The 54,145-nt window shown below is 62.5% G+C and carries 60 protein-coding genes and 1 tRNA gene (2 of these 61 cut by a window edge); 27 read left to right on the forward strand and 34 right to left on the reverse strand.

All coding sequences use genetic code 11. The features are described from left to right. Together ACZ89F_RS35880 and arcD are read right to left on the reverse strand one after the other, a co-directional pair. On the reverse strand, positions 1–181 hold the start of the coding sequence (locus ACZ89F_RS35880) for an arginine deiminase (RefSeq protein WP_476096972.1). It extends 1,034 nt beyond the left edge of the window; only the first 181 of its 1,215 coding nucleotides appear in the window; its start codon is at positions 179–181; the stop codon falls past the left edge of the window. 13 nt (positions 182–194) lie between these two features. Beyond that, complete coding sequence (gene arcD / locus ACZ89F_RS35885; protein ID WP_476096973.1) at positions 195–1,661, reverse strand: arginine-ornithine antiporter; 1,467 nt, start codon at positions 1,659–1,661, stop codon at positions 195–197. A 304-nt stretch (positions 1,662–1,965) separates the two neighbouring features. On the opposite strand from arcD, the gene ACZ89F_RS35890 reads away from it, so the two are divergent. Then, the gene (locus tag ACZ89F_RS35890) at positions 1,966–2,418 is read left to right on the forward strand and encodes a pyridoxamine 5'-phosphate oxidase family protein (protein ID WP_476096975.1); all 453 of its coding nucleotides are present in this window, start codon (positions 1,966–1,968) and stop codon (positions 2,416–2,418) included. Positions 2,419–2,565: 147 nt separating this feature from the next. On the opposite strand, the gene ACZ89F_RS35895 is transcribed toward ACZ89F_RS35890, so the two are convergent. From ACZ89F_RS35895 to ACZ89F_RS35920, 6 genes are all read right to left on the reverse strand, one after another. Continuing rightward, positions 2,566–3,156, reverse strand: coding sequence for an NAD(P)H-dependent oxidoreductase (locus ACZ89F_RS35895; RefSeq protein ID WP_476096976.1), 591 nt, complete (start codon positions 3,154–3,156; stop codon positions 2,566–2,568). A gap of 32 nt (positions 3,157–3,188) precedes the next feature. Next, a complete protein-coding gene (locus tag ACZ89F_RS35900; protein WP_476096978.1) occupies positions 3,189–3,575 on the reverse strand; it encodes a hypothetical protein in 387 nt (128 codons plus the stop codon). 84 nt (positions 3,576–3,659) lie between these two features. Beyond that, positions 3,660–4,913 (reverse strand): MgtC/SapB family protein, encoded by a 1,254-nt coding sequence (locus tag ACZ89F_RS35905; RefSeq protein WP_476096979.1) that lies wholly within the window; start codon positions 4,911–4,913, stop codon positions 3,660–3,662. Positions 4,914–4,926: 13 nt separating this feature from the next. After that, a complete protein-coding gene (trxC, locus tag ACZ89F_RS35910) occupies positions 4,927–5,376 on the reverse strand; it encodes a thioredoxin TrxC (RefSeq protein ID WP_476096981.1) in 450 nt (149 codons plus the stop codon). Positions 5,377–5,404: 28 nt separating this feature from the next. Continuing rightward, positions 5,405–7,258 carry a heavy metal translocating P-type ATPase gene (locus ACZ89F_RS35915; protein WP_476096983.1) on the reverse strand — a complete coding sequence of 618 codons (1,854 nt, stop codon included), beginning with the start codon at positions 7,256–7,258 and terminating at the stop codon, positions 5,405–5,407. A gap of 33 nt (positions 7,259–7,291) precedes the next feature. Beyond that, positions 7,292–7,678 (reverse strand): DUF302 domain-containing protein, encoded by a 387-nt coding sequence (locus tag ACZ89F_RS35920; RefSeq protein WP_476096985.1) that lies wholly within the window; start codon positions 7,676–7,678, stop codon positions 7,292–7,294. Positions 7,679–7,837: 159 nt separating this feature from the next. On the opposite strand from ACZ89F_RS35920, the gene ACZ89F_RS35925 reads away from it, so the two are divergent. Further along, positions 7,838–10,519, forward strand: a complete 2,682-nt coding sequence (locus ACZ89F_RS35925) for a bifunctional acetate--CoA ligase family protein/GNAT family N-acetyltransferase (RefSeq protein ID WP_476096986.1) — start codon at positions 7,838–7,840, stop codon at positions 10,517–10,519. A 23-nt stretch (positions 10,520–10,542) separates the two neighbouring features. On the opposite strand, the gene ACZ89F_RS35930 is transcribed toward ACZ89F_RS35925, so the two are convergent. Further along, positions 10,543–12,096, reverse strand: a complete 1,554-nt coding sequence (locus ACZ89F_RS35930; RefSeq protein ID WP_476096988.1) for a bifunctional aminoglycoside phosphotransferase/ATP-binding protein — start codon at positions 12,094–12,096, stop codon at positions 10,543–10,545. Between the two features lie 53 nt (positions 12,097–12,149). Further along, positions 12,150–12,548 carry a c-type cytochrome gene (locus ACZ89F_RS35935; protein ID WP_476096990.1) on the reverse strand — a complete coding sequence of 133 codons (399 nt, stop codon included), beginning with the start codon at positions 12,546–12,548 and terminating at the stop codon, positions 12,150–12,152. Positions 12,549–12,713: 165 nt separating this feature from the next. On the opposite strand from ACZ89F_RS35935, the gene ACZ89F_RS35940 reads away from it, so the two are divergent. Continuing rightward, on the forward strand, positions 12,714–13,550 hold the full coding sequence (locus tag ACZ89F_RS35940) for a universal stress protein (RefSeq protein WP_476096992.1): 837 nt from the start codon (positions 12,714–12,716) through the stop codon (positions 13,548–13,550). A gap of 79 nt (positions 13,551–13,629) precedes the next feature. Here ACZ89F_RS35940 and ACZ89F_RS35945 read toward each other — a convergent pair whose 3' ends face one another. From ACZ89F_RS35945 to ACZ89F_RS35960, 4 genes are all read right to left on the reverse strand, one after another. After that, complete coding sequence (locus ACZ89F_RS35945) at positions 13,630–14,076, reverse strand: pyridoxamine 5'-phosphate oxidase family protein (RefSeq protein WP_476096994.1); 447 nt, start codon at positions 14,074–14,076, stop codon at positions 13,630–13,632. Positions 14,077–14,087: 11 nt separating this feature from the next. Next, positions 14,088–14,822 carry a phosphoribosyltransferase gene (locus ACZ89F_RS35950; protein ID WP_476096995.1) on the reverse strand — a complete coding sequence of 245 codons (735 nt, stop codon included), beginning with the start codon at positions 14,820–14,822 and terminating at the stop codon, positions 14,088–14,090. Between the two features lie 3 nt (positions 14,823–14,825). Beyond that, the gene (locus ACZ89F_RS35955) at positions 14,826–15,260 is read right to left on the reverse strand and encodes a DUF2267 domain-containing protein (RefSeq protein WP_476096996.1); all 435 of its coding nucleotides are present in this window, start codon (positions 15,258–15,260) and stop codon (positions 14,826–14,828) included. A 96-nt stretch (positions 15,261–15,356) separates the two neighbouring features. After that, positions 15,357–16,181 (reverse strand): universal stress protein, encoded by an 825-nt coding sequence (locus ACZ89F_RS35960; protein ID WP_476096997.1) that lies wholly within the window; start codon positions 16,179–16,181, stop codon positions 15,357–15,359. A gap of 217 nt (positions 16,182–16,398) precedes the next feature. Between ACZ89F_RS35960 and ACZ89F_RS35965 the strand changes: the two genes are divergently transcribed. Both ACZ89F_RS35965 and ACZ89F_RS35970 read left to right on the forward strand, forming a co-directional pair. Further along, a complete protein-coding gene (locus ACZ89F_RS35965; RefSeq protein ID WP_476096998.1) occupies positions 16,399–16,785 on the forward strand; it encodes a phasin family protein in 387 nt (128 codons plus the stop codon). 25 nt (positions 16,786–16,810) lie between these two features. After that, a complete protein-coding gene (locus tag ACZ89F_RS35970) occupies positions 16,811–17,164 on the forward strand; it encodes a c-type cytochrome (protein ID WP_476097000.1) in 354 nt (117 codons plus the stop codon). Between the two features lie 78 nt (positions 17,165–17,242). On the opposite strand, the gene ACZ89F_RS35975 is transcribed toward ACZ89F_RS35970, so the two are convergent. After that, positions 17,243–17,686 (reverse strand): translational machinery protein, encoded by a 444-nt coding sequence (locus ACZ89F_RS35975; protein WP_476097002.1) that lies wholly within the window; start codon positions 17,684–17,686, stop codon positions 17,243–17,245. Positions 17,687–17,694: 8 nt separating this feature from the next. Continuing rightward, positions 17,695–18,090, reverse strand: coding sequence for a lipoyl domain-containing protein (locus ACZ89F_RS35980; protein ID WP_476097003.1), 396 nt, complete (start codon positions 18,088–18,090; stop codon positions 17,695–17,697). Positions 18,091–18,136: 46 nt separating this feature from the next. Here ACZ89F_RS35980 and ACZ89F_RS35985 point away from each other — a divergent pair, with 46 nt between their 5' ends. Together ACZ89F_RS35985 and mgtA are read left to right on the forward strand one after the other, a co-directional pair. Then, on the forward strand, positions 18,137–18,946 hold the full coding sequence (locus ACZ89F_RS35985) for a universal stress protein (RefSeq protein ID WP_476097464.1): 810 nt from the start codon (positions 18,137–18,139) through the stop codon (positions 18,944–18,946). Next, positions 18,946–21,600, forward strand: coding sequence for a magnesium-translocating P-type ATPase (mgtA, locus tag ACZ89F_RS35990; protein WP_476097004.1), 2,655 nt, complete (start codon positions 18,946–18,948; stop codon positions 21,598–21,600). Before ACZ89F_RS35985 ends, mgtA begins: the two co-directional genes overlap by 1 nt. A 100-nt stretch (positions 21,601–21,700) precedes the next feature. On the opposite strand, the gene ACZ89F_RS35995 is transcribed toward mgtA, so the two are convergent. Both ACZ89F_RS35995 and ACZ89F_RS36000 read right to left on the reverse strand, forming a co-directional pair. Next, positions 21,701–22,168 (reverse strand): DUF2231 domain-containing protein, encoded by a 468-nt coding sequence (locus tag ACZ89F_RS35995; RefSeq protein WP_476097006.1) that lies wholly within the window; start codon positions 22,166–22,168, stop codon positions 21,701–21,703. A gap of 123 nt (positions 22,169–22,291) precedes the next feature. After that, positions 22,292–22,699 (reverse strand): hypothetical protein, encoded by a 408-nt coding sequence (locus tag ACZ89F_RS36000; protein WP_476097008.1) that lies wholly within the window; start codon positions 22,697–22,699, stop codon positions 22,292–22,294. Between the two features lie 16 nt (positions 22,700–22,715). Between ACZ89F_RS36000 and ACZ89F_RS36005 the strand changes: the two genes are divergently transcribed. Genes ACZ89F_RS36005 through ACZ89F_RS36015 form a run of 3 tightly spaced genes read left to right on the forward strand, consistent with a single transcriptional unit; the run spans position 22,716 to position 25,023 of the window. Beyond that, on the forward strand, positions 22,716–23,015 hold the full coding sequence (locus tag ACZ89F_RS36005; RefSeq protein WP_476097009.1) for a PepSY domain-containing protein: 300 nt from the start codon (positions 22,716–22,718) through the stop codon (positions 23,013–23,015). Continuing rightward, the gene (locus tag ACZ89F_RS36010; protein ID WP_476097011.1) at positions 23,015–23,680 is read left to right on the forward strand and encodes a response regulator transcription factor; all 666 of its coding nucleotides are present in this window, start codon (positions 23,015–23,017) and stop codon (positions 23,678–23,680) included. The genes ACZ89F_RS36005 and ACZ89F_RS36010 overlap by 1 nt, the downstream gene beginning before the upstream one ends. After that, positions 23,680–25,023, forward strand: coding sequence for a sensor histidine kinase (locus ACZ89F_RS36015; RefSeq protein ID WP_476097013.1), 1,344 nt, complete (start codon positions 23,680–23,682; stop codon positions 25,021–25,023). Before ACZ89F_RS36010 ends, ACZ89F_RS36015 begins: the two co-directional genes overlap by 1 nt. A 7-nt stretch (positions 25,024–25,030) precedes the next feature. On the opposite strand, the gene ACZ89F_RS36020 is transcribed toward ACZ89F_RS36015, so the two are convergent. The 3 genes from ACZ89F_RS36020 to ACZ89F_RS36030 are packed head-to-tail and all read right to left on the reverse strand — an operon-like array spanning position 25,031 to position 28,045. Next, positions 25,031–26,542 (reverse strand): FAD-dependent oxidoreductase, encoded by a 1,512-nt coding sequence (locus tag ACZ89F_RS36020; protein WP_476097015.1) that lies wholly within the window; start codon positions 26,540–26,542, stop codon positions 25,031–25,033. Beyond that, on the reverse strand, positions 26,539–27,261 hold the full coding sequence (locus ACZ89F_RS36025; RefSeq protein ID WP_476097016.1) for an FAD:protein FMN transferase: 723 nt from the start codon (positions 27,259–27,261) through the stop codon (positions 26,539–26,541). Before ACZ89F_RS36025 ends, ACZ89F_RS36020 begins: the two co-directional genes overlap by 4 nt. Before the next feature lie 25 nt (positions 27,262–27,286). Next, the gene (locus tag ACZ89F_RS36030; protein WP_476097018.1) at positions 27,287–28,045 is read right to left on the reverse strand and encodes an FMN-binding protein; all 759 of its coding nucleotides are present in this window, start codon (positions 28,043–28,045) and stop codon (positions 27,287–27,289) included. Between the two features lie 217 nt (positions 28,046–28,262). Here ACZ89F_RS36030 and ACZ89F_RS36035 point away from each other — a divergent pair, with 217 nt between their 5' ends. Together ACZ89F_RS36035 and ACZ89F_RS36040 are read left to right on the forward strand one after the other, a co-directional pair. Continuing rightward, positions 28,263–28,781, forward strand: coding sequence for a cytochrome b (locus ACZ89F_RS36035; protein WP_476097020.1), 519 nt, complete (start codon positions 28,263–28,265; stop codon positions 28,779–28,781). Positions 28,782–28,785: 4 nt separating this feature from the next. Beyond that, positions 28,786–29,481 (forward strand): VIT1/CCC1 transporter family protein, encoded by a 696-nt coding sequence (locus tag ACZ89F_RS36040; protein ID WP_476097021.1) that lies wholly within the window; start codon positions 28,786–28,788, stop codon positions 29,479–29,481. A gap of 248 nt (positions 29,482–29,729) precedes the next feature. Here the strand turns inward: ACZ89F_RS36040 and ACZ89F_RS36045 are convergent. Further along, positions 29,730–29,806: transfer RNA gene (locus ACZ89F_RS36045), tRNA-Arg, on the reverse strand. An 86-nt stretch (positions 29,807–29,892) separates the two neighbouring features. Next, positions 29,893–31,056, reverse strand: a complete 1,164-nt coding sequence (locus ACZ89F_RS36050; RefSeq protein ID WP_476097023.1) for a M20 aminoacylase family protein — start codon at positions 31,054–31,056, stop codon at positions 29,893–29,895. 214 nt (positions 31,057–31,270) lie between these two features. Here ACZ89F_RS36050 and ACZ89F_RS36055 point away from each other — a divergent pair, with 214 nt between their 5' ends. Next, positions 31,271–32,434, forward strand: a complete 1,164-nt coding sequence (locus ACZ89F_RS36055) for a serine hydrolase (protein WP_476097025.1) — start codon at positions 31,271–31,273, stop codon at positions 32,432–32,434. A 3-nt stretch (positions 32,435–32,437) separates the two neighbouring features. Next, the gene (locus ACZ89F_RS36060) at positions 32,438–33,541 is read left to right on the forward strand and encodes a CobW family GTP-binding protein (protein ID WP_476097027.1); all 1,104 of its coding nucleotides are present in this window, start codon (positions 32,438–32,440) and stop codon (positions 33,539–33,541) included. Positions 33,542–33,544: 3 nt separating this feature from the next. Here ACZ89F_RS36060 and ACZ89F_RS36065 read toward each other — a convergent pair whose 3' ends face one another. From ACZ89F_RS36065 to ACZ89F_RS36085, 5 genes are all read right to left on the reverse strand, one after another. Continuing rightward, positions 33,545–33,787: a sulfurtransferase TusA family protein gene (locus tag ACZ89F_RS36065; RefSeq protein ID WP_378983965.1), complete on the reverse strand. Its 243-nt coding sequence runs from the start codon at positions 33,785–33,787 to the stop codon at positions 33,545–33,547. Positions 33,788–33,795: 8 nt separating this feature from the next. Continuing rightward, positions 33,796–35,094 carry a L,D-transpeptidase family protein gene (locus ACZ89F_RS36070; protein ID WP_476097029.1) on the reverse strand — a complete coding sequence of 433 codons (1,299 nt, stop codon included), beginning with the start codon at positions 35,092–35,094 and terminating at the stop codon, positions 33,796–33,798. Positions 35,095–35,310: 216 nt separating this feature from the next. Continuing rightward, positions 35,311–36,261, reverse strand: a complete 951-nt coding sequence (locus ACZ89F_RS36075) for an acetyl-CoA carboxylase carboxyltransferase subunit alpha (protein ID WP_056583741.1) — start codon at positions 36,259–36,261, stop codon at positions 35,311–35,313. Positions 36,262–36,360: 99 nt separating this feature from the next. After that, on the reverse strand, positions 36,361–37,278 hold the full coding sequence (locus ACZ89F_RS36080; RefSeq protein WP_476097031.1) for a site-specific tyrosine recombinase XerD: 918 nt from the start codon (positions 37,276–37,278) through the stop codon (positions 36,361–36,363). A gap of 14 nt (positions 37,279–37,292) precedes the next feature. After that, complete coding sequence (locus tag ACZ89F_RS36085; protein WP_056583734.1) at positions 37,293–37,445, reverse strand: hypothetical protein; 153 nt, start codon at positions 37,443–37,445, stop codon at positions 37,293–37,295. A gap of 210 nt (positions 37,446–37,655) precedes the next feature. Between ACZ89F_RS36085 and ACZ89F_RS36090 the strand changes: the two genes are divergently transcribed. The 5 genes from ACZ89F_RS36090 to ACZ89F_RS36110 all read left to right on the forward strand — a co-directional run bounded on the left by ACZ89F_RS36090 (position 37,656) and on the right by ACZ89F_RS36110 (position 42,836). Continuing rightward, the gene (locus ACZ89F_RS36090; RefSeq protein ID WP_476097032.1) at positions 37,656–38,267 is read left to right on the forward strand and encodes a shikimate kinase; all 612 of its coding nucleotides are present in this window, start codon (positions 37,656–37,658) and stop codon (positions 38,265–38,267) included. Next, positions 38,264–39,406 carry a 3-dehydroquinate synthase gene (gene aroB, locus ACZ89F_RS36095; protein ID WP_476097033.1) on the forward strand — a complete coding sequence of 381 codons (1,143 nt, stop codon included), beginning with the start codon at positions 38,264–38,266 and terminating at the stop codon, positions 39,404–39,406. The genes ACZ89F_RS36090 and aroB overlap by 4 nt, the downstream gene beginning before the upstream one ends. Continuing rightward, positions 39,403–40,290: an HlyC/CorC family transporter gene (locus tag ACZ89F_RS36100; protein WP_476097035.1), complete on the forward strand. Its 888-nt coding sequence runs from the start codon at positions 39,403–39,405 to the stop codon at positions 40,288–40,290. Before aroB ends, ACZ89F_RS36100 begins: the two co-directional genes overlap by 4 nt. Positions 40,291–40,368: 78 nt before the next feature. Continuing rightward, on the forward strand, positions 40,369–41,169 hold the full coding sequence (locus ACZ89F_RS36105; protein WP_476097036.1) for an alpha/beta hydrolase: 801 nt from the start codon (positions 40,369–40,371) through the stop codon (positions 41,167–41,169). Positions 41,170–41,282: 113 nt separating this feature from the next. Continuing rightward, positions 41,283–42,836 carry an acetolactate synthase large subunit gene (locus ACZ89F_RS36110; RefSeq protein ID WP_476097037.1) on the forward strand — a complete coding sequence of 518 codons (1,554 nt, stop codon included), beginning with the start codon at positions 41,283–41,285 and terminating at the stop codon, positions 42,834–42,836. A 15-nt stretch (positions 42,837–42,851) separates the two neighbouring features. Here the strand turns inward: ACZ89F_RS36110 and ACZ89F_RS36115 are convergent, their stop codons facing one another. Beyond that, the gene (locus ACZ89F_RS36115; protein WP_126070705.1) at positions 42,852–43,154 is read right to left on the reverse strand and encodes a BolA family protein; all 303 of its coding nucleotides are present in this window, start codon (positions 43,152–43,154) and stop codon (positions 42,852–42,854) included. 189 nt (positions 43,155–43,343) lie between these two features. Here ACZ89F_RS36115 and ACZ89F_RS36120 point away from each other — a divergent pair, with 189 nt between their 5' ends. The 4 genes from ACZ89F_RS36120 to ACZ89F_RS36135 all read left to right on the forward strand — a co-directional run bounded on the left by ACZ89F_RS36120 (position 43,344) and on the right by ACZ89F_RS36135 (position 48,097). Continuing rightward, positions 43,344–43,964 (forward strand): J domain-containing protein, encoded by a 621-nt coding sequence (locus tag ACZ89F_RS36120; protein ID WP_183448134.1) that lies wholly within the window; start codon positions 43,344–43,346, stop codon positions 43,962–43,964. 124 nt (positions 43,965–44,088) lie between these two features. Beyond that, positions 44,089–45,075, forward strand: coding sequence for a cobaltochelatase subunit CobS (gene cobS, locus ACZ89F_RS36125; RefSeq protein ID WP_109671608.1), 987 nt, complete (start codon positions 44,089–44,091; stop codon positions 45,073–45,075). An 11-nt stretch (positions 45,076–45,086) separates the two neighbouring features. Continuing rightward, the gene (cobT, locus tag ACZ89F_RS36130; RefSeq protein ID WP_476097039.1) at positions 45,087–46,985 is read left to right on the forward strand and encodes a cobaltochelatase subunit CobT; all 1,899 of its coding nucleotides are present in this window, start codon (positions 45,087–45,089) and stop codon (positions 46,983–46,985) included. Positions 46,986–47,029: 44 nt separating this feature from the next. Next, positions 47,030–48,097: an esterase-like activity of phytase family protein gene (locus ACZ89F_RS36135; RefSeq protein ID WP_476097465.1), complete on the forward strand. Its 1,068-nt coding sequence runs from the start codon at positions 47,030–47,032 to the stop codon at positions 48,095–48,097. 12 nt (positions 48,098–48,109) lie between these two features. Here the strand turns inward: ACZ89F_RS36135 and ACZ89F_RS36140 are convergent, their stop codons facing one another. From ACZ89F_RS36140 to rpmB, 3 genes are all read right to left on the reverse strand, one after another. Continuing rightward, positions 48,110–48,781 carry a spermidine synthase gene (locus ACZ89F_RS36140; protein WP_476097040.1) on the reverse strand — a complete coding sequence of 224 codons (672 nt, stop codon included), beginning with the start codon at positions 48,779–48,781 and terminating at the stop codon, positions 48,110–48,112. A gap of 3 nt (positions 48,782–48,784) precedes the next feature. Continuing rightward, a complete protein-coding gene (locus ACZ89F_RS36145; RefSeq protein ID WP_476097041.1) occupies positions 48,785–49,465 on the reverse strand; it encodes a queuosine precursor transporter in 681 nt (226 codons plus the stop codon). 224 nt (positions 49,466–49,689) lie between these two features. Next, a complete protein-coding gene (gene rpmB / locus ACZ89F_RS36150) occupies positions 49,690–49,986 on the reverse strand; it encodes a 50S ribosomal protein L28 (RefSeq protein ID WP_056583698.1) in 297 nt (98 codons plus the stop codon). Between the two features lie 258 nt (positions 49,987–50,244). Here rpmB and ACZ89F_RS36155 point away from each other — a divergent pair, with 258 nt between their 5' ends. Genes ACZ89F_RS36155 through ACZ89F_RS36165 form a run of 3 tightly spaced genes read left to right on the forward strand, consistent with a single transcriptional unit; the run spans position 50,245 to position 52,653 of the window. Next, positions 50,245–51,033, forward strand: a complete 789-nt coding sequence (locus tag ACZ89F_RS36155; protein WP_476097042.1) for a DUF3108 domain-containing protein — start codon at positions 50,245–50,247, stop codon at positions 51,031–51,033. Between the two features lie 34 nt (positions 51,034–51,067). Beyond that, a complete protein-coding gene (gene yddG / locus ACZ89F_RS36160; protein WP_476097044.1) occupies positions 51,068–51,982 on the forward strand; it encodes an aromatic amino acid exporter YddG in 915 nt (304 codons plus the stop codon). After that, on the forward strand, positions 51,979–52,653 hold the full coding sequence (locus ACZ89F_RS36165) for a lysoplasmalogenase (protein WP_476097046.1): 675 nt from the start codon (positions 51,979–51,981) through the stop codon (positions 52,651–52,653). The genes yddG and ACZ89F_RS36165 overlap by 4 nt, the downstream gene beginning before the upstream one ends. A gap of 13 nt (positions 52,654–52,666) precedes the next feature. Here the strand turns inward: ACZ89F_RS36165 and ACZ89F_RS36170 are convergent, their stop codons facing one another. After that, on the reverse strand, positions 52,667–53,095 hold the full coding sequence (locus ACZ89F_RS36170; protein ID WP_476097048.1) for a cupin domain-containing protein: 429 nt from the start codon (positions 53,093–53,095) through the stop codon (positions 52,667–52,669). Between the two features lie 19 nt (positions 53,096–53,114). Beyond that, the gene (gloB, locus tag ACZ89F_RS36175) at positions 53,115–53,882 is read right to left on the reverse strand and encodes a hydroxyacylglutathione hydrolase (RefSeq protein ID WP_476097049.1); all 768 of its coding nucleotides are present in this window, start codon (positions 53,880–53,882) and stop codon (positions 53,115–53,117) included. Between the two features lie 242 nt (positions 53,883–54,124). Here gloB and ACZ89F_RS36180 point away from each other — a divergent pair, with 242 nt between their 5' ends. Continuing rightward, positions 54,125–54,145: the 5' end (the start) of a class I SAM-dependent methyltransferase gene (locus ACZ89F_RS36180; RefSeq protein WP_476097051.1), read on the forward strand. 768 nt of this gene lie beyond the right edge of the window; only the first 21 of its 789 coding nucleotides appear in the window; it begins with the start codon at positions 54,125–54,127; its stop codon lies off the right edge, out of view.

Raw genomic sequence — 54,145 nt, forward strand, 5'->3', positions numbered from 1 at the left:
GTTCGCGCAAAGCGTCGACGAAGACGTCGTGCTCCTGGCGGGCCCGCTTGACCCACAGCACGTCGTCGAAGAGCAGCGCCTTGCAGTTCTCCGGTGTCAGCCTGCGCAGGCTAAGGTCAGGACGATGGACCATCACCTCGCGCAGGCGGCCGACTTCGGAGTGAACACCCAAGCTTGTCATCGTGCCGATCCTTTCACAGCGGGCTGACGGCGCCGGTCCACATCTCGTAGACGGCGAGGATGGCGACAGCGATGAGGGTTCCGGCGAGGGCCGCTTCGGCAGGATGGAACACGCGCTGATTGGTTTCGCGGCGCGCCCAGATGTAGAAGATGATGCCGGGCGCATAGAGGATCGCGCACATGAACAGATATGCGGGTCCCGCCGCGTAGACGAGCCACAGCCCGTAGACCGTTGCCAGCAACCCGGCAAAAAGCGGACCGACGCGCTGCTCGCCGCTCTCGTAGCTCTCTCCGGTCAGCGCGAGCTTGGCAGCGTAGGCTCCGGAAAAGATGTAAGGCACCAGGATCGCGGCCGACGCGATGTAGAACAGCGCCTGGTAGGTGCTTTGCGCGAAGAGCGTGATCACCAGGAAAGCCTGGACGAGCAGGTTGGTGATCAGAAGCGAGATCGAGGGCACGCCGCGGTCGCTTTCGCGGCCGAAGAATTTCGGCATTGTTCCATCCTTGGCGGCGACATGCGGAATTTCGGCCGCAAGCAGCGTCCAGCTGAGGAAGGCGCCGATCACGGACACGACAAGCGCGATGTTGATCAGGATGGCGCCCCAGGGACCGACAACCGCTTCCAGCACCCCCGCCATGGAGGGGTTCTTCAGCGCGGCGAGCTCAGGCTGGCTGAGGATGCCAAGCGACAGCAGCGACACCAGGGCGTAGAGCGCGAGACAGGTGAAGAAGCCGAGCACGGTCGCCGTGGCGATGTCCTTGCGGCGCTCGGCACGGCCGGAAAAGACGCTTGCGCCTTCGATGCCAATGAATACCCAAAGCGTCACCAACATAGTGCTCTTCACCTGTGCGGTGATCGAGCCGAGACTGGCGTTGCCGAGCCCGGTGAAGTCGAGGGACCAGACTTGCAGTTTGAAGGCAACCGCGACAACCCCGACGAACAGGACGATCGGAGCGATCTTTGCCACCGTGACGATGAGGTTCACGACGGCGGCCTGCCGGATGCCGGCGAGAACCAGGATATGGATCAGCCACAGCAGGATCGATGCGCCGAGCACCGCCTGCCAGGTGTTTCCATCACCGAACGCCGGAATGAAATAGGACAGGGCGCTGAACACGATCACCGCGTAGGAGACGTTGCCAACCCAGGCACTGATCCAGTAGCCCCAGGCGCTGTTGAAGCCGATGAAGGGACCGAAGCCGGCCTTGGCGTAAGCGTATGGCCCGGCGTCCAGCTCGGGCTTGCGGGTTGCAAGCGATTGATAGACGAAGACCAGCGCCAGCATGCCGACCGCAGTGATCGCCCAACCGATCAGGATTGCGAGGGGACCAGCCCCAGCCGCCATGTTCTGCGGCAGGCTGAACACGCCGGAGCCGACCATCGAACCGATCACCAATGCGGTCAGGGAACCCAGTCGAAGTTTTGTTGGCGCCGCGGTCGCGACCTTCGGAACAGGGATGTTGAAATCAGCCGTAGTCATGATGCTCTCCCAAAAATTGAAGGCTCTGATGGGAGGCAATGAACAGGAAAAGAGGGCAGGCAGCTTTGATGCTGGTCAAATCCATTCATGGAGCAGCGAATGGTGGGCCCGAACCCAATCACTCCGAAGGACCGAGTTCGAGCCTTTGCGATCGTTCAGTTGCGCGCGTCGGATGACGCGATCTGGCCCGGACCAGCCATTGCGGCCGAGACGCGTTTGCCGGCTACTTGCGTTGATGTGGGTCAATGCCAGGCGACTACGGTCCTACTATCGTCACGGTCAGCAATGAGTTTGGAGACAACCGATGGACGAAGAGGTCAGAAACAAGATCTTGACGCTGTTGGATCAGCACCGGATCATGACAATTGCAACGCTGAGGCAGGACGGCTGGCCACAGGCAACGACCGTCGGCTACGTAAACGAAGGCCTTACCCTCTACTTCCTCTGCGGTCTGGATAGCCAGAAGGCGGCGAATCTGGCGCGAGATAATCGCGTGTCCTTGACCATCGATCACGACACGCCTCAGGTGATGGAAATCACCGGACTTTCCATGGCGGCGCGCACGCAGCCGGTGGCGGACCGGGCTGAAGCAGAAAAGGTCCTGCGGATGCTGCCGCTGAAGTATTCGGAGCAAGTCTCGCTCCCAGGCCCGATGCCGACTCCGGAGCAGGTCCGCATATTCCGCGTGATGCCTACAGTCATCTCCGTGCTCGACTACTCCAAGGGGTTTGGCCACACCGATCTCGTCATCTGCTGAGCGCGCTCCTTGCCAAGACAAGCTTTGGGTCATGCGGGAGCGAGGCCGCCAAATCGCCCGCAAGGTTTGTGCATTCAGATCTGGCGGCTAGCCCGCCAGCGGCGCAACGTGATCGTTCCGGCAGATGAGCCGAACGGCAATATTCACCTAAAGCGCTCGCTGGCCGAGCTTGCTCATCTGGCTGATCCACTTTTCGCGGGTCGCATCGCTGGCGGCGGCGACCATGCCGAACAAGGTCTCGCGCACCGGACTGATGCCGACAAAATGCAGGATGTTTCGCCGCATGCCGGCGATGCCGTGTCCGAGGAACCATAGGCGGTAGAGAACTGAGGGCATGCCCATCGTCACCACAACGCGCGCAGAGCGGCCGCGAAGCAGTGTCTTGGTGAAGCCGCCGCCCTTGTCCGGGTAGGCGAAAGCCGTCCCCGGCCGCATCACCTGTTCCAGAAATGCCTTGAGCAGAGCCGGCATGGTTCCGAGCCACAGCGGGAAGACAAAGACGATGTGCTCCGCCCAGACGATCGCTTCGGCTGCATCCTTCAACTCGTCGGGAATCCCACCGTGTTCGAACTCCTGCATTGTCCGCAGTATCGGAAAATCAAGCGCTGCCAGATCGACCCGGCGGACGGCGTGCCCCGCCTTTTCCGCGCCTTCACCATAGGCGTTGGCAAGACTGCGCCCGAGCCGGTCCGATGACGGGTCGGGATGACCGACCACGATGAGGATGCGTCGCGACATGGTCTGCTCCCAGTGAGCGTGGCGTTGCCGTGTCAGGGGCGCTCCACCCTTGCCACCTGATAGGTGTGCATGGCGCCGTTGCGTTCGATCGACACATACTCGCCGGTCACGAACCGTTCGTCGCCAAGATGAAAGCCGATCTCGTCGTCGCGATCGCCTTCGGCATAGTCGAAATACCACTGTCCGCCAGGCTTGCGCCTCAGCTGGCCGATCAGGTCTTCCTCGCCGGTGCGAAAGCGGCGAACACGGCAAGAGGCCCTGTGCGATTTCCACTCTTCCGCATCGATCCGGCCTTCGCCGGTCAACGGAGCGAGCACATCGTAGCCCTCTTCGCGATCACCTTCCGGATGGCCTTTTTCGCGGGCGAGCAGCAATCGGACATGGCGAAATTTTGGGGTGAGGTCCTTCAAATTGGTCATGGCGAACTCCTTTTGAGGAGTTCCATAGAGCCGTAGCTGGGCCTGCCCTTTGATCCGCATCAAAGTGGCTCAAGAACCGCGCCTTTATCCCGGACCAAGCAACAACATGGCGCCGTAGCCGGCGGTCGCAGCGGCCAGGGTTGCGCCGGCCAGCGGCAACCAGAACCTGATCGGACCGGCAAATACCGCCAGTGACAGGCGGCCGATCGCATTTGCCGCCAATGCCGCCAGCACCGCCTGACCGATAGTCTCGACAGGGACCGAATGCTTGACCAGCCGCAAGGCACTGAGCACCGAGACGTCGACATCGAACGTGCCCGCCAGCGCCGAGGTCGCCAGCAAGCCACGGCCGCCGAATTGAGCTGCCAACGCAGCGCTCGCGGTCGCGACAATTGCGAAGAGCAGGGCGAACAGCAGCAGTGGACCCAGTTCGAATGGGTTGCGTGCCAGCCCACCACTTTGAGGATTCCCACGATCGCGGACCAATAGGAGCGCCCCGCAGGCAGCGAGAATGAGCGCAGCAGCAATCGCCGGGATGCCGACCGATGCGAATACGCTTGGCTCGACAATCAGAACCACGGCACAAACGCGCAGCACCGAAACCATCGCCGCCAGCGAAGCCGCCCCGGCAAGCGGCAAAGGGTTGCTCGCCGATATGGCATTGCGGGCGAGCGCCAAGGTCACGGCGGTAGACGAGACGACCGCACCGGCGAGCGAACTGACGAGCAGGCCACGCGTGGTTCCCAGCACGCGGACGGCGACATAGCCGGCGAAGGATATCGAGGCCATGAGCACCGTCAGAAACCAGACCTCCCACGGATTGAAACCGCCCCACGGGTCCAAAGTTCGGTTCGGCAGCAAAGGCAGCACGATCGCCGTCATCACCGCCAGGATCAGCGCGGAACGAAGTTCGACCCAGGTCAGTCGCTTCAAAAGGCCGTGCAGGACCTCGCGGCTGGCCAGGATTGCCGCCAATGCCGCCCCACCGGCAGCAGCCGCTCGATAATCACCGGCGACGGAAAGCGCACCAAGCGCGAAAACGCCGAGGCCAGCGATCACGCCGGTAACGCTGAAATCCTCGTCATGGGCAGCCTCGCGCGCCTTGTACCAGGCGAAGACAGCGGCAAAAGCGATGAATCCGCCGACCAGCACCGATACCGCATCGAGCGCTTCGGCGAGTGCGGCCAGAATGCCGCCGAGCAGGCCGGATATGCCGAACGTGCGAATGCCAGCCGTGCGGCTGCGATCGGGCGCATCTCGCTCTTGCCAGCCACGCTCCAAACCGACGAGCAGGCCAATTGCCAGGGCCAGTCCGAGCCGGGCGATAAGCGGATCCATGGTGCGGCGACTTTCAGGCGGTGACCGTCGGCAGGCGGTCGCGAACCCACCTGACGATCTGGCCAGCCGTCATAGCACCCGATGTGCGCGCGATTTCGCGCCCGCCATCGAAGAGGATCATCGTCGGGATGCCGCGAATGTCGAGCCTTGCCGCGACGGCCTGCTCATTGTCAGAATTGAGCTTGATCAGACGAATATGCGGCTCCAACTCGTTGGCCGCGGCCTCATACGCCGGCGCCATCATCTTGCAGGGACCGCACCAGGGTGCCCAGATATCGACGACAACGGGCAAGCTGCTGCGCGCGATCTGATGATCGAAGATCGCGGCGTTGACGTCTTCGGGATGGCCCGAAAACAGCCTGATCCCGCACTTTCCGCATTTCGCCTCCCTGGCATTGCGGGCCGACGGCAGGCGGTTGACCCCACCGCATTTGCTGCAAACCACCAGATTCTGCTGTGCCATGACCATTCACCGATTTTGCTGTGGTCCACTATGCGCGCCCGAGACGTCCATCGCCAAGAGTGCGCAGAGCGTTGAGGATGACCGCCACGTCGATCCCTTCCTGAAGCAATGCACCTGCCACCGGCGTGATCTGCCCCATGGCCGCCGCAACCATTGCTACCGCCGAGAGCGCCAACCCGACAACGATGCTTTGCAGGGCAATCGAACGCGTCCGTTGGGCAATCCGCACCGCCTCGGCGACAGGCTCCAGCCGGTCGGCGAGAACGATGACATCCGCTGCTTCGGAAGAGGCCGTCGCCCCGCGGGCGCCCATGGCGACGCCGACTGTCGCGGCGGCAAGGGCAGGCGCATCGTTGATGCCATCGCCGACCATCATTGTTGGCGCTGTTGCTTTCTCGGCCTCGACCGTCGCGACTTTATCCGCAGGAATGGCATCGGCGACGATGACATCCAGATCAAGCATGGCAGAAATACGCTTTGCCGCAGCACCGTCGTCACCTGTCAGCATGACCGTGCGCGTGATGCCGGCCGAGCGCAGCTTGCCGAGGGTGTCGCGCGCATCGACACGCAGGGCGTCCCCGAACGTGAAAATCCCGGCCAGGCGTCCGCCGAGTGCTACGAAAACCCTGAGCACCGGCTCATCCCGGTATCGTTCGTCACCGCTTGTCGCCCATTTGGGCAGCGGCTTGTCAGCGAGCACGAGTGTCCGCGATCCCGCCGCGATCGACATGTTTTCGACCCGGCCCTTCAGGCCCGCGCCGCGATACTCGCGAACGTCATGCGGATGCGAAAGCATCAGCTGCCTGCTGCGCGCCGCCCGGATGATCGAGTCGGCAAGCACATGGTGCGAGGCCTGTTCCAACGATGCCAACAGCCGCAGCAGATGGTCGGTGTTGCGGCCGGGTGCAGCTTCGATTTCGATGAGCTCGGCGCCACCGATGGTCAAGGTGCCGGTCTTGTCGAAGATCGCGGTTCGAACTTGCGCGAGGGCTTCCAGCGCCGCCGAGCCTTTCATCAGGATGCCAGCACGCGCGGCGCGCGATACGCCGCCGATGAAGGCAACAGGAGCAGCAAGGATGAGTGGGCAAGGTGTCGCGACAACCAGCACGGCAAGCGCCCGGATCGGATCACCGGAGATATACCAGGCGGCACCCGAGACAAGCAAAGTGGCCGGAAGCAGGAACAGGGCGAAGCGGTCGGCCATGCGAATAAAGGGCGATTTCGCGGTTTGCGCCGCCGCGACCATGCGCACGATCGCGGCATAGGTGCTCTGCTCCGCCAGGGCAGAAGCCCGCAAGCTAAAGGCCTCGCCCGCATTGACCGTGCCGCTGCGTAGTGTGTCGCCGGCGCTGCGCAGCACCGGTAATGGCTCGCCGGTCACCGCCGACTCGTCGAGCGATGCCGAAGCATCGAGCAGGATGCCGTCGACGGGTAGCAGCTCGCCGGCGCGTACCAGAAGAGCGTCGCCGACAGCGACTTCTTCGATGGGAATGGTTTCTGTTGCATGCGTCGACTTGCGATGTGCGACACGCGGTGACCGGTCGGTGAGTGCCTTGAGGTTCCGCTCGGCACGACCGCGGGCAAAATCCTCGAGCACGGTGCCGCCGGCATACATGATCGCGACCACCACTGCCGCCAGCGGTTGACGGAGCGACAGTGCGGCGGACATCGACACCAACGCAATTGCATCGACTCCGAAGCGGCCGATCCAGAAATCGCGCAGAATGGAGATGGCGAGAGCCGCCACCACGGGCAAGGTTGCCACCGTCCAGATCGTGTCGGCCTCAACGGCGCCGAATCCTGTTCGCCAGACTCCGACGCCAATGGCCAGGCCCACGATAGCAATGACCAGCAATGCGCGTCGCAGGGCAGACTCGTTCATACGATGTCCTCAACCTTGATGGTCCTTGTGGCGCTAAAGTTCGCGGACCATCTCATCAAGCAAGCGCCGTACATCGTTGGCGACCTGCGCAAGCTCGCGATTGTCGATGGCGCCCATGGAGGCAACGGGATCCACCGCCGCGACCTCCACCCTTCCGGGCTCGACCTCGGCGACGATGACGTTGCAGGGCAGCATAGTTCCTACCTTGTCGTCTGCCTGCAGCGCGCGCCAAGCGAAGTGCGGATTGCAAGCACCCAAGATAACGTAGGGTTTGAAATCGGCACCGAGCTTGGCCTTCATCACCCCTTGCACGTCGATTGAGGTCAAGACGCCAAAGCCCTTGTTTGCGAGCTTGCTGGTCACGTGGTTGATCGCAGCGGTGAACGGCATGTCGACGGTCTTGCTGAAATAGTAGCTCATCAACTCTCCAATCCTTTATCGCAACCGCTCACGCCACTTCGCGAGCGACCGCCTCGAACCTCATGCAACTTTAATCGTGATCCCCAGACGAGGCTTTGATCCAAAGCAACGAACGGGCAAGATCGATTGTGATTATTGCCGCGAACGGGAGACACAAGGGTGACGATCCGAAATCTCGAACATGCTTTCGCCCCGAAGTCGGTTGCCGTTTTCGGGGCATCGGTGCGCGTCGGCTCGGTCGGCCGTGTCGTCTTCGACAATATCGTCAGCGGCGGCTTCGCGGGCGAGATCTGGCCGGTCAATCCGAGATATTCGCAAGTGTCTGGTCGGCAATGCTATGCCAAGGCGGCCGATCTTCCCGGTGTTCCAGACCTTGGTGTCATCGTCACGCCGCCCGGGACAGTTCCCGCCATAGTGCGCGACCTTGCTGAAAAGGGCACGCGGGCGGCGGTTGTCATCACCGCCGGGTTGACGCGCGAAAACGGCCTGCGTCAGGCGATGCTCGATGCGGCCAAGCCCACTGTTTTCCGCATCATTGGGCCGAACACGGTCGGTCTGATGATCCCGCCATTACGGCTCAATGCCGGATTTGCGCATATGGCCGCCAGACCCGGCAACATCGCACTGCTGTCACAATCCGGCGCCATCGCCACGTCGCTGATTGACTGGGCGGCGGACAACCATGTCGGTTTCTCCCAGATCGTCTCTCTGGGCGACATGGCGGATGTCGACGTGGGAGATTGTCTCGACATGCTGGCGGGCGACATGCACACGCGCGCCATCGTGATGTATCTCGAAACCATTCCCAATCCGCGCAAGTTCATCTCGGCCGCCCGTGCGGCGGCACGCATCAAGCCGGTGATCGCGATCAAGTCGGGCCGGCACGAGCAATCGGCCAAAGCGGCCGCGACCCATACCGGCGCGCTATCGGGCGCCGATCGCGTCGTCGATGCGGCATTGCTGCGCGCTGGCATACTGCGCGTCAAAGGCCTCACCGAGTTGTTCGATGCGGTTGAAACGACCGCTCGTTTCGTTCCGCTAGAACGAGCCCGTGTCGGCATCGTCACCAATGGCGGCGGCGCCGGCGTGCTTGCCGTGGATCAACTCATCGAAGGCAACGGGGAACTGGCCGAACTGTCGCCGGAAACGATCGCCCGTCTGAATGCCGTCCTGCCGAGCACCTGGTCCCACGCCAATCCGGTCGACATTATCGGCGACGCCCCGCCAGAGCGCTATCGGGCCGCGATCGAGGCCGTGGCGGCCGATGCCGGAACCGACGTCGTCCTGGTCATGAACTGCCCGACCGGGCTCGGCTCGCCGCTTGCCGCGGCAAGCGCGGTGGCGGCGCTCGCGCAGGACGGCAAGATCGGCGGCAAACCGATGCTGACCTGCTGGCTTGGCGAACACACGGCTCGCGAAGGGCGGCGTGTTCTGCAGGATGCCGGCATTGCCAGCTTCGAAACGCCCTCCGATGCCGCAACGGCCGTCTCCTACCTGAGCGAATGGTCGCGGGCTCAGCGGGCATTGATGCGCACGCCGTCGAGTCGCAGCGAGGACGCCAGAAGCGGCCGAGAAGCCGTGCTTGCCATATTCAGGCAGGTCGCAAAAGGAGGCCGGCGAATGCTGACCGAGCCCGAAGCCAAGTCGGCGATTTCCGCCTACGGCATTCCGGTGCCCGAGACGATCGTCGCCAGATCTCCTGTCGAAGTGGAAGCGGCTGCCGGCCGGCTCCTCAAGACGTCCGCGCAGGTCGTCGTCAAGTTGTTGTCCAAGGCGATCTCGCACAAGTCGGACATTGGCGGGGTCATGCTTGGCATTACTACCTCTGCTGCCGCGGGGGAGGCGGCACGCTCAATCGAGGCGCGCGTGCGCAAGTCCGCACCGCAGGCTGATATCGAAGGCTATGCTGTCCAGCCCATGGTGGTGCGGAAACAGGCGCAGGAATTGATCCTTGGTGTCAGCCGCGATCCGATCTTCGGGCCAGCCATCCTGTTTGGAGCCGGTGGCGTTGCGGTCGAGGTGATGGACGATACCGCGATCGCGCTGCCGCCGCTCGACGACGTTCTTGCCGGTGATTTGATCGACCAAACGCGGATCGGCCGTCTGCTCGCCGGGTTCCGCGATCGCAAGCCGGCGGACAGGCAATCGATCATTGCAGCGCTCAACGGCCTGTCGCAGATGATCATCGACTTTCCGTGCCTGGTTTCGTTGGACATCAATCCACTGCTGGCCGACGCCGAGGGCGTGATTGCGCTTGACGCCCGCATCGAGATCGAGCCGGAACGCGTGGAAGAGGCGGGGCCTAACCCGGCGCTTGCCATCAGGCCTTATCCGTCGGGTTGGGAAAAGACGTTTTCGGTGGGCGACACGCACTATAACATTCGCCCTATCAAGCCGGCCGACATCGTGCTCTATCCCGAATTCCTTGCCAGGATTTCGCCTGACGATCTGCGCCTGCGTTTTCTGTCGCCGCGCAAAAGCTTCTCCGACCAGATGTTGAAGCGGCTCACCCAACTCGACTACGATCGCAACATAGCTTTCGTTGCTCTGGAGACGAGCACTGGCGCGCTGGCGGGTATCAGCCGCCTGTCTTGCGATCCGGACCACGCTGTCGCCGAATACGCCTTGCTGGTGCGTACGGATCTGCAGGGTCATGGTCTGGGCTGGGAACTGCTCAGGCAACTCGTCGATTATGCGAAGGCCGATGGGATTGATCGAATCGAAGGGATAATGCTCAGCGAGAACACGAGGATGCTGGCCATGTGCCGCGAGTTCGGCTTCTCGATAAGGCGTCATCCAATTGAAACCGGCCTTGTCGAGGCAACTCTCGAACTCCGTTGAGGCCGATCGCCCTACCGCACCGGTCAGGAGGCTGTGCGCAGGGTTTCGGACGTATCGCTCTCGGAGAGCTTTCTCAATTCCGCGACAGTGTCGGCGAGTTTTCGATCGGCGTCGATCTTTTGCCAGCCAGACTGGGTGGCACTTCGCTGCAATTGCCGCGAGAGGATATCTATCGTGGCGTCTGAAGGCCCGCCCTTGCGTTCACTGACCCGCTGCCAAAGGACGAGCGGGTCCGCCTCCAACCAAAATCCGGAGAATGGGACATCTCGGTCGCGCGCGGCCTTCTCGATTCGTCTACGATCCGCCGGCCTGTCGAAAACGGCATCGGCGACGACAGAACCGCCCTCGGAAAGGATCAGGCCGCCCCGCCATGCCATTTCCCGGTAGACGCGGTCGGAGACCTCCGGCCGGTAAGCCTTGTCCGGCAGCCGCGTCTCGGCGGGCACGCCATGCATGGCCTTGCGGATACGGTCACTTTCGACAATACGGGCGCCGGGCGGTGCCCCGATACGGGCGGCGAGCGCCTCGGCTATGGTCGTCTTGCCGGAACCACTGAGGCCGCCGATGGCGACGAGCCGCGGAGGCGTTTGCTGGAGAAATGTTCGGGCAAGTTCGAAATAAGATCTGGCCTCGGCAATCAACTTGTCGGAATCGGCACTGCCTTCCTCGACTTGCGTTGCGGTGACGTGCGCGCGTATAGCGGCTCGGACCGCCATGAAAAACGGCAGCAGGATGAAACCGTCCTCATCGTCGGCTTCGTCGAGATAGCGGTTCATCACAAGATTGGCGAGCTGCGGAAAACCCCGGTGCCAAAGATCCATCAACAGGAAGGCAAGATCGTAGAGCACGTCGATGCTGGCGATCTGGTCGTTGAATTCGATGCAATCGAAAAGGCGGGGCTCGCCGTCGAAGAGACAGATGTTGCGCAGGTGCAGATCGCCATGGCAGCGGCGGACCTTGCCGGCGGCTTCCCGGCGGTCGAGCAATTCTGAATACCGGGCGAGAGCGGTGCGGAAGGCCTCGGCAAAGCTCGTGACCTCTGCTTTTGCGAAAACGTGGCTGGTGGCGAAGCCGGCCTCGTTGATGTCGAGCACGCCAGCCATATTGGACGACCCGCTGCCATTGTGGACCGTCGGCGCGGCTCGGTGGTATCCCACGATCATGCGCGCGACGGCGGTCATGAGAGCCGGCGTCAGGTCTCCTGCGGTCGCCATCCGATCGAGGAGCCTCGACTGATCGAAGCGGACCATTTCGATCGCTGCATCGACCATTTGGCCGGTGCCATCGAAAGTCAACTTGCCGTCGGCTTCGCGAGTGACGCGCCGCACTCCCAGATAAAGGCCGGGTGCCGTCTTCGAGTTGAGTTCCACCTCTTTCTCGCAAGCGGCCAGCCTCAGCGTCGGCGTCGAGAAATCGACATAGGGCAGCTTGACCGCCCGCTTCATCTTGTAGGCGCGTTCACCAGTCAGAAAAATGCGCGAGATATGGGTCTCGATCGCCTCGACCTGTCCGGTCGCACCATACGAGGCAGAATCAAGCAGGAACGTGGTAGCGGATTGCTGGTCGTCAACAACCATGGCCGGCCTCCTCGATGCCTGTGTCTTGCGGAGACTGTTTCCGCCATCTGCATTCATTGCTGTAACGTCTCGACATAACCGGCCAGATCATGGATCCGTTCCCTGGTGACGATTTCCCCGGCGTTCGGACCATATTTCTTCACGTCACCGGGAAGGAATTGCTGGCCCCAGACCGGCATGTCGCGATCGCCATGCTCCGGTACCATGGCGCGGCCGTCGATCACGGCAAAGACGCGCCAATAAGGGAATTCTCCGCCATTGCGCATGGAGAGGCGCGTCAGGTCGCTCGGCCGCTTCAACAGCTCGTCGCCCAACGGTCCATCGCCCTTGCCTTCAGGGCCATGGCAGACGGCGCATGAGTTCATGTATTCCGCCTTGCCGTCGCCGAGTTCCTGGGCGGTGGCCGCGTCAAAAGCCAATCCTGCCAGAGCCGCCGCGATCAGGAATTTCATCTGCGTTTCCCCGATTGATCTACCGAACCTACAGCCTTGGCTTGCACGCACGTTGATGCGGATCAAATGCTGCCGCAGTTGATTCAGCGCAATGAACGCACCTGGCGCCCTCGCTAATGACTGAGATCACGACAGAACCTTCACTCGAAATGAGGAGTTGCCGCCGTGACTTTCAGGACACTGCTTACGGTTACCGGACCGAACCAGGGCGACGGCGATCTGAAGCTCGCCGCTGACCTGTGCGAACAGATCGGTGCCCATCTCTCCGTGCTCGTTCTCGAACTGGCCGCACCGCCCTCAGGCGGCGAGTATGCTGCTGTCGTCTCGCCAGCTTGGCTGGAGGAACGTCAGGCCGAGCTGAAAAGGCTTGAGAAACGAATTTCGGACGTCGCCAGCTTTCTCTCCCAGAGCGCCGTATCGGCTGATCTGAGCGACGACTATCCCGACACGGGATGGGCGGATGATGTCATCGGAAGGCGTGCCCGCTACGCCGATCTGACCATTCTGGGGCCGGATTTGCTGGCAAGCCATACGCTGAAGGATAAGGTCATCGAGGGCATGCTGTTCTCATCGGGAAAGCCCATGCTGCTCGTTCCCGAGGGCTCGCGCCCGACGCTGATGCCGAAGTGCGTCCTCGTTGCATGGGACGCCCGGCTTGAGTCATCGCGCGCTGTCCGCGAGTCGCTCCATATGCTGAAAGGCGCCGATGATGTGCGCCTTGTCATCGTCGATCCAATAGAAGATGAGTTCCATCATGGCGAGGAGCCAGGTGCAGATGCCGCGGCCTATCTTGCCCGGCACGGCGTGAAGGTTACGGTCGACCGGCTGCCGAGTTCGAACCATTCAGTCGCCGACGTGCTTCGCCGGCATGCCGGCGACGTTGGGGCCGAACTGATGGTCATGGGCGCCTATGGCCATTCCCGGTTGCGCGAGCGCATTTTCGGTGGCGTCACGAAGTCGATGCTTGACGATCAATCGCTGCCGATCCTGATGGCGCGATAACAAATCCATGTCACGAAAGATGGGCCGGCGCTGGATGCGCGGGCCCATTCCATTTCCCGCAATCGATTGGTCGAGCGGCCTACTCGCTTGCTTCTCGTCCGGACACCTGCTCGATGAGGATCCGGAAGAAGACATGCGGTGCACTGTCGGCCGGTGGAGGAACGACCGGCTTGAGTGCACCCGGTTCCCACCAGTCCGCGTGCTTGCTCAACACCGACCAGGCATGATCCCGCTCAAGCTTGTGGCCGATCCGATCAGGCAACTCTTCGTATCGGCCGTCGACGACGACGCTTCTCCATCCTCGCCCTTGGCCATGTTCGTCCACCTGGACGGACACCAGCGGATTGGCGCGCATCCATTCGATCTTCTTGCCAGGCATGGAGAACCCGTAAAGATGAGCATCCGCATGGGCGTAGTAGAAGGGCACGACGTAGGGCTGCCCGTCCTTCGCGCATGCCAGGCGGCCAACACGATTGGCTGTCAGCATCTTGGTGCACTCCAAGGCAGAAAGCGTGCGGATTAGCATGGCGTGACCTCCTATTTCTCGCGGTTGTCCCGTGTCTTTGACTTTGTGGCAGCTTTTGAACCATGGCCAGCGGCGCGTTGCGCACTTCGATGCTGTCCGGCTTTTTGCGACCGAACAGCCTCGTCCATCGCAGCGGCGACATCGCTGTCGGAGAGTTGAGGAAACCGAAGGTAATGGTAACTCAGGGCATGGAACTGTCTTGGCTGACTGAGGCAAACCACACGATCCGCTTCCCGTGCCAGTTCGGCCACTGTCTCCTGCGGTGAAACAGGAAGAGCCACGATGATTTCCCGCGGTGACCGGCGCTTGAGAGCGCGAACCGCGACCTTCATGGTTGTACCGGTCGCTGCACCGTCATCCACTATGATCGCTGTCTTGCCGGCGATCGACGGGGGCCGCCGGTTGCCTCGATAGGCAAGGCACCTGCGTTCAAGTTCAGGACGTTCTTTGGCGATCAAGACACGAAGCTCGTCGTCGTCGAGCGCGTAAGCCTCGACGATCTCACGGTTCAACACGACGTCCCCAGGCTCGCCGTCGACGATTGCGGCAACAGCCAGTTCGGAATTGCCTGGGGCGCCGACCTTCCGGACGATGAGCAGGTCGAGAGGAGCATCGAGGGCCTTGGCCACTTCCACCGCGACAGGAACCCCACCTCGCGGCAATGCCAGCACGACAGGCTGGTGCAGTTGAAGCTTGCTCAACTCCATGCCGAGCTTCTCTCCAGCCTCTTCCCGGTCGCGGAACATCGGTCAATCCACCGGCCACAATTTTCGAAGCGACTTCTTCATCGAGTTTCTGACCTGCACAATTTCGCCATGCGAAATATGTCGGTCGAGAAGTTTGAAAACCGCGTTGATCGCCACGTCGAAATCAACGTCGTCATCATAGCCGAAACTGGTTCTGACGCTGAGGACAAAATCACTTTTCTTGCGCTCGCACGCAGGCACCGATGGATTCCAGCCTTCGAAGTAGATGCCACGAATCAAAACAGGCAGTTGCGCCGAGAGATCGGCCGTTTCCGCTAGCGACAGCCAGTCTCGCACCGTATGCAAAACTGACCTCAGGAGGCGGCACGCGCTCGGTTCGCTCCAGCAAAGCTCCCTGGCAAGCTCGTTGACCCACTGCTGCGCCTGCTGGGCAGCGTGGGTGAAGCCGGCAAAGGAGGTATGGGACATCTGGCTCATGACGTGCTCCTTGAAGTTCGATCTCCATCGTCAAACGTCGCGGGCGTCCGCGCATTGCGCCGGATCAATTGGCCCTCAACTCAGCGGTGCGCTATCTCAATTCGAGATGAGCCGATGGAACGACCCGCTCTGGAGTACCGAGCGCGTCACACCACCAAAAGTCGTTTCACGCACACGGCTATGACCATAGCCGCCGAGCACAATGAGATCGGCCGCAATCTCCCGTCCGATCTGGAGCAGGATTTCCGCCGGTTCGGAGCGGCGCGAATCCAAGACTTCCGATCGCGCCTTCACCCCGTGGCGTGTCAGGAAGAGTTCGACATCCGCAACATTTTCCCGAGGTGCAGGGCCTCCATTGTCCACGGTGGCGATCACAACATCCCTGGCATTGATCAGGAAGGGCATGGCGTCGACGACGGCACGTCGCGCTTCCCGCGTGTCAGTCCATGCAATCAGGATGCTTTCGGCCTTGATCGGGGCAGGGGTTTCCGGCGCCACAAGTATGGGACGGCCTGCCGCAAGGATCAGGCTTGCGGTGTCCAGGATGCGGTGATGATCGACCACCAGGTCGATCATCGGCGAGCCAGTTACGATCAGGTCGGCGGCACGTGCATTGAGCGCAAGCTGCCGGGTCGGATTTCCTATTTCGCCGCGCCACGAGGCGCGATTGCTACCGTTGACAACGCTTAGGAATTCCTCGCTCAAGCAGTTGAGGCGACCTTCTATCTCCTCCACCTGGGACCACATCGCCTTGGTCGCGGCCCTGTCGTCGGCGCCGGTTGGCATGACAAAATGCGGCTCGGCCGCACAGAAGCCAATCAGATAGGCCTCATGCCGTTGAGCGAGATCCCACGCCATCGAGATGAGCGGCGCGGCGATGGTGTCCACGTCCAGTTGAACCATGATCGTCTTGAAAGCCATCACTTCAGCCTTTTTGCCGTTGAAGCGAGCTAGCCACGAAGAAGGGACAAGGGCCTTGATGCGTGTCAAACACGGCAACGAGACCAGACGGCGCTCGATTGCCCATGCAGTCCGGCAAAGGTCATGCGCCTGTTGATCCTGATCAACGACCTGACGGCGAATGGCGGTAGCGTTGTCTGGCGGGCACTTTGTTTGCCGCCTCACAATGGAGTAACCGATGATGCAGACCTATCCACGGCCGTCGCAATTCGGCATGCAACCCTTGCCGACAGCGGAACATGGCCAGAAGCTCATCCTCGCTGCCGTGTCTCTTCAGGCGCACACCTTCAAGGCGATGATGCGCTATCAGATCGAAACGCTCGCGTTTCTGAAACATCGTTACGAGCAGGATGTTAAGCTTGCCGAGGATCTCATCGACGGTTCCGAGTTCAACGACGCCTTCGACATCTTCTCCACCTTCCTGCAGAATGCGGCATCGGAATACACTACGGAAGCCGGCAAGGTTGCGGCACTGACTTCCAAGCTCGCTTCGGAAACGGCCAGGCGCGTGCGCAAGGAAGCCAGAACCGCTATCGAGGACGTGGCGGCGAAGACAGTCGCGTAGATTGGAAATGCGGAGGCCAGCAACCATGAACGCCTGTATGAGCAGCGGTAGTCACGGGCGTTGTCTACGGGTTTCGGCGCTGGCAGCGGTGTTGCTTGGTTGCGTACTGCCAGCCCTGGCCGATGGGGTAACGGAACGCGGAAAGGCGTTGGTGGAAGTCAATTGCGCTCGCTGCCACGCCATTGGAGAAACCGACAAGAGCAGCCATCCCGACGCGCCCGCCTTTCGCACCCTGTCGAAGCGCTATCCGATTACGGATCTCGAGGAAGCACTCGCCGAAGGCATTTCGACCGGCCACCCGGACATGCCTGAGTGGGTTGCCAGCCCCGACCAGATCGAGGCAATCATTGCCTACATCAGCAGCTTGCAGCAACCGTGACCGAGGCCACGGAGACGGCAGGCGATCGAGTCTGACGGGCTCCGCAGGCCGATCGCGCCCCAGCGGCCCCAGACTGAGCTAGGGCAACATCCGGTCGGCGGCACGGAAGAACGTTCGTGCATGCGCGATGATCTGCGCTTCGGTGGGATGGTCCACCGTTTCAACGCCGATAATGCGATCCTTCAAGTGGGGATAGTGGTTGCGGATATGCTTGGCCAGTTCATCCTTTGCCGATCCTGGCCCCACGATCAACCATTCCCTCGCAGGCTGCAGGGCGCCGACGACGTCGTGGTAGAAGGGCTGGTTTTCCGGTGCACGCTTGCCGTCGACGGTGCCTGCCTTGTTGTGGGTCTGATGATGCGCAAGCGTGGTGGCAAGCCTCAGGCTCTCGGCTGTGTCACGATTGAAGAAAAACACCTTGGCTTCGCGATGGTCCAACCAGGCGACGGCATGTTGGGTCTGCATGTCTATGGATCCTTGAGTTTTGTTGAGGGGATGCGCGCAATCGACGCGGTGAAGCACCGCTTGCCTCACGCGGACTGAGACTGCAGCGTTGCCAGGATCGAGCCGGGTTCGATGACGGCATTCGCTGTGGCGACGATCGTCGCGCGGCCAGCTGCCGGCGCGACAATCTCGTGCAGCGCGTCCTCAATTCGGACTTCGGCTATTCGCTCACCGGCCTCGATATCGTCACCGCTGCCAATGAACCAACGCTCCAGAATGCCCTCGGGCAACATGCTGGACGCCCATAGCGCTTCGTCGACCTTGATATACTGCATCGCAATTCTCCTTATGGGTCGAATGATATTCCCGCCGCCGCGGCGGGCCTTGATCACGATCAAAGAGCAAACAGGATGCGAGCCCTCTCGAAGGCGGCCCGCAATCGGCGCGTGTTTGACCGGCATCAAGGCGTCGAGTGCCAGCAAGTGCACTTCATCATGCATTCGACCGCATCATCGAAAGGCGCCGGCTATGTCCTACAAGTCAATCATCGTGAACCTTGCCGTGGATTCACCTCCGGCGGCCATGGTGAAATTGGGGATCGAGCTCGCGGAGCGATTTGGCGCCCGTCTCATCGGTCTGGCGGCAGCGGATGTCCCACCATTGGTCGCGACAGGCGACGGCATGGTCTACGAAGGCGAGATCATGCAGATCCAGCGCACGGAAATCGAAAAACGGCTTGCCGAACTGCGTGCCGAGTTCGAGAGGCTGGTTCCTGCTTCGATCTTTAGCGAATGGGGGCAAGCCGTTTGCAGCCCAACCCGCTTCCTGAGCGTTTCGGCCCGAGCGGCCGACCTCATCGTTACCGGTGAGGCAGGAGACAATGTGTTTCGCGCCGTCGATATCGGCAGTCTGGCACTCGGTGCCGGCCGTCCGGTCTTGGTCACTGCAAACAATGTCGAACACGTCCTTGCAAAAACCGTTCTCGTTGCCTGGAAAGACACCAGGGAGGCGCGGCGTGCGATAGCTGATGCATTGCCTTTCCTGGCTACGGCCAACGAGGTTGTCATAGCAACGATAGACACCGACCGCGACGAAAGCACTCGTGACAGCCTCGACGATGTCGCCGTCTTTCTTGCAGGCCATGGCATCAAGGCGCGAACCGAGTTGATCGCTGGCGAGGCTGACGGCGATCGGTTGCTGACATTCGCACGTTCGATCCATGCAGACCTGATCGTCTCCGGCGCCTATGGCCACAGCCGTCTGCGGGAATGGGCGTTCGGCGGCGTCACCCGCACGCTGATCGAAGAGAGCAGCATCAACCGCTTCATGTCGTATTGATGATCTCCCGTATCGTACCCGGCGAAGTTGACCAGCAATCCGTCCCCGACGGCGGTGCCTATTGGTCGATCGAGACCAATGACCTCCTGCGACGCCTCGAGACATCTGCCTTGGGCCTTGCCACTTCCGAGGCCGCATCCAGGCTTGCAGAATTCGGCCGAAACACGCTGGCCTCGCGGTCCGGCACGTCGGCGTTGACCGTCTTTGTCCGGCAATTCCGCAGCCCACTGGTCCTGATCCTTATTTTCGCGGCCAGCGTGTCGGCCTTCGTCGGCGAGGGGCAGGAGGCTGCAATCATCGGTGCGATCGTGCTGGCAAGCTGTATCCTAAGCTTTACCCAGGAGTACGGCGCGTCGCGTGCCACGGAAGCGCTGAAACAGCGCATTTCGCGCAAGGCTGTCGTGCTGCGTGATGGTATTGAGTGCTCGGTTGCTGCCGAAGATATCGTGCCGGGCGATGTGATCCGCCTTTCGGCCGGAAACCTCATTCCCGCGGACGGTATCATCCTGGACGCACGCGATTTCAATGTCAGCGAGGCCGTGCTGACCGGCGAAACCTTTCCCGTCGTGAAGGCACCAGGACGGGCGTTGCCAGAGGCTTCCCTCGCACAGCGCACCAACGCGGTCTTCACCGGCACATCGGTCCGCAGTGGCACTGCAACCGTGCTTGCGGTAGCCACTGGCACCAGCACCGAATTTGCATCCATCGCCGCGGCCTTGGAGCGACAAATTCCCGAAACAGGGTTTGCCCAGGGTATCAGGCTGTTCGGCTATCTCATGACCGAGATCATGCTGGCGATTGTCATCCTGGTGTTCTTCGCCAACCTGATGCTGCATCGCCCACTGATTGAATCGCTGCTGTTTTCGCTGGCACTTGCGGTTGGCCTCACGCCGGAACTTCTTCCGGCGATCATCAGCGTGACGCTTGCTCGAGGTGCCCGGGCGATGGCGGCCAATGGCGTCATCGTGCGCCGTCTCGATGCCATCGAGAATTTGGGCAGCATGGACCTGCTTTGCACCGACAAGACCGGAACATTGACCGAAGGTGTCATCCACCTCGATGGATGGCTCGATGTCGACGGCAATCCGTCGACGGATATCCTGCTTTGGGCACGTCTCAACGCAACCATGCAGACCGGGCTGAAGAACCCTCTGGACGAAGCGATCGCTGGAGCGCCGGGCGAGGGCGCATCAATGGCCGCTTTCACCAAGGTCGACGAGGTCCCCTACGATTTCATCCGCAAGCGGCTATCCGTTGTTGTCCGGACCAAGGATGCCGAAAATCTCCTGATCACGAAGGGCGCCGTACAAAATGTCCTCGAAACCTGCAGCTTTGTCCGTACGGTGAAAGGGCTGGAGCCCCTCGATGAGACGCATCGTGCGGCAATCGATGAGAAATTCCGGCGCTGGAGCGCGGACGGCTACCGCGTTCTAGGCGTGGCAATCCGTCGATTTGAAAGCCGGAATGCACTTGGCAGGAAAGATGAGATCGATCTCGCCTTCGCGGGCTTCCTGCTTTTCCTCGACCCGCCAAAGGAAGGCGTCAGGGAGACGCTTGCAGCGCTCGCCCACCGTGGCATCGCGGTGAAGGTCATTTCGGGCGACAACCGTTACGTCGCCGCGCATCTCGCCGACGCGGTCGGGTTGCGAACTGACAGGATCATGACCGGTGAGGACCTGTCTAAGCTGACGAAGAGTGCGCTTTTCGCAAGCGTGCAGCATACCGATCTCTTCGTCGAGATCGATCCCAACCAGAAGGAGCGCATCGTTCAGGCATTCCGGAGCCGCGGCCATGTCGTCGGTTATCTGGGCGATGGCATCAACGATGCGCCCGCTTTGCACGAGGCCGACATCGGCATCTCCGTCGACTCGGCAGTCGATGTCGCCCGCGAGGCTGCCGACATCATCCTTCTCAAACAGGATTTGGGCGTACTCGTGCGCGGTGTTGACGACGGCCGCAAGACCTTCGCCAACACGATGAAATATATCTCCATCACGACCAGCGCCAATTTCGGCAACATGGTCAGCATGGCTGTCGCCTCGCTGTTCCTGCCCTTCCTGCCGCTGCTGGCAGCGCAGATCCTGCTCAACAACTTCCTGTCGGACATTCCCTCGCTGGCTATCGCCGGCGACAATGTCGACGCAGACCAGCTGCGCCGACCGCGTCGCTGGGATATCGGCTTCGTCAGGCGATTCATGATCGGCTTTGGTTTGGTCAGTTCGCTATTCGACTTCGCAACCTTCGCTTTTTTGCTGTTTGTTGCACATGCGACAGCGGCTGCCTTCCAGACCGGATGGTTCGTCGAGTCACTGCTGACAGAGCTCGCCATCGTGCTCATCGTGCGCACGCACAAGGCGTTCTGGGCGAGCCGTCCTAGCCTCCTGCTTGCAGGGCTTACGCTCGCAGTGGCGGCTGTTGCGATCGTCATACCTTACGTGCCCTTCGCCGTGCACTTCGGCTTTGTACCGCTGCCGCTGCCCGTGCTTGTCGGACTCGTCGCGATCACCGCGCTCTATCTGTTGGCCTCGGAGGTAACCAAGCGCTGGTTCTTTGACCATGAGGGCAGACACTCGCATCGATCGAGAGGAGGACGGGCCACCGCCAATAGAACCGTACCCCGTCCGGCCCATGCCCAAAGAGTCGCTCATGAGTGAGACTCCGGGCATGGCAAGACATGCAGCCATACAGCCCACTGCAGGCCATCGAAAGGCCGTGAGACCAGCCCATCGACGGTCCGCAAGTCAATCCGACACGTTAGCCGCCCATTGCGGTCCTGGAGACATTCACACCGAGATCGTAGACCAGCAGGCCACCGTAGTATGCTGTAGTGGTCACAAGCACTGCCCCTGCGATTTCGATCACAGGAACGGCGATAGCCACTGGCCCCAGCTCGCGATTGCGGACCCACAAGGCGAACCTGACGACGCCCCAAATCAGAAAGGCAAAGGCCGTGATGCCGCCAAGACTCTCGTGAATCTCCGCAATGTCGCTACTGAAGCCGGCCGCTTCGGCATGATCGAGAGCGAGTCCGCCATAGAACCAGGTTCCAATGGCGAAAGCCCCGGCTGCGAGCGCGACAAAAGTAGAAATCGTCCCCGCGCCAGAACGCCTTGTTACCGCGTTGCCGCGGGCGAGCGCCACAAGGTCGATTACCGCCAGTGCGTAGATGAGGACAATGGGAAAATGCACGAGCATGGGATGAATATGCTGGACGGGTATCATGATAGGAAAATCTCCGTAGGTCAGGCTAAAGGCACGCGGCCTTGCAGGACGAGGCGTTCGGTGGGTGGGCGGCGTCAGCGGCGCGGCGGCATCGATGAATGTCGCGAACAGCGGTTGGAAAGTTTAGTCGTCTCCAAGAGCGTCGCCCTCGTCCTCGCCGCCGAATGCGGCTCCGCCGAGGACATGGTTGTCACCGCACTCGTCATCGCCGACACCTTTGATGGCCTTAGGGGTGGTCGTGTCCTGCATCGGTATGGCCTCGAGGTCGATAGGCCCGGAAGGCGCTATGGAGGATGGCGCTCCGCACAACCCTTCGTCGGATTCAGCGGCCGCGGGCAGGGCAAAGCTCGCCAGGCCCGCGAGCACCGCTAGCAGAAGCATGGAATTGCGCATGGTTTCGATATCCTTCTCGGCGCGGCCATGATTGGACGCGACGATCCTGATAGAGGACCTTTGCTTGCTGGCGGCTGAGGACGATTGACAGCAGATTGAAAGCTTCGACGTGCGACATGCACCGTTCATGAGAGCCATTCTAAAGCACCTGGCAATGGCAGGTTTGGCCGGGCTTGTCCTGGCCCAGCCACTCGCCGCGCGCTCTGACGAGGACGACGATGGTGACCACGACCGGGCGCGGGACCTGTACGAGCATGGCGAAATAAGAGGCCTTTCCAATATCCTCGATATTGTTCGCGCGCAGGCTCCAGGCGACATCGTCGCAGTCGATCTGATCCGCAAGGCCAACAAATGGGTTTACCGGTTCCAGGTCGTCGGTGCCGATGGCCGGCGAAAGACTGTCGATGTTGACGCCGGCGCCGGTGTCATCATGCGCGATGGGGAGGGCGACTGATGAAGATCCTCCTGGCCGAGGACGAGCCCCGTATCGCTGCCGATATCGCGACCGCCCTCAAGGCGTCCGGAATGGCGGTCGATGTCGTGCGGGATGGTGAAGCTGCCTGGTTCGCAGGCGATGTCGAGACTTATGATGCCGCGATTCTGGATCTCGGATTGCCCAAGCTCGATGGCCTCACGATCTTGAAACGTTGGCGAGCCAACGCCCGCCGGTTTCCGGTTCTCATCCTCACCGCAAGGGGGATGTGGACGGAGCGTGTGGAGGGCATCAACTCCGGTGCTGACGACTATCTTCCCAAGCCTTTTGAAATGGAAGAACTGCTCGCCCGGTTGCGGGCAATCCTGCGGCGCTCGGCAGGGCAGGCGGCACCCGTTCTGAGGTCCGGCCCGCTACTTCTGGACACGCGCCAGATGCGCATTTCGCTTCGCGGCATTCCCGTTTCTCTTTCGCCGCTGGAATACCGGCTCCTCGCGTTTCTGATGCATCATGCAGGGCGGGTGGTGGCGCCGACCGAACTGGCTGAGCATCTTTACGATTCAGGCAACGACCGCGATCCGAACGCGATCGAGGTCATCGTAGCGCGGCTGCGCCGGAAGCTCGGCAGCGATATCATCGAAACGCGGCGCGGCTTCGGGTATTTGATGCCCGACGATCCAGCCTGATGGGCAACTCGATCCGCCTCAGGCTGTGGCTGGCGGCAACGATCTCGATCCTTGTCGCGCTTGCCATAGCCGGCGCCGGCTTGCGCTATCTGTTCGAACTTCACGTCGAGCGGCGCGTGGTGGGCGAGCTGACGGTCGACCTCAACGAGCTAATCGGTGCAACGACCTTTACAAGCGATGGTCGCCTTGTCGTGACCCCAGTGCTGACCGATCCGCGGTTTGCCAATCCACTCTCCGGTTACTACTGGCAGGTGGAGGACATCGCCACCGGCAGTCTCGAGCGCTCACGATCATTGTGGGACGCCAAGTTGCTCCTGCCTGCCCGGAGCGCAGATGGTGGGCTGCGAACGGTCGAGGAGTTCACGGGCCCGGGCGGAGAACTCAGTATTGCGGTCGAGCGTACGATCATCGATGCCGGAGGCCGGTCCTTTCGCGCCATCGTGGCGGAAGATCATCGAACCGTTGAGGTGTCTGTAAGCGAGTATGTTCGCGATCTCGCTCCGGCTCTCTTGATGCTCGCTGCAGTTCTCATGGCCGCGTTTTTCATCCAGATCACCATCGGCCTTGCGCCGCTGGTGACCTTGCGGGTCGCCGTCGGAAGCGTGATCGGGAAGCGAGCGGCAAGGCTCGATGTGGTGGCACCGAGCGAGGTGCAGCCACTCGCGGACGAAATCAATCGCCTTCTCGATGCCCAGGAGAAGGCTCTTGCGCGAGCTCGCTCGCGCGCCACCGATCTGGCGCACGGCCTCAAGACGCCGCTGCAAGTCCTGTCGGCCGACATCCGTGCCTTGCGCAAGAAAGGCGAGACGGATCTGGCCGACGAGATCGAGAAGAGCTCAGGAGCGATCCGGCGCCATGTCGAGCGGGAGCTCGCGCGCGCCCGCCTCGCGCCCGGCGTTTCCGGCGAGGCATCCTGCCTTGTATCGGAGGTCGCGGCTGGCGTCATTGCAGTCGTCAAGCGCACACCAAGCGGCAAGCAGCTTTCATTCAAGATGGAGGTCGCGGAAGACCTGATGGCGCCAATCGACGAAGGCGACCTGTCAGAAATCCTCGGCAATCTGGTCGAGAACGCCGCGCGCTACGCAAAATCGTCAGTCAGTGTCGATGCATCCTCGGCGGCTGGCGAGGTGATCATCGCTGTTACCGATGACGGACCTGGGATACCGGATGCGGATCGCGAATCCGCCTTGTCGAGAGGCGTCCAGCTCGACAGCAAGGGCGGCAGCAGCGGCCTTGGCCTGGCCATCGTTTCCGACATCGTTGAAGCCTATGGCGGACGCCTTGCCATGGCCAATGCCGATCCGGGTCTGGTCGTGACCATTTCCTTGCCGCGACACAGTTGAGCGCGCTTCAGGCAAAGCCCGGGAAATAATCGACCTTTATCTTCGAGCGGCGAACGCCCATGGCGCGCAGCTTCCGGCGCATCGCCTTGACCATCGCCTGCGGGCCGGAAATGTAGAAGGTGCGCTCGAGGTAGTCGGGCATAGCCAGACGTATCAAGCGCTCGTCGATGTATCCGGGATACTGGCCACGCTCACCCCCTCGCGCCACAGCGTGGATGGTCTTGATTCCAAGTTCCTGCCTTGCGGCGCCAAGTACGTCGCGATAGGCGATGTCCTGCTGGCCTTCGGTTCCGTAGAGGATGACGATCGGTCGCCGCTCCTTGCGGTCGAGGAGATATTGCAGCATCGACCGGAACGGTGTGATGCCGATGCCTCCGGCCAGGAAAGCGATCTTGGTTTCACGCCGGGCGGGCAGCGTGAAGTTGCCGGCCAGTTGCGCGGCGTGGATCGTGCTGCCTGGCTTCAAGGTCATTAATTCGCGTTTGAAGGCGCTTGATCGCGGATAGAACTTGACGCCGAGGCGGACCGTTTCCTCCGTAGGCGCCGAGGCTACCGTGAAATAACGGCGGTTGCCGCGATTGTCGGCACGATCGATGCCAAGCGTCCATTCGAGATACTGGCCGGCCTCAAAGGCGAGCTTGCGCGGCGACCGGAAGATGAAGTCAAAGCTGTCGACAGCCGATTGCTCGACGCGTTCGAGCGTCAGCACGAAACGTCCCTTGGGTCCTGTCGCATAAGCAAACAGGTTGCCGGCGAGCAGCGCCAGTTCCGGTGTGAAATAGAACGAGCCGATATGGATGTTGGGAGCAAACAGGAAGCCGACGATGGCGGCAAAGGCGATGCGCGGCCAACGCATCGTCGGTGCGGTCAGCGGCTCGGTCAGCATCACAAAGGCAAAGAACAGCAGGGGCGACGAACCAAGTGTCTCCGTAAGCGCGGTCCAGTACTGCGATGGGTCCGTGGTCGCCAGAATGGTCGCGAGCGCCACGATGACGAAGGTCGAGACAAGATCAAGCCGGCGCAATTTCCGGACAATGAGCATGCCGCCGACGAGCACGAGAGGAAGCAACGGCAGATTGCCCCCAACCCACCAGGTGGCCGGTTGGTCGAGCAGCAGCGCGGATAGCGCCACGCCCAATGTAGCCGGATTGAAAAGATGCTTCCTACCGATGGCGAGAATGAATTTGGATGAAATCGCCCAGACGGACACGAATACCACCGCCGCGATTCCCTTGATGTCCGTGGTAGCCACCGGATCGAGGATGAGCGCAAGGATGAGCGCGGTGATGTAGACGGACTCGTTGTTGGCCGGGACTGCGAAGACATGTGCGAAGACCTTGTTGGTGAGCCAGCAGGCGGCCAGCGCCAAAGCCGTCGTGAAGGCGAGCGCAATCGGATCATGTGGCACCAGCTTGACGAAGCCGAGCACGAACGCTGCTGTGACCAGAGCGATCAGATAGTAGAGGACCAGCCGGTACATGGTCAGGTGATCGAGAATTCGGTCGATGGTCTTGATCATGGCAGGCAAAGGGCTCCGAACCCGGTTGTCGGCGTGGCACGGCCATTGGCGTCAACGACATACCCTTCGAGGCCTGGCGTCTGCTCGATGAAGTGAATGCCGTCCCGCCCCATGGCGAAGGCCGCGGTGGCGAAACGATCGGCTTCGAGCACATCGGCGCCGATGACGGTCAGGCTGACGATGTCCTGGATCGGACTGCCAATTGCATGCGGGTTGTAGATGTGTTGACCGCGGACATAGGTGCCGGAGGTCGCCACACCGCGACCGCGGGGATAGACGACCTTTACGATCTCGTGCGCGTTGAATGGATTGCGGATGCCGATGCTCCAGTCATGACCCGAAGCATTCTTGCCGCGGGACTGGATATCGCCGCCCGCCTCGATGAAGAAATCGCTGATGCCTGCGCGTTGAACAATCCCGGCCGCATTGCGAATGGCCCAGCCCTTGACGATGCCGGAAGGATCGAGCGACCCGTCGGGCTTGCGAATATCGAAGTATCCGTCCGTCTCGTTTTTTGTCTGTTCGGCAATGGCCAGCACGTCCATCATCTCGCCGCTCCAGTCGACGACCGGAGCGTCGCCGCGGTTGATGGTCGTGATCTCGCTGTCGGCCCGGTATGTGCTGAAGCGCCGGTCGATATGCTCGAAATAGCCGAAGACCGTCTCGATCAGCTCACCGCTCGACGCGCCGCTGACGTCGACCGTAATGGGCATTCCCATCAAAACTCGCGTTTCACGCATGGACCTACGACGACGCTTTCGTCAGCGCGCCGCGCAGCGACTGGATGAAGGCCCTGCTGGTCAGCGTCGCGCCCGAAATAATGTCGACATTGGCGCTTTGGACGCTGATCGCTTCGTCGCGCAGCATGGGCAGCGCCTGCCTGTTGATGTTGATGGAGGTGCGGCGGTCGGATGGGTATTTCAGCACCTTCAGCGCCGTAAGCCGCCCACCTTGTACGAGGGCCTGAATCTGGATGATGCCGTAATAGGCATCGGCGGGCGGACCGGTGTAGACGCCGTCGGCATAACCGTGCGCGGCGAGCTTCATGCCGACCCGAACAACGCGCGCTGACGCGTCCGTGTATGCCGGTCTCGGCTGAGGGATGGGTATGTAGACGGCAGGCGTCACGGCGAATGACGGCGCTTGCAGCACGGGTGCGCCGACAACCGGCACAGCCGGCTGTTTCGGCAGCGTTGGTGGTGGCAAGGCGGCCGGAACCGCCGTTTGCATCACCGGAACATTCGGCCTTCCGGCAGCAGTTGCTATGCCAGCCGTCGTTTCCCGGGCAATCGGGAACCTCGTTCTGAATTGGGGCTCCCGCTGGGTTCGAAACATCGGCGAGGCGGCGGGTGCCGGCGCCACCGGTTGCGCGGCGGGTACCTCTGCCGTGTTGGTTGGCGGCGCCGAACCAAGCATGTCGTCGGCGGGCCGTATGCCGGCCTGATCCCAGACATAAGCGCCGGAGGCGGCGATCACGAGAAGTGACAGGGCAATCTGTTTCATCGGAATCGTGTTTCCACATTGAACCTTGCAGAGGCGATCCATCTGGTTCGCTTCAGATGCAATATCGCACGACCAAGCTGACAACTGGCTGTCAGCCGAGGTCGAGCTGCGAGGGCCCACGAAAGCTCGAGGTGGGGACCGCAAATGATTTGTCCTAGATCAAGATTGTCGCATAAGCAGCGAGGTAGGAAGGTTCTCTCAAGCGAGGTCGCTGCCGATGACTGTTGCCAACGAGCCGGCCGGATACACCGGAACCCAGATACTGCTGCACTGGACAATCGCGGTTCTGATCGTCCTGCAGCTTGTAATCGGTGAGGACATCAAGCCGGCTTACCGGGCGTTCTCGCGCGGCGCCGAGCCTGCGGCTGGCGACATCTTCAATGCGAACATTCATGTCTATGTCGGTTTGGCCGTTCTGGTGCTGGCGATCTGGCGGTTTGCGATCCGTCTCAGGCGTGGCGTGCCGGCTGCACCATCCGAAGAAAGCGCGGTGTTGAAGCGGATCGCCGCTGCCACCCATTTCCTGCTCTATCTGTTTATTTTCGCGATGCCGATTACCGGAGCGCTGGCATGGTACTTCAGCTTTCGAGCGATGGGTGAGATTCACGAACTCGCCAAGCCGGTGATTATCATTGTCGTCGGCCTCCATGCCGCGGCGGCGCTGTGGCAGCATTTCTATGTGAAATCGGACGTGCTGGTCAGGATGGTGCGCCCGGCGGCCCGGCGTATGCGGTGACACCGTGAGCCGCCTGCATGCTGAAAACCATCTCATATCCCGCATCGGCTGGCTGCGAGCCGCCGTGCTCGGCGCCAATGACGGCATCGTATCGACGGCGAGCCTGATCGTTGGCGTGGCGGCAGCCAACGCTGCGGCCGCCGATGTTCTCATCGCAGGTGTCGCGGGTCTGGTCGCCGGCGCGATGTCGATGGCGGCCGGCGAATACGTCTCGGTCAGTTCGCAATCCGATACCGAACAAGCCGACCTTGCCCGTGAGAAAGGGGAACTGGCGACGCAGCCAGACTTCGAGCGACAGGAACTTGCGGAGATCTATGTCAAACGTGGCGTGGAGCCAACGCTGGCCTTGCAGGTCGCGGACCAATTGATGGCGAAGGATGCGCTCGGCGCCCACGCTCGCGACGAACTTGGCATCTCGGAGGTGACGACGGCGCGACCGATCCAGGCTGCCTTGGCCTCGGCGGCGGCTTTTTCGATTGGTGCAGCCATGCCGTTGGCGATGGTCCTCGTTTCACCTGCCGCGTGGCTTGTCGCAATTGTGTCAATTGCCTCGCTTCTGTTCCTTGCGGTGCTGGGTGCCATTGGGGCAAAGGCCGGCGGCGCCAATGTGTTGAGGGCAACTGTTCGCGTCACCTTCTGGGGCGCGGCGGCAATGGCGCTGACCGCCGGCATTGGCGCCGTCGTTGGTACCGCCATCTGACTCGGTCGCCCGAGGCCGAGGGCCATAGCAGCTTCCGTCCGCAATTTCGCTGCGTCGAAAAACAGGCAAGGGTGATTGGGAACACTCGACGAGCTACCCATTTTGAGCATCGTAGCGCCCCGCTTCGCAGCGGATTTGGGCCGCTTCGTCCTTGGGGCATGCGTGCCGAAAGTCTGAAGGCTAACGAAATTCGCCGTACTTATTTCGCAAAAAAGTACGGAAGCATTTCGCTAAGTCCTTGAAATGCATGGTGATCCCGACAGGAATCGAACCTGTGACCTACAGATTAGGAATCTGCCGCTCTATCCTACTGAGCTACGGGACCACGCGGCCCGACACATAGCCGCTTCGGATCGTTTCGCCAAGAGGCCGGCCGAACGCAAATTCGACCGGCTCTTGGCACTGAAGGTATCAGGCGGCGAGCGCGGTTTCCGCCAGTTTCACCCAATAGCTCATGCCGTGCGGGATGACCTCATCGTTGAAGTCGTAGGCCGGGTGGTGGAGGCCGGCGGTGTCGCCATTACCGATGAAGATGAAGGCGCCGGGACGGGCTTCGAGCATGTAGGAGAAATCCTCGCCGCCCATCACCGGCTGGATGCCGCGATGGACATGGGCGTCGCCGGCGACACCGATGGCGACATCGCTGGCAAACGCCGTCTCTTCCGCGTGGTTGAAGGTCACGGGGTAGTTTGCCTGGTAGTCGACCTCGATCTTGGCGCCAAAGGCGGTCGCCAGCCCGTCGCAGATGGTGCGGATGCGCTCCTCGGACTTCTTGGCTATTTCCTTGCGCAAGGTGCGCACCGTGCCGGCGATTTCGGCCGTTTCCGGGATGATGTTGTAGGCGTCACCGGCATGGAACTTGGTCACCGACACCACCACGGCCTCGACCGGGTCGGTGCTGCGCGAGGCGATCGTCTGCAAGGCGCCGACCAGCTGGCTGGTGATGACGATCGGGTCGATCGTGCCGTGCGGCATCGCCGCGTGGCCGCCCTTGCCGCGCACGGTGATGGTGAACTCGGCGGTCGCCGCCATGATCGGGCCCGGGCGGATGGCGAACTGCCCGACAGGCAGGCCCGGCATGTTATGCATGCCGAACACTTTGGAGATGTCGAAACGCTCCATCATGCCGTCCTTGACCATCTCGTTGCCGCCGCCGCCGCCTTCCTCGGCCGGCTGGAAGATCACCGCCACCGAGCCGGTGAAGTTGCGCGTTTCGGCGAGATATTTCGCGGCACCCAGAAGCATTGCTGTGTGGCCGTCATGGCCGCAGGCATGCATCTTGCCGGGAATGGTCGAGGCGTAGGGTTTGCCTGATATCTCGTTGAGCGGCAGCGCGTCCATGTCGGCGCGCAGGCCGATGGTGGGGCCTTCGCCCTGGCGGCCGCGAATGATGCCGACCACGCCGGTCTTGCCGAGGCCGGTGACCACATCGTCGCAGCCGAAGGCTTTCAACTTCTCGGTGACGAAGGCCGCGGTCTTGAAGACGTCGAAGTTCAGTTCTGGCGTCTGGTGCAGATGCTGGCGCCAGCCGGCAACTTCGTCCTGCATTTCGGCGGCACGGTTCAGGATTGGCATGATGGTTCCATCTCGCTGTTGGGACAGGCGGGTGTTGTCCGCTGCCTTGCAATTGTGATCGCCAGGCACTTTGCCATGTTGGCGTCACATAGAGTAAATAGCACCGCAACAATGCGGTCCGGTTTTTGAGGGTCGGACCATATGCTGGCGATCGCGTAACGAAATCTTACGGAGCCAGGGGCGACTACGGCAAGAGGCGATTTCGGATTTGATCATGCGGCACAGGCATTTCCTCAAACTATTCTCGGCTGGCACAATCGCGCTGTCGGTCCTGGCTGGGCCGGCACTGGCCAATCCAGTGGTCGTGTTCGACCTTGGCAGCGGCAAGATCCTGCAACATCAGGATGCGTTCAAGCGCTGGTATCCGGCGTCGCTGAGCAAGCTGATGACCGCTTATGTGACCTTTCGGGCACTGGCAGCCGGCGAGGTGCAGCTCGACTCGCCGATCAAGGTGACCAAACACTCCGCCGCCGAGCCGCCAAGCAAGATGGGTTTCAAGCCGGGCTCGGTGATGCGGCTGGACAATGCGCTGAAGATGATGCTGGTCAAATCGGCCAACGACATCGCCATGGCCGTCGGCGAAAATGTCGGGGGTTCGCAGGCAGCCTTTGCTGAGCGCATGAATGCCGAAGCGACCCGGCTCGGCATGAACGGCACGCATTTCGTCAATCCGAACGGGCTCTATTCGCCAGACCAGTACACGACGGCACGCGACCTTGCCGTGCTGGTGATGGCGATCCGCCGCGAATTTCCGCAATATGTGCCCTGGTTCTCGATCGAGGGTCTTGCCGTCGGCAAGAAGGCCATTCCCAACTACAATCTCTTGATCGGCCGCTATCCCGGCGCCGACGGCATGAAGACCGGCTTTGTCTGCCCCTCCGGCTTCAACATGATCGGCTCGGCGACCCGCAACGGGCGCACGCTGGTCGCGGTCGTGCTTGGCGAGAAATCGGCGGTCACCCGTGCCGAGACCGCGGCAAAACTGCTCGACCAGGGTTTTGACACGCCGGCCAGCGGTTCGGCCACCGTCACCACGCTGGCACCCTATGGCGACACGGTCTCGCCCAACGACATGCATGACGAGGTCTGCAAGAAGAAGACGCCGCAGGAGCAGTCGGAGGCGCCGCCGGTCGCCGCCAAGGACGTGCCGAAATCGCCCTATCAGGAAAAGCTCGACCATGTGCCGACGCTGGTTGCCGTCGGCCTCGGCGGCGCCACAGGTCCGGCGCCGAAGGCCATCCTCGACCAGGGTGCGCAGGAATACGCCGACGTGCCGATCCCCAGCTGGCGGCCCGACAGGCCGGCGCCAGCCGGCACCGGTCCGAAGATTGCCGGCTCCGCCGCGCAGGGCGACCAGCCGGCCAAGGTTGCGAACTAACCGATGAGCGGCTTCCCGATCCCCGTCTCCGTGCTGACCGGTTTTCTCGGCGCCGGCAAGACGACGCTGCTCAACCGGCTGCTCAAGGATCCGGCGCTGGCCGACACGGCGGTCATCATCAACGAGTTCGGCGAAGTGGCGATCGACCATCTGCTGGTCGAGCAGTCTTCCGACGGCATCATCCAGCTTTCCGACGGCTGCCTGTGCTGCACGGTGCGCGGCGAACTGGTCGACACGCTGGCCGACCTGGTCGACCGGCTGCAGACTGGCCGTATCGCCCGACTTGCCCGCGTCATCGTCGAAACCACGGGGCTGGCCGACCCGGCGCCGGTGCTGCAGTCGATCATGGCGCATCCCGCACTGGTCCAGGCCTTCCGGCTCGACGGCGTCATCACGCTGGTCGATGCAGTCAACGGCAACGCGACGCTCGACGCCCATGTCGAGGCGGTCAAGCAGGTCGCCGTCGCCGACCGCATCGTGCTCAGCAAAGCCGACCTGGTCACCGATCCCGGCGATCTGGAAACGCTGCGGGCACGCCTGCGGCAGATCAATCCGGGCGCCGAACTGCTCGATGTCGCCGACACGGGGACAGGCGTGGCGGCGCTGTTTGACTGCGGCCTCTACAACCCGGCGACGAAATCCGCCGACGTGCGGCGCTGGCTTGGCGAGGAAGCGGCGCACGATCACGACCATCATGACCATGATCACGGAGATGGCCATGACCACGGTCATCGCCACGATCAGCGTGTGCGCTCCTATTCGCTGGTGCATGACGGCCCGGTGCCGTTTTCAGCCATCGAGATGTTCCTCGACCTGCTGCGTTCGACCCATGGCGAGCGCCTGCTGCGGATGAAGGGCGTCATCGAGCTCAGGGAAGACCCGTCACGGCCGCTGGTGATCCATGGCGTGCAGAAGATACTGCATCCGCCGGTGCAATTGCCGTCCTGGCCCGATGGCCAGCGCGGCACGCGGCTGGTGCTGATCACGCTCGACATGCCGGAAGATTATATCCGCAGGCTGTTCGCCGCCTTCACCAACCGGCCGTCGATCGACACGCCCGATCGCGCGGCGCTGGAAAACAACCCGCTGGCGATTGCCGGACGGTAAGCTCTACGATTGCTGCTCGCCGCGCTCGACCAGGAAGCGATGGCCGCCGGAAACCGCCGCTGTTTCAATCAACTGGTGGCCGCTGTCGGAGCAGAATGCCGGAATATCGATGACGGCAAGAGGGTCGGTGGTCTCCAGCCAAAGCCGGCTGCCCGGTTGCATGCCCGCCAGGCGTTTTTTTGCCTTGAGCACGGGCAAGGGGCAGTTCAGCCCCTTGAGGTCATAGACGGCGGCGCGATCAGCCACGGGTTAAATCAACCGCCGAACATGCCGAGCAGCTTGTTCTTCAGCTTCGTCACCCGGCTCTCGTCGGCGCTCGCCGCTTGCGTTTCGGCCACCGGCGCGGCTTCGGAAGGGGCTGCGATGGTCGCGGTGGCGACAGGGGCTTCCTTGGCGGCCTTCTCGGCCTCCTTTTCAGCCAGAGCCTGGGCCTTGGCGGCTTCCTTGGCTTGCTTGGCCGCTGCTATGGCAGCCAGCCGCTGCTCCTCCGCCTTCTGCTTGGCGGCCTTTTCGGCGTCGAGGGCGGCCATCTTGCGGCCTGCCGGCGAATCGATGCGGCCCATGCGCGCCGTCTCGGTGACCGAGCCGTCATTGTTGAGTGACGGCGGGTCGATCGGCACGCGTTCGCCGCGCGCCCGGCGCTTGGACCAGTCGGAGACGATGCTGGCTTCCTTGATGCCGGCGATGGTCGGCTTGGGCGGGGGCACGCTGGCCTTGACCGCGCCGTTGAAAGCCGCGTCATAGGTGCTCATGTAGGAATTGTAGGCGCTCTTCAGCGAATCAGGCTGCGTCGTCGCCGGGCAGGCGCCGGTCGGGTTGAATGTCTCGCCGTCGGCGGCAACCTGGTTGAAGACGTAGCGCTTCTCGCAGACATCGACCTTCGGCGGCACCTTGGTGATCTCGAAATTGTCGTAGCCGACCTTCAGCATCTTCCAGAATTCGTAATTCGGGTCGTTGCGATAGCGCGCCATGTTGGCGGCGGTCATGCGAAACGGAAAGGCCTCGACCTGGAACTCGGTCTGCCCGCCCTGAAACGCGTCGCGGCCAAAGGCATAGATCTGCTCGATCTGCGCATCGGTCATCGAATAGCAGCCCGACGACGAGCAAGCGCCGTGCACCATCAGGTTCTGGCCCGTGCGGCCATTGGCGCGATCATAGGCGTTGGGAAAGCCGATGTTGAAGGACAGATGGTAGTTCGAGCGCGGATTCATCTGCGACGGCCGCACCGTGTAGAAGCCTTCCGGCGCCTGGCGGTCGCCCTCGGTGTATTTAGGCCCCAGCTTGCCCGACCATTTGCAGATATCGTAGCTCGCCACCATGTCGTAGCGGCCGTTGGTCTTGGCCTTCCAGATTTCGAGCTTGCCCTCTTCCTTGAAGATGCGGGCCATCACCGAGGAGGTGCGGACCATGCCCTTGGCCCTCATGTCGGCGAGGATCTTGTCGGGCAGCGGCTTGTTGGCCTCCGGCGCAAAATCCTTCATCGACGAATTGTTACACCCGGCAACGCCGAGGGCGGCGATCAGGAGTCCGGTGCGGGCAAGCTTGACAAACATGGCTACGGATATCGTCTTTTCTCTGGCGCCGGGCGTTTCACGCCTTGGCTACTGCACTGCGCATCGACGGACCCTAAGCCCGTTAACCCTAATAAATTCCTTACCGCAAGTGTCGACGCGTCCCCTGACGGCAGTCCCATTGAGCCGAATGCAGCGGCATTTTTGTGGCAAAAATGCTCCGCGCCGCCACATTGTATCAGGCAAGGCTGCCCGTGGTCAGAGACTGCGGCCCATAGCCAGGTACTTCTCGCGGCGCTGCTCGCGGAAATCGGTGTTGGCGCCGGCAAATTCCTTCATCGTCCTGGCGATGAGGTCGCCGGTCGCGGCAATCACGGTTTCGGCGCCGCGATGCGCCCCGCCGAGCGGCTCGGGAATGATGGCGTCGATGATCTTCAGCTCCAGAAGATCCTGCGCGGTAATCTTCATGTTGGTCGCCGCGTCCTTCGAACGCGTCGTGTCGCGCCACAAGATCGAGGCAGCACCCTCGGGCGAAATCACCGAGTAGATGGAATGTTCGAGCATGTAGACGCGGTTGGCGGTGGCGATGGCGATGGCGCCGCCCGAGCCGCCTTCGCCGATGACCACCGAGATCGACGGCACTTTCAGGCCAAGACAGGCCGAGGTCGAACGGGCGATGGCTTCCGCCTGGCCGCGCTCCTCGGCGCCGACGCCGGGATAGGCGCCGGCGGTATCGACCAGCGTCAGCAGCGGGATCTTGAAGCGGTCGGCGAGTTCCATCAGCCGCACCGCCTTGCGGTAGCCTTCCGGCCGCACCGAGCCGAAATTGTGCTTCAGCCGGCTGGTCGTGTCGGAACCCTTTTCCTGGCCGATGATGGCGACAGGCTCGCCGCGAAAACGGGCGAAGCCGCCGACGATCGCCTGGTCCTCGCCGTAATTGCGGTCGCCCGCCAGTGGCGTGAAATCATTGAACAGGCCCTTGATGTAGTCGACGCAATGCGGCCTGTCGGGATGGCGCGCCACCTGCACCTTCTGCCACGGGGTCAGCGCCTTGTAGGCGTCGCGCAGGGCGTCGCGGGAGCGCTTCTCGAGACGGCTGATCTCGTCGCCGACGTCGACCGCCTCGCCATTCTCGGCAAGCTTCTTCAGCTCGAGGATCTTGCCCTCGAGGTCCTGCACCGGCTTTTCGAAATCGAGGTAATTGTACATGCGTGAGCGGACCGATACGTCGGAAGGCAATGGCTGACGGAACCCTTGAATACAAGGCTCCGGGCGGTGGAATGTCGTCCTCACATAGCGATATGAGGCCTAGTCGGCAAGCGGATGATGATCGTTGACCAACCGCACCAGCCGCTCTTCCAGCACATGGGTGTAAATCTGTGTCGTCGATATGTCGGCGTGGCCGAGCAATTGCTGCACGGCCCTGAGATCGGCGCCGTTCTGCAGGAGGTGGCTGGCGAAAGCATGGCGCAGCACATGCGGCGAGATCTTCGCCGATGCGATGCCGGCCCTTGCCGCCAGCCCTTTCAGGTCGCGCGCGAAGACCTGGCGCGAGAGATAGCCGCTGTCGGAGGCGGCCGGAAACAGGAACGCACTGTCGACGAAAGCAGGCACCTTGGCGCGGGCGGTAAGCCAAGTCTTCATCGCTATACGCGCCTTGGCCGAGAGCGGCACCATGCGCTCCTTGTCGCCCTTGCCGCGCACCATGAAGAAGCGGTCGTCGCGCTGCGCCACCGTCACCGGCAGGCTGACCAGCTCGGAAACGCGCAGGCCGGTGGCATAAAGCACCTCGACCAGCGCATGCAGGCGCAGTGCCGCCAGACTGTCACCGTCGCCCGACGAGACATCGCCGGCCTCAAGCGCCGCGCGGTCGATCAGCCGGCCGGTGTCCGCCTCGCTCATCGTCTTGGGCAGCGGGCGGCCCTTTTTCGGGCTGTCCAGTGTGCCGGTCGGGTCATCGCCGCGCAGGCCCTCGGCGTAGAGGAATTTGAAGAACTGGCGGATCGCCGACAGTTTGCGCGCCTGCGACGTGGCGGCAAAGCCGCGGGCGGCGACGTCGTCGAGATAGGCGCGGATATCGGCGGCGGCCGCGGTGGCGAGCCCGCCATCGATCTCACTTGAGGCGTCTTCGAGGTCACGGCGGTAGGAGGAAAGCGTGTTTTCGGCAGCGCCCCGCTCGGCGCTCATCATTTCCAGGAAGGCTTCGATGCGGGCGGCGCTGTTCATTCAGCTTTTCTTGTTCAGCTTTTCTTGGGGTTGAGCTTTTCCGGAGGGATGCGCACGCTCATTTCCCCCTTCTTGGGTTCGACGAACATCACCAGTGCGAACATCGTACCGTAGGCAATGCCAGCCAGAATCGCGAGCGTAACGACAAAGCGAAACAGTGTCGGCATCAATTTTCGCCCGTCTTCTTGTTCTGCGTTTCCAAACCCTGTCCCCTTATGGGACGCCAATCCGGCCAATTCAAGGAAGAAGCTGAGGCTTGTTAGCAACTTCTGATGCAGAGCCCTGCCGGCCATATCGGGCTCAAGGCGCTTGCCACGCTTGACGCAAACGGGCTTTTCATGTCGATACGCCGGCAAAGAGGGCCCTGGAAACATCCGATGAACGCGCTGCCAGCAAATCCTCCTGATGAGACCCACGCCGCGTTGCTTGGCCGGCTGGGCAGCCGTTCCATCGTCTTTGTCGGGCTGATGGGCGCCGGCAAGACGGCGATCGGCCGCAAGGTGGCGGCGATGCTGGCGCTGCCCTTCATCGACAGCGACCAGGAGATCGAAAGCGTCTCGCGCATGACCGTTCCGGAGCTGTTCGAGCGCTATGGCGAGACGGAATTCAGGGCTCTGGAGCAGCGCGTCATCCTGCGCGTGCTGGAAAACGGCCCACAAGTGCTGTCGACGGGCGGCGGCGCCTTCATGAACGCGCAGACACGCGAGGCGGTCGCCGCGCACGGCGTGTCGGTGTGGCTGAAGGCAGAGCTCGACCTTCTGATGGATCGCGTCTCCAAGAAGCAGAACCGACCGCTCCTGAAAAGTGCCGACCCGCGCGCCGTGCTGGAGCGGCTGATGGCGGAGCGCTATCCGGTCTACGCGACATCCGATGTCACCGTGCCGACCCGCGACGACCGCAAGGAGGTCATCGCCACCGAGGTGGTGGACGCGCTGTGCCGGCATTTCGGCATCGATGAGACTGCGGCGACTGGTGAGGTGGAATCGTGAGCGTCGATGCACCCGTTGTTGTAGAAGTCGGCCTTGGCGACCGGACCTACGACATCCTGATTGGCACCGGCCTGCTTTCGCGCGCCGGTGCCGAGATTTCGCGCCGGCTGCCGGGCACGCGCGCCGCCGTCATCACCGACGCCAATGTCGCGGCTGCGCATCTCTCTGCCCTTCAGGCCGGCCTCGAAACGGGCGGCATCAAGCCGGCCGTCATCACGCTGCCGCCCGGCGAGAAGACCAAGAGCTTTGCCCATCTCGAAGAGGTGGTCGACGGTGTGCTGGCTGCGAAACTGGAGCGCGGCGACATCGTCATCGCCTTCGGCGGCGGCGTCATCGGCGACCTTGCCGGCTTTGCCGCCGGCATCGTGCGCCGCGGCATGAATTTCGTGCAGATCCCGACCTCATTGCTGGCGCAAGTCGATTCCTCGGTCGGCGGCAAGACCGGCATCAACAGTGCGCGCGGCAAGAACCTTGTCGGCGTCTTCCATCAGCCGAAACTGGTGCTGGCCGACACCGGAGTGCTCGACACACTGCCGATCCGCGAATTCCGGGCCGGCTATGCCGAGCTTGCCAAATACGGGCTGATCGACCGGCCGGAATTCTTCGCCTGGCTGGAAGAGAACTGGGCAAAAGTGTTCGCCGGCGGGCCGGAGAGGGCGCAGGCCATCGCCGAAGCCTGCCGCGCCAAGGCCGACGTGGTTGCTCGCGACGAGTTCGAGACCGGTGATCGCGCGCTGCTCAATCTCGGCCACACGTTTGGTCACGCGCTGGAAGCCGCCACCCAGTATGACGGGGCCCGTCTCGTCCATGGCGAGGGCGTCGCCGTGGGGATGGCGCTGGCGTACCGGTTCTCGTCGCGGCTCAATCTGGCCAGCCCCGACGATGCGGCGCGCGTCGAGGCGCATCTGCGCGCCGTCGGCCTGCCCTGGCGCATGGCCGACATTCCGGGCGATTTGCCCGACGCCGAGGCGCTGCTGGCCTTTATCACCCAGGACAAGAAGGTGTCGCGCGGCGCGCTGACCTTCATCCTGACGCGCGGCATCGGCCAGGCCTTCATCGCCAAGGATGTGCCAGCCTCGGAAGTGCTGTCGTTCCTGAAAGAGAACCATCCCAGCCAGCAGGAAAGCCGGCTGAGATGAACGAGCCCGGCTGGATCGTCGTCGCCGTCCTTGCCGTCCTCATCCTGCTGCTCGTTGCCGTGCGCACCCGCCTGCTTGCCATGTTCGGATACGAGCTGTCGCGCATCGAGCCGCAGCGCTCGAGCCAGGACGAGTTGCGCGGCGCGGTCGACGATTTCCGCCGCGATGGGCAGGTGGTGCGCGAGGATCGCGACCGCGTCGGCGGCCTGTTCGATCTCGCCGAGCTCGAAGTCTCGGACATCATGGTCCACCGCACCAACATGCGCTCGGTCAATGCCGACAATGCGCCGGAAGCTGTGGTGCGCGAGATACTCCAGAGCCCGCACACCCGCATGCCGCTGTGGAAGGGTTCGCTCGACAACATCGTCGGCGTGCTGCACGCCAAGGACCTGCTGCGTGCCTTGAACGAAGTCGGCAACGACTTCTCCAGGATCGATGTGATGAAGATCGCGTCGAAACCATGGTTCGTGCCCGACACGACGACCTTGCAGGAACAGCTCAACGCCTTCCTGCGCCGCAAGGCGCATTTCGCCATCGTCGTCGACGAATATGGCGAGGTCGAAGGGCTGGTGACGCTGGAGGACATTATCGAGGAGATCGTCGGCGAAATCGCCGACGAGCACGATGTCGACATCCAGGGCGTCAAGCAGGAGGCCGACGGCTCCGTCGTCGTCGATGGCAACGTGCCGATCCGCGACCTGAACCGGGCGCTTGACTGGAACCTGCCTGACGAGGAGGCGACCACGATCGCCGGCCTAGTCATCCACGAGACGCAGTCGATTCCCGAGGAGAAACAGGCTTTTACGTTCCACGGCAAGCGCTTCATCGTCATGAAACGCGACAAGAACCGGATCGCAAGGTTGAGGATCAAGCCGGTCGCATAGAGGGGTATGTTACCAATCCTTCATTGGAACTTCGCGGCGCCTCAGCGCATTTTCCGCCGGGGCGGCCAGGAGAGAATGATGATCGATCGGCGAACCCTGCTTCTGGCCTCGATAGCGGCATTTCTGTCGACCGGCGCCTCCAGCGCATCGCGTGCGCCGTCGCCAAAGACCTTCGACTACGGGCCGGCCAAGCTCGACATCTATGCGCCCGATGGCGCAAGCGGCCTGCCGGTCGTGTTTTTCGTCCATGGCGGCACCTGGCAGTTCGGCAAACGCAGCCAGGTCAACGCCAAGCCGGCTTTCCTGCTCGCCAACGGCTTCTGCTTCGTCTCCATCGATTACCGCATGTTGCCCAAGGCCGATGTCGCCACGCAGGCCAGCGACGTCGAAAGGGCCTATGCCTATGTCAGGGCCAACATCGCCCGGCATGGCGGCGACCCTGACCGCATTGTCGGCATGGGCCATTCGGCCGGCTGCCATCTGACTGCATTGACCGGCATGCGCGGCGGGTTGCCGGGCGTCGCTGCGCTCATCCTCGATGACACCAGGGCCTATGATCTTGCAGCGCTTGCCAAAAATGGCGGCATGGTGCAGGCCTATGCGCGCGTCTTTTCCGACCCCGCGCAATGGGCGGCACTTTCGCCTGCCAGCTATGTCGACGGCCGCAAGCATCCACCGACCTTCATTGCCTATTCGCGGGCGCCTGGCCGCGGCGAGGATTCGAAGGCCTTTGCCGAGCGGCTGCGCGCCACCGGCACCAGGGTCACGCTGTTCGACGGCAGCGCCTATACGCATATGTCGATCAATCACGATTTCGGCGAGGACGGCGACGCGCTGACCGCTGCCGCGCTGGCATTCCTGAAATCGACGGTCGGCTGATCCCGAGTCTCCGAGGCAGCGCGACTGGATCAGATCAAAAGCACTGGCGGGATATTGCCGTGCGGGCGCTCACGGGTGCAATTGCTCTGCGATCTTGAGCGGGAGGGAATTGCATGAACGGCGCCGATGTCCTGTGTGACGTGCTTCTGGCCAATGATGTGACGGTCTGCTTCGCCAACCCCGGCACGTCCGAGATGCATTTCGTTGCCGCACTTGACCGCAAACCGCAGATGCGTTGCGTGCTCGGCCTGTTCGAGGGCGTGGTGACCGGTGCCGCCGACGGCTATGCGCGGATGACCGATCGCCCCGCCGCGACGCTGCTGCATACTGGTCCCGGCCTGGCCAATGGGCTGGCCAACATGCACAATGCGCGACGCGCCTTCAGCCCGATGATCAACATCGTCGGCGACCATGCCTCCTACCATTTGCCGCTCGATGCGCCGCTCACCAGCGATATCGAAGGCCTTGCGCGGCCGATGTCGAACTGGGTGCGCCGTATCGGTGGCCCCGACGATGTCGCGCCGGCGACCGAGGCGGCCTTGCACGCATCGCTGACACCTCCCGGCGTCACGACCCTGATCCTCCCGGCGGATGCCGCCTGGGGCGAAGTCGGCGCAGTCTCGGTTGGCAAGGTGAGGCTGGCGCCACCGCCCGCCGTCGACATGGACGCGGTACGCACGGTCGCCGCGGCGATCCGTACCGCTCCGGGTCGGGCCGGCATGGTGGTTCGCGGGAAGGCCGCACGAGCCGATTCGCTCGCCATCGCCGGGCAGATCTCGACGGGCAGCGGTGTCCGCCTGTTCAGCGAGGTCCTGATCGCGCGGATGCAGCGCGGGCGCGGACGCGTGGCGCCCACCCGCATCCCCTATCCGGTCGATGCGGCGACGGCCGTGCTCAGGGATATCGACGTCCTGATCCTCGTCGGCGGGAAGGAACCCGTTGCCTTCTTCGCCTATCCGGGAAAACCGGGACGGCTTGTCCGTGAGGGTTGCCAGGTGCTGACGCTGGCAGCTCATGGCGACGATTTGCATGCGGCGCTGGAGGCGCTTCGCGACGAACTCGGCGTAAAGCCGTCGCAACAGCAGGTGTTCGCGACCGCTTTTCCCGACGAGGCAACGCCGAATGGCAGGCTGACGGAAGATGCCATCGCATTGTCGGTGGCGCGAAAGCTTCCCGTGGATGCGATCGTCTGCGACGAAGCGGTCACCTCGGCGCGGCGTTTCTTCGCGCTGTCGGCCTTTGCCGCGCCGCACGACTACATGATGGGCACAGGCGGATCGATCGGCGGAGGCATCCCGATGGCGACCGGGGCGGCAATCGCCTGTCCCGACCGCAAGGTGATCAATCTCGAGGCCGACGGCAGCGGCATGTACACGGTGCAGGGATTGTGGACCCAGGCGAGGGAAAAGCTCGATGTGGTGACTATCGTCTTTTCCAATCGAACCTATGCAATCCTGCATGGCGAGATGAAGAATGTCGGCGTCGAGGCGATCGGCGAGAACGCCAGGCGTATGCTCGATCTCGACCATCCGTCGCTCGACTGGGTCTCGCTGGCCAAAGGCATGGGTGTGGAGGCAGCTCGCGCCGATACCTGCGAGCGCTTCGATGCGCTGCTGGACAGCGCCTTGTCACGGCGCGGACCGTTCCTCATCGAAGCGGTGCTCTGAGCGCTGGGAAGCGATCTACCAGCGGGTCTTTTCGCCGGGAGCCGCCGGTTCGATCGCCAGCGCGTGCACGCCGGCCTTCAGTTCGTCGGCTAGCAGTTCGTTGACGGCGCGGTGACGGTCGATGCGGCTCATGCCGGCAAAGGCGGATGCGACGACGCGGACGCGAAAATGCGTCTCGCCCGTGCCGTCATAGGCGCCGTGATGATCGGAGCCGTGGTGGTGATGGCCGGCATGGAGATGGCTCTCGTTGATGATGACCAGCCGGTCCGGCGAAAATGCCTTGTTGAGCTTGTCTTCCATGGTCGTCTGTATGGACATCGCCGTCTCCCTTCACCACATATGGCTGGCGCATCGGCCTTGAAACCGAGAATCGGTCCGTGCAAAGCCGCTGCCGCGTAAGAAAATCCGCCATTCGCCTGCTTTATGCCGCGATTCAGCGGTTAGGGCGATGATCGCGAAAATGTCAATTCTTGTTTCGCATCTGCGAACGCCCCATAAATGGGTTAGATGAAGCCGTACCCCAAATATTTCGAGAAGATTCGCGTCCGCCCCGACAAGGACGCGGAGCTGAAGTCGCACTCGCCGATTTGCCAGTGGGACGGCTGCAAGGAAGCGGGCACCCATCGTGCGCCGGTCGGGCGCATGAAGGAGGGCGAGTATTTTCGCTTCTGCTTCGACCATGTGCGCGAGTACAACAAGGGCTTCAACTATTTCTCCGGCGTGCCGGACACCGAGGTCGCGCGCTTCCAGAAGGAAGCGATGACCGGTCACCGGCCGACCTGGAAGATGGGCGTCAACGGCGCCTCGACGCGTTCCTCGCCGGATGTGGCGCAGATGCGTTCCGGCCGCGCCGGCTACTATAATCGCATGCGCGACCCGTTCGACCTGTTCAAGGGGCCGAAGGATCCACGCGAGGCGCGCGAGCGCAAGGCCAAGCCGCTTGAGGCCAAGGCGCTGGAAACGCTTGGCCTTGATACAAAGGCGACTGGCAAGGAGATCAAGGCGCGCTATAAGGAACTGGTGAAACTACACCATCCGGATGCGAATGGTGGCGACAGAGGTTCGGAAGACCGGTTCCGCGATGTGCTGCAGGCCTATCGCGTGCTCAAACAGGCGGGCCTGTGCTGAGCGACCATACGGTTCGTGTCGTTTTCCAACTTTCCATAAGGTTGGAAAAGGCTCTAAGACCGCCCCCGGACAAATTCGATTGCCGGCGAAATCAGGGGTTTCGCCCGTGGAGACGTTGAGAGATATGAACAAGGTCGATCGTGACATCGCCAACCTGCCCGACACAACGGTGTCGGTGAAGGAAAAATTCGGCTTCGAGTCCAAGATGGTGGTGCCGGCCTATTCGGTGACATCAGAGCATGTGCCCGACATCGATCCGGACTATCTGTTCGACAAGAACACGACGATGGCGATCCTTGCGGGCTTTGCCTACAACCGCCGCGTTATGGTGTCGGGGTATCACGGCACCGGCAAGTCGACCCATATCGAACAGGTCGCCGCCCGCCTCAACTGGCCCTGCGTGCGCGTCAATCTCGACAGCCATGTCAGCCGTATCGATCTCGTCGGCAAGGACGCGATCGTGGTCAAGGACGGGTTGCAGATCACCGAATTCCGCGACGGCATCCTGCCCTGGGCTTATCAGCACAATGTCGCGCTGTGCTTCGACGAGTACGATGCCGGCCGTCCGGACGTGATGTTCGTTATCCAGCGCGTGCTGGAATCGTCGGGCCGGCTGACGCTGCTCGACCAGAGCCGGGTCATCCGTCCGCATCCGGCGTTCCGGCTGTTTTCGACCGCCAACACGGTCGGTCTCGGCGACACCACAGGTCTCTATCACGGCACGCAGCAGATCAACCAGGCGCAGATGGATCGCTGGTCGATCGTCACCACGCTGAACTACCTGCCGCACGACAATGAAGTCGCCATCGTGCTGGCCAAGGCCAAGCACTATCGCGACGCCAAGGGCAAGGAGATCGTCAACAAGATGGTGCGCGTCGCCGACATGACGCGCTCGGCCTTTATCAATGGTGATCTGTCGACCGTGATGAGCCCGCGTACCGTCATCACCTGGGCCGAGAATGCTGAGATCTTCGGCAATATCGGCATGGCGTTCCGGCTGACCTTCCTCAACAAGTGCGACGAACTGGAACGCTCGGTGGTGGCCGAGTTCTACCAGCGCGCCTTTGGCGAGGATCTGCCGGAATCAGCGGCAAACGTGGTGCTGGGCTAAGCAGAGTCTCGATGGCGGGTCCGGGCGACAACACGCGCAACAAGTCGAAGACGGGGTCTGAAGCCGACAGCTTCAAGCGCGCCGTCACCGTCTGCATGCGCGCCATCGCCGGCGACAAGGAGCTCGAAGTCGGCTTCGCCAAGGACCGGCCGGCACTCGCCGGCAGTCGGGCGCGGTTGCCCGAACTGCCGAAGAAGGCGTCGAAGACCGACATTGCGATCACTCGCGGCCTTGGCGATTCCATGGCGCTGAAGCGCGCCTGCCACGATGTGCGGATCCACACCAAGCTGGCGCCGGAGGGCAAGGCGGCTCGCGCCATCTATGACGCGGTCGAGCAGGCCCGTGTCGAGGCGATCGGCAGCCGCGCCATGCAGGGCGTCGCCGACAATATCGGCTCGATGCTGGAGGACAAATACGCCAAGGCCAATCTCGTCGACGTCAAGGACAAGGCCGACGCGCCGATCGAGGAAGCGCTCGCGCTGATGGTGCGCGAGAAGCTGACCGGCCGGCCGGTCCCGAAGAGCGGCGAGCGGCTGGTCGAACTCTGGCGCCCCTGGGTCGAGGAGAAGGCCAAGGCTGATCTCGATGGACTGTCGGCCAAGCTCGGCGACCAGCAGGCGTTTGCCCGGGTCGTGCGCGAGATGCTCGCCTCCATGGAAATGGCCGAGGAGCTCGGCGACGACCAGGAGACGGAAGACTCCGAGGACAATGACGACAACCAGCCGCAAGGCGAGGAGCAGAGCGAGGAGGGCGGCGAAGAGGATTCCGGCTCCGAGCAGTCGCAGTCCGAAGATGCCGAAGCGTCGGCCGATGACGAGCAGTCGGCCGAGACGGAAGCCTCCGACGCCACCGCAGACGACCTGTCCGACGATGACGATGCGGATGCCGAAACACCCGGCGAGGCGCGCCGCAACGACAATCCCTTCACCAATCTGCCAAAGGAAATCGACTACAAGGTCTTCACCACCGCCTTCGACGAGACGGTCGGCGCCGAGGAGCTTTGCGAAGAAGAAGAGCTCGACCGGCTGCGCGCCTTCCTCGATAAGCAGCTTGCCAATCTGTCCGGCGTCGTTGGGCGGCTGGCCAACCGGCTGCAGCGCCGGCTGATGGCGCAGCAGAACCGCTCCTGGGATTTCGACCTGGAAGAGGGCTACCTCGACCCGGCACGGCTGGTGCGCGTCGTCATCGATCCGATGCAGCCGCTGTCATTCAAGCAGGAACGCGACACGAAGTTCCGCGACACGGTGGTGACGCTGGTGCTCGACAATTCCGGCTCGATGCGCGGCCGGCCGATCACGGTCGCCGCCACCTGCGCCGACATTCTGGCGCGTACGCTGGAACGCTGCGGCGTCTCGGTCGAGATCCTCGGCTTCACCACGCGGGCGTGGAAGGGCGGACAGGCGCGCGAGAAGTGGCTGAAGGACGGCAAGCCGCCGAACCCAGGCCGGCTCAACGATCTGCGCCATATCATCTACAAGTCCGCCGACCATCCGTGGCGGCGGGCACGGCGCAATCTCGGCCTGATGATGCGCGAAGGCCTGCTCAAGGAAAATATCGACGGCGAGGCGCTGTTGTGGGCGCATAACCGGCTGATCGCCCGGCCGGAGCAGCGCAAGATCCTGATGATGATCTCGGACGGCGCGCCGGTCGATGATTCGACGCTGTCGGTCAACCCTGGCAATTATCTCGAGCGCCATCTGCGCGCGGTCATCGAGCTGATCGAGACGCGCTCGCCGGTCGAATTGCTGGCCATCGGCATCGGCCATGACGTCACGCGCTATTATCGCCGTGCCGTCACTATCGTCGATGCCGAGGAACTGGCCGGCGCCATGACCGAGCAACTGGCCTCGCTGTTCGCCGAAGAAAGCGCGCGCGACACGCGGCGCGGCGGCATGCGGCGCGCCGGATGATCTTTTCGCGCGGCGGTTCAAGAGCGGTTCATCGTTTCACGGAAATGCCGAACCGCTCTAACTCCTTGTTTTGGCGCAATTCCGGACGGAAAACCGTTTCACACTTTTCCTGGAATTGCTTCAGGCAGACGCTTTTCGCCGCCATCGCCCTGCTTTCCGGCGTCGCTTCGGCTGAGTCCACCTCGGTCGAACCGGTCGAAGTCTCGGCCCGACCGATCGCCGACTTCCACATTGGCCACGCCGACAAGCAGTTCGGCCCGCTCGAATTCGTCGGCGGGCTGGAGATGACCTCGCCGGAACGCGATTTCGGCGCGCTGTCGGCCTTCCGGTTTCTGAAAGCCGGCGGCGATTTCATCGGCGTCGCCGATACCGGCTTCTGGTTCTTTGGCACGGTGGTTCGCGACGCCGACAAGCGGCCGTCCGGCATCCAGAATTTCCGCATGCAGCAGATGGTCGACGAGACCGGCCGGCCGATCGACAAGAAATGGGAGGTCGATGCGGAAGGCCTCGCGGTCAAGGACGGCATCGCCACCGTCGGCTTCGAGCGCAACCACCGCGTCGCCCAGTTCAAGATCGACTCCAACGACATGAAGGCGCCGTTCAGGCAACTGGATTTCGTGGTTCCGGCCTGGGAACTGCGCCAGAATCGCGGCTTCGAGACCGTCACCCATGCCAATGCCAACGGACAGCATCAGGGCGGGCTGGTCGTGGTCTCCGAGAAGAGCCTGGACAAGGCGGGCAACATCTATGCCGCCATCATCGAAGGGCCGCACAAGGGCGTCTTCACCGTCAAGCGCAACGGCGATTTCGACATCACCGATGGCGCCTTCCTGCCGGATGGGGATCTGCTGCTTCTGGAGCGCAGCTTCTCGATGGCCCGCGGCGTCAAGATGCGGCTGCGGCGTATCTATGGCGAAAGCGTCGAGAAAGGCGCCGTCGCCGACGGGCCAGTGCTGCTGGAGGCTGACATGGGCTACCAGATCGACAATATGGAGGGGCTCGACGTCTGGATCCGCGACGACGGCGCGCTGATGGTGTCGCTGATCTCCGATGACAACCACTCGATCCTGCAGCGCAACCTCTATCTGGAATTCATCCTGCATCAGGATTGAGCGACGCCGGCCTTACGTCTTGGCGGCGATCCAGATGACATGGCGCGCGCCGCGCTTGCCGTTGGCGCGCGTGTTGACCTCCTCGACTGAGAAGCCTGCCTGCTTCAGCCGCCGCGCGAAGCCGCTGTCGGGGCCTTGCGACCACACCGCCAGCACGCCGCCCGGCTTGAGGGCGCTGCGCGCAGCACTGAGACCCTGCAGGCTGTAAAGCGCATCGTTGGATTTGTGGACGATGCCTTCGGGACCGTTGTCGACATCGAGCAGGATGGCGTCCCAGGCTGCGGGCTCCGAGCGTATCAGCTGCCCGACATCGGTCTCACGTATGATGACGCGCGGATCGTCGAGACAGCCCCCAAAGACCTCCGCCATTGGGCCGCGTGCCCAGGCGACGACGGCTGGCACCAGTTCGGCGACGACGATGCCGGCATCAGTGCCGAGTTCAGCGAGTGCGGCGCGCAGCGTAAAACCCATGCCAAGGCCACCGATCAGGATTCTTGGCTGCCGGTGGCCGGCAATCCGCTCGCAGGACAGTTTTGCCAGCGCTTCCTCGGAGCCGCTGAGGCGGCTGTTCATCAGCTCGTTGGTGCCCAGCATAATCGAGAATTCGGTGCCACGCTGCTTGAGGCGAAGCTCCTGTGCGCCGTCGGGTGTCTTGGCAGAGTCTAGCTGAACCCAGGGAAGCACGGCTTAGGCCGCAACTGCCGGCTGGCTCCAGCGGACAGCGAGCAGCCGGTAGGGGATCAGTGCCACCACGGCGATGATCAGTTTAACACTGAGATCGCCAAGCGCCCAGGAAACCCAGCGCATGGCGTCGACATGGAAGACGCCCATCAAAGGTGCGGTTTCGAGCGCAAAGCTGTCGTTCGGACCAGCGAAGGCAAAGGCAGCCGAGAAAGCGACGGTGAAGAACACGGCGGTGTCGAACACCGATCCGACCAGCGTGCCGATGATCGGCGCCCGCCACCAGCTCTGCCGGCGCAGCCGGTTGAAGACGGTCACATCGAGCAGTTGCGCGCTGAGGAACGCCGCGCCGGACGCCGCCGCGATGCGCACCAGCCGGTCGGCGGCGGTCTCGAATTCGATCAGGCCGTGGCGGAACAGGAAGGGCGGGACAAGAATCGAGCAGACCACCGCCGTCATGAAGCCGACAAGGACGATCCTGCGCGCCACGGTGGGCCCGTAGCGGCGGTTGGCGAGGTCGGTGACCAGGAAGGAGAAGGGGTAGGTGAAAGCGCCCCAGGTCAAAAGGTCAGCCAGGGACAAGCCACCGATCTGACCCTGCATCGGGAATTGCACGAGAATGTTCGACGCCACGACGACAAGCGCCATGGCGGCCACGAACGGTAAATATCGCGAGAAGAAAGTCATTTTTTTATCCTGGGTAATGGAACCAGCGGAGCATCATGCCTTTTGGGCGATGCTCGCTCGTATTTGAGCACCGGATTGCCGAAACCTTGCGGATCCGATCCGATGCCTAGGCCAACAAGAGGTTGGCCAGAGGCCAACGAGAGGTTGGCCAGAGGCCAACGAGAGGTTGGCCAGAGGCCAACGAGAGGTTGGCCAGGGCGGTCGTCCCCCGCCTTTAAACGATGTCAGGCAGCAGGCTGCTCGGCGATCTTCTTGGCGATCTGCTTCTTCAGCAGACGGGCGCGCTGCGACAATTCCTTGACGTCGGCCTTGGCCAGGAAGGCGTCGAGGCCGCCGCGATGTTCGACCGAACGCAGCGCGTTGGCCGAGATGCGCAGGCGCACATTCTGGTTCAGCGCTTCCGAAATCAGCGTCACATTGACGAGATTCGGCAGGAAGCGACGCTTGGTCTTGTTGTTGGCGTGGCTCACATTGTTGCCGGACATGACTGCCTTGGCAGTGAGTTCGCAAGTGCGGGACATTGTTCTAACCTTCAGTTCTCGGGGTCTGCCAAACATTCAAGCCCACGCCGGGTGGCGCGCGGTTCTGGTCTGGCGGCCTTATGGAAAAAGTTGGCGTTCCATAGTTGCATTTCGCCGAGGCGTCAAGCTCCAGCTTCCCCACGGACGCGCCCGGCATTTTCATATTAAGGCCGGAATTCATCCTATAAGCGGTCTGATAGGGACATGCCAGACCGGAGTTGCCCGCCTCCGGCCGAAAATCAAGGACCCGATCCCGCCATGCTTCGTTCGTCACATGCCCTTGTCGCCATGCTTGCCATTGCCTTGCCGTCCGCCGCGTCTGCTGCCTCGCCGCAGTCGTTCAAGGGCGAGTACACGGTGTCGTTCCTTGGTCTTTCGATAGCGAAATCAACGTTTTCCAGCCGTTATGAGAACGGCGCCTACGCGATCGAAGGGAGCGTCAGCGCGGCAGGGCTGGCCAAGCTGTTCGACGATACGCGTGGCACGATCTCGTCCAAAGGCACGATTTCGGGCAAGAAGATGGTGCCGCAGGCGTTCCGTGCCGATTACACCTCCGGCAAGAAGGCATCGGTGGTCGATATCCGCTTTGCCAATGGTACGGTCACCTCGACGCAGGTCATCCCGGCGCCGGGCAAGCGCGATCCCAAGAGCTGGGTGCCGATCAGTGCCGGCGACCTGGCATCGGTGCTCGATCCGATGGCCGCCACCGTCATCCATGCCGACAGCCTCGACCAGGTTTGCGGCCGCACGGTTAAGTTCTATGACGGCGAGATGCGCGCTAACCTGGCGCTGACCTACGCTTCGAAAGGCACGATCTCGGTGCCGGGTTACAAGGGCGATACGGTCACTTGCCGGATGGGCTTCGAGCCGGTGGCGGGCTACCGCAAGGGCCGGAAGGCGCTGAATTATCTGAAGAACCGCAGCCGCATGATGGTGACGTTTGCACCGCTCGGCCAAACCGGCGTATATGCGCCGATCCACGCCACGGTGGGCACGCAGATCGGCACCTTGACCATCAGCGCCGGGCGTTTCGAGGCGGTGCAATAGGCTAGGCGCCCATACGCGCGCCACTGGAGACAGAATGGGGCGCGCAACACTGATCGGCTTCTCGGCGGTCGCCATGTGGGCGTTGCTGGCGCTGCTCACCGATGCATCGGGCCAGGTGCCGCCGTTCCTGCTGTCGGCAATCACCTTCTCGATCGGCACCGGCGTCGGGCTCGTCGCGCGGCTGTTCATGCCGGCACCCGACAAGAGCCAGAAGATACCGCCGCAGGTGTGGCTGATCGGCATTGCCGGCCTGTTCGGTTACCACTTCTTCTACTTCACCGCGCTGCGCAATGCGCCGGCGGTGGAGGCGAGCCTGATCGCCTATCTGTGGCCTTTGCTGATCGTGCTCGGCTCGGCGCTGATGCCGGGCGAGCGCCTGGCCTGGAACCATGTCGTCGGCGCGCTGCTCGGCCTTGCCGGCACGGTGCTGATCGTGACCAAGGGCGGTGGGTTGGCCTTCGACGCCCGCTACGCCTTCGGCTATGCCATGGCTGCCGTCTGCGCTTTGCTGTGGTCGTCCTATTCTCTGTTGTCGCGGCGCTTCCCGTCGGTGCCGACCAGCATCGTCACCTGGTTCTGCGCCGCGACCGCGGTGCTGTCGCTCGCCTGCCACCTGGCGCTGGAACAAACGGTGCTGCCTGAGGGCGCCGGCCAGTGGCTGGCCGTGCTCGGCCTTGGCCTGATGCCGGTGGGTGCTGCCTTCTATGCTTGGGACATCGGCGTCAAACGCGGCAACATCCAGGTGCTGGGTGCTGCAAGCTATGCGGCGCCGCTGTTGTCGACGCTGGTGCTGATCGCGGCCGGCGTCGCCGAGCCGTCGCTGCGCATTCTCGCTGCCTGCGTTCTCATCACCGGTGGCGCGGCGCTGGCGGCAAAGTCGCTGTTCCTGCGCAAGCCGGTCGCGACCGAGAGCGGAGCCGGGGCATCCGAAGGCGGAGCCCGGGCATGACGATGCCGTTTGCGGGCGGCATCGACGCCAACGCCAATGCGACACTGATCTTTTCGCTGGCGGCGGCAGTCATCTACGCTTTCACGCTTGGCATGCCGCCAACGCTCGCCCGCTCGGCGGCAAAGACACTCACTGTCGCGATGCTTGCCGTGCTGGCGGCGCTGCAGGGCGGCCCGTTGCTGCTAGTCGGCGCGCTCGCGCTCAGCGCCGTTGGCGACGCCTTCCTGTCGCGCGACGGTGAAAAGGCCTTTCTTGGCGGGCTGGCCAGCTTTCTCCTCGCCCACATCGTCTATGCCGCGCTGTTCCTGCGCAGCGGTGGCGGGTTTGAGTTGCTTGGCGCCGAATCGTGGCGCGGAGCGATCGCGCTCGCCATGGCGGTGTTTGCGATCGTCATGCTGGCGGCGCTGTGGCGCCGAGTCGGCCCCGGCCTGCGTGCCCCGATCACCGTCTATGTCGCTGCGATCCTGGCCATGGGCGTTTCGGCGCTGACGACAGGCAATATGTCGGTGATCGGCGGCGCCATCCTGTTCATGGCATCCGACGGGCTGCTCGCCACCGAGAAATTCCTGGTGGCCGCCATCTCGCCGCATCGTGCCTGGATGCGCTTTGCCGTCTGGGCGCTCTACTACGCCGCCCAACTCGCGATCACGCTAGGCTTCCTGCTAAATTAGGGTTCTTGCTGAGTTAGGATTGTCCGGGCTGCCAGCCGGGTGCTGCCAGTTCGAAGGCGGCAAACTCAAAGCCCGGCGCGACGGTGCAACCGACCAGCGTCCACTCGCCCAGGCTGCGTGCCGATTGCCACCAGCCCGCCGGCACGACGATCTGCGGCCGCTCACCGGCTGCGAGATCGATGCCGAGCACCTGCTCGATCACGGCGCTGCCTTCTTCCCACATCGCCAGCGCCAGCGGGGCGCCGGCATGGAAATGCCAGACCTCGGTGGCGTCCTTGACCCGGTGCCAGGCCGAAACCTGATGCTGTTCCAGCATGAAGTAGATCGCGGTCGAATGGCCGCGCGCACCGCCGGCGCCATCGCGAAAGGTCTCGGCGTACCAGCCGCCTTCCGGATGCGGTTTCAGACCGAGCGTCGCGATGATTTCGGCTGAGCTGTTCATTTGTTCCAGGTAGTCCCGTTCAGAAATTGTCCTTGCGCTTGCGGATCTCGGCAAACACCTCGGCGTCCGAAGCTCTCTCCAGCCCGAGATGCTTGCGGATCGCCGGATCGTGCCAGCGCAGGAAGGGATTGGTCGACAGCTCCTCGCCGATCGTCGTCGGCAGCGTCGGCTTGTTGTCGGTCCGCAGCGCCTCGATCCTGGCGGCGCGTTCCTTCAGCGCCGAATTGGTAGGGTCGACGGTCAGCGCGAAACGGGCGTTGGCGAGCGTGTATTCGTGGCCGCAATAGATAACTGTTTCAGCCGGAAGTGCAGCCAGCTTCTTCAGCGAATCGTACATCACCGGCGGCTTGCATTCGAACAGCCGCCCGCACCCCAGCGCAAACAGCGTGTCGGCGGTGAACGCCACATTCGACGCCGGCAAGTAGTAGGAAACGTGGCCGGCGGTGTGTCCGGGCGTGGCAATCACCTCGATCCGCTCATCGCCGAGATGAACGACGGAACCCTCTTCGACGGTTTCGTCGATGCCGGGAATCCTGGCCTTTTCCGCTTCCGGGCCGACGATGCGCAATTTGAAGCGCTCCTTCAGCGCCAGATTGGCCTCGACGTGATCGACATGGTGATGCGTGGTCAGGATCATCGTCGGCGTCCAGCCGGTGCGCTTGAGTGCGGCCAGGATCGGTGCCTCCTCGGGCGCGTCGATGATCGCGGTCTGGCCGCTTTTGGGGTCATGCACCAGCACGCCGAAATTGTCGCTGCGGCACATGAACTGTTCGATCTCGACCGGCATCGCATATCTCCATTAGAGCGCCGTGCGTCCAGTTGGACGCACAAAGGACGCTCTAACACTTTTATCTGCTGCATCGTGCTTTCCGAAATCGAAACCGATTTTCGGGCCGATGCAGGAGTCGCCGCAGACATAGGGCGCTGGCGTGCGCATGTCATCCCAGGATATTGAATGTCATTCCCTGAATGTCGGGCTCATCGAGGCCTTTTGTTGAAACCCGCCGATATCGCGGCTACATCCCTGCCATGCATTCCGACATCGTCGAT

Source organism: Mesorhizobium sp. USDA 3734, from assembly GCF_056279665.1.

What these genes read in the sequence shown, in the direction of transcription:
- ACZ89F_RS35895 (WP_476096976.1), bottom strand. Translation starts at nt 3,156, where the DNA reads ATGTCGCGACGCATCCTCATCGTGGTCGGTCATCCCGACCCGTCATCG.
- ACZ89F_RS35970 (WP_476097000.1), top strand. Translation starts at nt 16,811, where the DNA reads ATGAACGCCTGTATGAGCAGCGGTAGTCACGGGCGTTGTCTACGGGTT.
- ACZ89F_RS36020 (WP_476097015.1), bottom strand. Translation starts at nt 26,542, where the DNA reads ATGATCAAGACCATCGACCGAATTCTCGATCACCTGACCATGTACCGG.
- ACZ89F_RS35950 (WP_476096995.1), bottom strand. Translation starts at nt 14,822, where the DNA reads ATGTTCCGCGACCGGGAAGAGGCTGGAGAGAAGCTCGGCATGGAGTTG.
- ACZ89F_RS36115 (WP_126070705.1), bottom strand. Translation starts at nt 43,154, where the DNA reads ATGTCCATACAGACGACCATGGAAGACAAGCTCAACAAGGCATTTTCG.
- ACZ89F_RS36080 (WP_476097031.1), bottom strand. Translation starts at nt 37,278, where the DNA reads ATGAACAGCGCCGCCCGCATCGAAGCCTTCCTGGAAATGATGAGCGCC.
- trxC (WP_476096981.1), bottom strand. Translation starts at nt 5,376, where the DNA reads ATGGCACAGCAGAATCTGGTGGTTTGCAGCAAATGCGGTGGGGTCAAC.
- ACZ89F_RS35935 (WP_476096990.1), bottom strand. Translation starts at nt 12,548, where the DNA reads ATGAAATTCCTGATCGCGGCGGCTCTGGCAGGATTGGCTTTTGACGCG.
- ACZ89F_RS36135 (WP_476097465.1), top strand. Translation starts at nt 47,030, where the DNA reads ATGCCGAACCGCTCTAACTCCTTGTTTTGGCGCAATTCCGGACGGAAA.
- ACZ89F_RS36030 (WP_476097018.1), bottom strand. Translation starts at nt 28,045, where the DNA reads ATGAAACAGATTGCCCTGTCACTTCTCGTGATCGCCGCCTCCGGCGCT.
- ACZ89F_RS35890 (WP_476096975.1), top strand. Translation starts at nt 1,966, where the DNA reads ATGGACGAAGAGGTCAGAAACAAGATCTTGACGCTGTTGGATCAGCAC.
- ACZ89F_RS36005 (WP_476097009.1), top strand. Translation starts at nt 22,716, where the DNA reads ATGGCAGGTTTGGCCGGGCTTGTCCTGGCCCAGCCACTCGCCGCGCGC.
- ACZ89F_RS35930 (WP_476096988.1), bottom strand. Translation starts at nt 12,096, where the DNA reads ATGGTTGTTGACGACCAGCAATCCGCTACCACGTTCCTGCTTGATTCT.
- ACZ89F_RS35900 (WP_476096978.1), bottom strand. Translation starts at nt 3,575, where the DNA reads ATGACCAATTTGAAGGACCTCACCCCAAAATTTCGCCATGTCCGATTG.
- cobS (WP_109671608.1), top strand. Translation starts at nt 44,089, where the DNA reads ATGAACAAGGTCGATCGTGACATCGCCAACCTGCCCGACACAACGGTG.
- ACZ89F_RS36085 (WP_056583734.1), bottom strand. Translation starts at nt 37,445, where the DNA reads ATGCCGACACTGTTTCGCTTTGTCGTTACGCTCGCGATTCTGGCTGGC.
- ACZ89F_RS36105 (WP_476097036.1), top strand. Translation starts at nt 40,369, where the DNA reads ATGATCGATCGGCGAACCCTGCTTCTGGCCTCGATAGCGGCATTTCTG.
- ACZ89F_RS36075 (WP_056583741.1), bottom strand. Translation starts at nt 36,261, where the DNA reads ATGTACAATTACCTCGATTTCGAAAAGCCGGTGCAGGACCTCGAGGGC.
- ACZ89F_RS36055 (WP_476097025.1), top strand. Translation starts at nt 31,271, where the DNA reads ATGCGGCACAGGCATTTCCTCAAACTATTCTCGGCTGGCACAATCGCG.
- ACZ89F_RS36000 (WP_476097008.1), bottom strand. Translation starts at nt 22,699, where the DNA reads ATGGCTCTCATGAACGGTGCATGTCGCACGTCGAAGCTTTCAATCTGC.
- ACZ89F_RS36035 (WP_476097020.1), top strand. Translation starts at nt 28,263, where the DNA reads ATGACTGTTGCCAACGAGCCGGCCGGATACACCGGAACCCAGATACTG.
- cobT (WP_476097039.1), top strand. Translation starts at nt 45,087, where the DNA reads ATGGCGGGTCCGGGCGACAACACGCGCAACAAGTCGAAGACGGGGTCT.
- ACZ89F_RS35960 (WP_476096997.1), bottom strand. Translation starts at nt 16,181, where the DNA reads ATGGCTTTCAAGACGATCATGGTTCAACTGGACGTGGACACCATCGCC.
- ACZ89F_RS35995 (WP_476097006.1), bottom strand. Translation starts at nt 22,168, where the DNA reads ATGATACCCGTCCAGCATATTCATCCCATGCTCGTGCATTTTCCCATT.
- ACZ89F_RS36015 (WP_476097013.1), top strand. Translation starts at nt 23,680, where the DNA reads ATGGGCAACTCGATCCGCCTCAGGCTGTGGCTGGCGGCAACGATCTCG.
- ACZ89F_RS36025 (WP_476097016.1), bottom strand. Translation starts at nt 27,261, where the DNA reads ATGGGAATGCCCATTACGGTCGACGTCAGCGGCGCGTCGAGCGGTGAG.
- ACZ89F_RS36155 (WP_476097042.1), top strand. Translation starts at nt 50,245, where the DNA reads ATGCTTCGTTCGTCACATGCCCTTGTCGCCATGCTTGCCATTGCCTTG.
- ACZ89F_RS36070 (WP_476097029.1), bottom strand. Translation starts at nt 35,094, where the DNA reads ATGTTTGTCAAGCTTGCCCGCACCGGACTCCTGATCGCCGCCCTCGGC.
- ACZ89F_RS36145 (WP_476097041.1), bottom strand. Translation starts at nt 49,465, where the DNA reads ATGACTTTCTTCTCGCGATATTTACCGTTCGTGGCCGCCATGGCGCTT.
- ACZ89F_RS35955 (WP_476096996.1), bottom strand. Translation starts at nt 15,260, where the DNA reads ATGAGCCAGATGTCCCATACCTCCTTTGCCGGCTTCACCCACGCTGCC.
- ACZ89F_RS35985 (WP_476097464.1), top strand. Translation starts at nt 18,137, where the DNA reads ATGTCCTACAAGTCAATCATCGTGAACCTTGCCGTGGATTCACCTCCG.
- ACZ89F_RS36050 (WP_476097023.1), bottom strand. Translation starts at nt 31,056, where the DNA reads ATGCCAATCCTGAACCGTGCCGCCGAAATGCAGGACGAAGTTGCCGGC.
- ACZ89F_RS35920 (WP_476096985.1), bottom strand. Translation starts at nt 7,678, where the DNA reads ATGAGCTACTATTTCAGCAAGACCGTCGACATGCCGTTCACCGCTGCG.
- arcD (WP_476096973.1), bottom strand. Translation starts at nt 1,661, where the DNA reads ATGACTACGGCTGATTTCAACATCCCTGTTCCGAAGGTCGCGACCGCG.
- ACZ89F_RS35915 (WP_476096983.1), bottom strand. Translation starts at nt 7,258, where the DNA reads ATGAACGAGTCTGCCCTGCGACGCGCATTGCTGGTCATTGCTATCGTG.
- ACZ89F_RS36100 (WP_476097035.1), top strand. Translation starts at nt 39,403, where the DNA reads ATGAACGAGCCCGGCTGGATCGTCGTCGCCGTCCTTGCCGTCCTCATC.
- gloB (WP_476097049.1), bottom strand. Translation starts at nt 53,882, where the DNA reads ATGCCGGTCGAGATCGAACAGTTCATGTGCCGCAGCGACAATTTCGGC.
- rpmB (WP_056583698.1), bottom strand. Translation starts at nt 49,986, where the DNA reads ATGTCCCGCACTTGCGAACTCACTGCCAAGGCAGTCATGTCCGGCAAC.
- ACZ89F_RS35965 (WP_476096998.1), top strand. Translation starts at nt 16,399, where the DNA reads ATGATGCAGACCTATCCACGGCCGTCGCAATTCGGCATGCAACCCTTG.
- ACZ89F_RS36110 (WP_476097037.1), top strand. Translation starts at nt 41,283, where the DNA reads ATGAACGGCGCCGATGTCCTGTGTGACGTGCTTCTGGCCAATGATGTG.
- mgtA (WP_476097004.1), top strand. Translation starts at nt 18,946, where the DNA reads ATGATCTCCCGTATCGTACCCGGCGAAGTTGACCAGCAATCCGTCCCC.
- ACZ89F_RS36165 (WP_476097046.1), top strand. Translation starts at nt 51,979, where the DNA reads ATGACGATGCCGTTTGCGGGCGGCATCGACGCCAACGCCAATGCGACA.
- ACZ89F_RS36010 (WP_476097011.1), top strand. Translation starts at nt 23,015, where the DNA reads ATGAAGATCCTCCTGGCCGAGGACGAGCCCCGTATCGCTGCCGATATC.
- ACZ89F_RS36120 (WP_183448134.1), top strand. Translation starts at nt 43,344, where the DNA reads ATGAAGCCGTACCCCAAATATTTCGAGAAGATTCGCGTCCGCCCCGAC.
- ACZ89F_RS36060 (WP_476097027.1), top strand. Translation starts at nt 32,438, where the DNA reads ATGAGCGGCTTCCCGATCCCCGTCTCCGTGCTGACCGGTTTTCTCGGC.
- ACZ89F_RS36090 (WP_476097032.1), top strand. Translation starts at nt 37,656, where the DNA reads ATGAACGCGCTGCCAGCAAATCCTCCTGATGAGACCCACGCCGCGTTG.
- ACZ89F_RS35905 (WP_476096979.1), bottom strand. Translation starts at nt 4,913, where the DNA reads ATGGATCCGCTTATCGCCCGGCTCGGACTGGCCCTGGCAATTGGCCTG.
- yddG (WP_476097044.1), top strand. Translation starts at nt 51,068, where the DNA reads ATGGGGCGCGCAACACTGATCGGCTTCTCGGCGGTCGCCATGTGGGCG.
- ACZ89F_RS36170 (WP_476097048.1), bottom strand. Translation starts at nt 53,095, where the DNA reads ATGAACAGCTCAGCCGAAATCATCGCGACGCTCGGTCTGAAACCGCAT.
- ACZ89F_RS35945 (WP_476096994.1), bottom strand. Translation starts at nt 14,076, where the DNA reads ATGCTAATCCGCACGCTTTCTGCCTTGGAGTGCACCAAGATGCTGACA.